Raw genomic sequence first — 57,671 nt, 5'->3', positions numbered from 1 at the left:
GAAAACTCTTAAATTAATATTACAAAAACATTAAAAATTTGTTATAATATCTACAAAGTCAGTTTGACTTATACAAATACAAGGAATTCTTATGAATACAAAATGGTTTATCGTTTCAGGTGGAGTTTTGGGTGTTTTAGCGGCACTTTTAGTGCAAGCCGGCAATCCGGGCAATATGGGAATTTGCGCAGCTTGCTTTCTTAGAGATAGCGCGGGGGCTTTAGGATTTCATAAAGTAGAAGCGTTGCAATATCTAAGACCGGAGATCTTGGGGCTTATCATAGGCGGCTTTTTAGCAAGTTTATTTTGGACGAAAGAATTTGCACCAAAAAGCAGTCCCGCGGCATTTTCAAATTTCTTTTTAGGCGTTTTCGCGATGATAGGAGCGCTCGTATTTTTGGGTTGTCCTTGGCGCGCATTTTTACGTCTTGGTGGCGGAGATATGACTGCGATAGCGGGATTTTTAGGACTAGGAGTCGGGGTCGGGGTCGGAATGTTTTTTAAAAGCAAAGGTTACAAAACAGAAAAAAGCGTAGCCGTTAGTAAAAATTTAGGTATTTTACCTGTAATTTTTAGCGTTATTTTACTTTTGGCTCTAGTTTTTGGACTAAAAGCCGGAAACGGTGCACTTTTTACGTCTATAAAAGGTCCTGCTAGTGAGCATGCTGCTATAGCGGTCTCTTTGATAGCTGGAGTTTTAGTTGGTGTATTTATGCACAAAAGTAAGTTTTGCTCAGTAGGCGCATTTTCAAAAGCTTTTAGAGGCGATTTTTCTATGTTTTGGGGCGTGATATCTATCATCGTTTTTGCAAGCATAACAAATTTAGCTTTGGGTCAGTATAAATTTGGTTTTGAAGCTCAACCCATAGCTCACAATGACTTTATATGGAACTTTTTAGGCATGGTTTTAGCGGGGCTTTGCTTTAGTCTTAGCGAAGGTTGTCCAGGAAAACATCTTGTGCAAATGGGGACTGGAAATTTAGGATCTGCTATATTTGTCATAGGAATGATGGCCGGAGCCGGATTTGCTCATAACTTTTTACTTGCAAGCTCAGGAGCCGGAATAACTGCTTACGCACCATACGCGGTCGGACTTGGATTTATATTTGCCATTTATCTTGGATTGTTTAACAAAAAATCGACAATATAAAATAAGTGCCAAAAAGGCACTTATTGCTTAAAACTTCTTCCTCTTAACCTCACTAACCACTTCATTAGCTATAGTTTCTACTTCTATAGTAACTCTGTCCGTATTGCTAGCTATAGCAAGGTTTTGTTTAGTCTGTTCATCTACGTTAGCAACAGCTTCATTTATCTGGTTAATTGCTTCGGTTTGTTCGCTTATACTTTGGCTCATTTCATTTATGCTTTGGCTTAGTATATTAACATTGGCTTCAATCTCTCCTAAAGACTTTTGAGTTCTCTCAGCTAGCTGTCTTACTTCATCTGCAACAACAGCAAATCCTCTACCGTGATCTCCGGCTCTGGCTGCTTCTATAGCAGCATTTAATGCTAGTAAGTTTGTTTGATCTGCTATATCGCGTATAATAGTAATTATATTCTTAATATCCTCAGACTGTTTTATAACTTCTCCCGCTCTTTCATTGATAGAGCTCATAGAACTACTCATCTCTTCAACGGCTGCTGCGCTTTCTTGAAGTTGAGTTAGCTTGGCTTCTTGCACTATCGTTTAACGTAGTTACGTACTCTTTTAAGCTATTTGCTTTTTCTTTAAGATTGTTAGCTTGATTTAAATTATCTTTTAGCATCTTAGTTATCTCATTACCTAAAAGATTAGTAACCTTTTCAACCTCTCCTTTGGCATTAGGTATATTAGAGGTAAAATCAAGATTTTTAAAATCATCAAATGTTTTTTGAATAACATTTATATCAGATCCTATCTTGCCTTGAAGAGTATTTAGCATACTATTTAATACGTCTTTTAACTTTTTAAGCCCAGGAGAGTCCGGTTCATGCATTATTCTAGCTCCTAGATTTCCTTTTTCAACTTCACTAGCTCTAACTAATGCTTCTTCTACTGCTTTAGCATCTTTATCTAAAGACTCTTTTATAGAGCTTATATTAGAATTAATAAGACTAGCCATAACTCCAAACTCATCATTTGATTTTAAGCTTATAGCTTTAGGATTATCATTTTTATGGTTTAAGAAGTCAAAGAAGTCTTTGAGACCACTTTCTATAGATTTAATAGCTTTTAGAAGATATGATTTGCTAATTAATAGTATCAAACTTGAAAGTATGATGATAGTGATGATAAATACGGTAAATCCTATAGTAAGTACGCTTATATCACTAGCAAAGTTATTATTAGCTTTTAAATTTTCTTCGCCGAGTTTTTCAAGTCGTTTTTCTAAAACAGATCTATATGATCTCCATGTAGGGGTTAGATCTTCTAAATCCGTGATTGTGACTTTTTCGCCTTTTTTGGCTCCTTGTAATATATCGTTTTGTATAAACAATAACTTATCTGATTGATTAGCAGCGTTTGCGGGGCCTCCAGACAGCTCTCTATACTTATTTCTAACAACTTCAAAATCTTTCATTGTAGCTTCTAAAATATCTAAAGCATCTTTATCATTTATATCTATATACAGTTGCCTTACGGTCAAACCGGCTCTTTCGCCATTAATAATATTTTTATATAGCAGCTCTTGTCTATCTGATATACTATTAATTTCTTTGAAAGATAAATTGACTTTAGAAATAAAAATTTCTACAGTGACAAATAGGGCAATAAGCATCGCCATTAAAATAGCTATAATCGCTATAACTTTGGTATTTATCGACTTCATAGATGAGGTCTCCTTGAATTTTATTTTGATGAATGATTTTACAAATTTACGTTAAATTTATTATTAATACAATAATAATTATAAAATCATACAATATTAGAATATTAAAAGATCGATATAATAGTATCTTTTTATTAAAAAATAATATGATTTTTGCTAAATATTGTCATTATAAAGTAATTCCAATGCTTGATAAAATTACCAAATTGCATGTGGAAATACTTTCAATTTAAAAATATACTTATTTATTTAAAATATCTCTTAGCTGCTTTTCATTGATTATAGAAGAATTGTATTTTACAACGTAGCCTTTTTGATTTTTATATCTCTCTACTATGCCATCAACAAAATCAAGTTTGCTAAGATCAGCATCTTTTAAGTATAAATTTTTAAACAGCTTAGGATCGCTGAGCATAAATAGTAAGACAAGCCAAAAAACAGATAAAATAGAGTAGAATATAGCAAGATATGTTATATTAAATTTATGTAAAAAATATCCGCCGACAGCTCCTCCAAGAAAACTTCCGGCGTAACCAAACGCATTAAAAACTCCAAGAGCCGCACCTTTTTGGCTGGCTAATGCAAATTTGCTAGCGCAACTTTGCATTATAGGCTCATGCAGATTAAATCCTATAAAAAAAAGAGTTACTCCGATTATAAAAGCAAGGCTATTTTCACTAAAAGCAAAATCCAAATAAGAGATGATAAATAGAACAACGCCTATTAAAAGCAGCTTTTTGCTATGACCTTTGGCGTCTCCTAAAAATCCTGCTAATCCCATCGATATAAATCCAAAAACCATAGCTGCTAGATAGACTATCCAAAGCCTACTGCTATCATATCCTAAATGATTTACTAGAACTATAGGTATGGCTACGAATGCTGCGCTCATCAACATTTTTTGCATCAAATTCGTAATATTCATAATAAAAAGATTTTTTTGAGTGATTAAATTTAAAAAAGGAGCTTTAGCATCATGATGATGTATTTTACTCTCTTTTGGCACTACAGTATAAAGCAAAACAATACAGGCAAAAGTAAGAGCCGCAGAGAGATAAAATAGACTAGCAAGCCCGAACTTAGAACTTAAAATCGGACTAACAACCATAGAAATAGCAAACGCTACACCGATCATGCCGCCCATTATAGCCATCGCATGACCACGTTTTTCTTCGGTAGTAAAATCGCTTATCATGGCAGTAGCCACGGCTCCGACAGCTCCGCTTCCTTGAACTAAACGCCCGATTAACATAGTATAGATATCAGTAGCTTGCGCGCATATCAAAGAGCCTATTATAAATACGATTAAGCCAAAAGTCATTGTATTTTTACGTCCAAACTTATCGCTAAGACTACCAAAAGGAACTTGCAAAGCCATCTGAGTAAGAGCGTAACCTCCGACTAAAAGCCCGACTAAAAGCTCATTTGCGCCCTTTAAATTAAGCGCATACAGACTAAGAACGGGCAAAACCACAAAAAGTCCAAAAAACCTTGAAGCAACAATAAAACTAAGCGGTAAAACTGTTTTAATCATATCTTTCCTTGCATTAATTTGCATTAAAATAGTGATTTTAACATAATTTTCTTTGTTTGCAAATTAAATAGGGCAATTTTTATCTGCTAACTTTAATGGCTATTTATCAAATTTATTATCACCCGAACTTACCGCTAACATACTCTTTTAAAAGTTTTTCTCTAGGCTCTTCAAAAATCTGTTTAGTTTTGCCGTATTCTATTAAATTTCCAAGATACATAAATGCAGTAAAATCGCTAACTCTAGTAGCTTGAGCCATATTATGAGTTACGATTACTACCGTGTATTGCTCTTTTAAGCTATTAATAAGTTCTTCTATGGCTATAGTCGATATCGGATCAAGCGCACTTGTTGGCTCGTCAAATAGCAAAATTTCAGGATTGACCGCAATTGCTCTGGCTATGCAAAGTCTTTGTCGCTGACCGCCGCTAAGTGAGCCGGCGTCTTCATTTAGTCTATTTTTAACCTCATCCCATATATTTGCTCCTTTTAAAGACTTTTCAACTATCTTTGAGAGAGTTTTTTTATCTTTTATACCTTGAAGCTTGAGTCCGTACTCGACATTATCTTTTATGCTCATAGGAAATGCTGTTGGCTGCTGAAATATCATACCAATTTTTGTTCTTAAATTTATGAGATCTGTTTTTGGACGTAAGATATTTTTACCATTAAATATTATCTCGCCTTCATATCTATTTCCTGGATATAGATCGTGAATACGGTTTATAGAACGCAAAAGAGTAGATTTACCACAGCCACTAGGACCTATCAAAGCGGTTACTTTTCCCTCTTTTATGGGTAAATTTATCTTATTTAAACTAGGGCTAGATGATCCGGAGTACCAAAATGAAAAATTATTTATACTTAAATTTAAAGACACTTCTTTTCCTTTATTTACGTATTAAAACTCTGCCTAGGATATTTACTCCTAGTACAAAAATAGCTAATATAAAAGCACCTGCCCATGCTACTGATTTTAAACTCTCATCAGGCATTGAACTAAAGTCGTATATGCTTACTGTGAGCGATGGAATCGCGTTATTTAGATTAAAATCAAAAAAGTCGCTGTTTGCACTTGTAAATAAAAGAGGAGCCGTTTCTCCAGCAACTCTTGCTATAGATAGCACGATTCCTGTTAATAATCCGTTTTTAGCGGCTCTAAAAACTACGCTTGTTATACATTTATACTTAGTTGCTCCAAGAGCAAAGCTAGCTTCTCTTAATGTCTTTGGAACCAAACTAAGCATATCGTCAGTAGTTTTTAAAACAACCGGTATCATCATAACCGCAAGCGCAAAACTTCCTGCCCAACCGCTATATGAGTTCATAGGTTTTACCAAAAGGGCATAAGCAAACGCGCCTATGACAATACTTGGAGTACTCATCATAATGTCGCTTATATTTCTTATCAAATTTAACTTTTTTTGATTTACGCCGTACTCGCTAAGATACGTTCCTGCTAAAAGTCCCACAGGGATACCAACAAAAGACGCTATAGCAACTAACTCTAGCTGACCTAAAAATGCGTTTGCAAGTCCTCCAAAAGCAGTAGGAGATATAAATATTTCAGCGCTAAATCCAGCCATACCTTTTACAACTACAGTGGCTATGATCCAAAACAAAAACATCAAACCAAATACCGTAAATACCACGCTTAGATAAGTCGCTATTTTGCTTATTAATACTCTTTTATTTATCGATTTTTCTTTAATATTTTTAAGCTCGCTCACTTTGATTCTCTCTTTCTTAAAAATACAAACTTAGCTGTAGCTATACTTATAAAACTAATAACAAATAAAATAAGTGCTAGATAAAACAGGCTGCTTTCATAAATTTCATTTCCCATAGCTTCACCAAACTGAGTAGCAAGAGTTACTGGAATCGAAGTAGCTGGCTCTGTTACGCTGCTCGGTATTTTTGAGATACCTCCTAGCAAAAATGCAACTGCCATAGTTTCGCCAAAAGCTCTTCCCAAAGCTAAAATTATAGAACCCATAATGCCGGCTTTCGCATATGGAAATACAACATCTTTTATAGTATCAAATTTAGTAGCGCCCAAAGCGTAAGCAGACTCTTTTAACACTTGTGGAGTAGTTGCCATAGCGTCTCTTGAAACAGAAGATATAAACGGAAGCACCATAACGGCTAGAACCATACCGCCGCTTAAAAGCCCAAATCCACTCCCGCCAAAAACGCTTCTTACTAAAGGAACAAAATATATAAATCCCCACATACCATAAACTATACTTGGGATTGCGGCTAAAAGCTCTATATTAACGCTAAAAAAATTCCTTATTTTATAAGGAGCAATTTCTGTTAGAAATATAGCGATACCAATCGCAACAGGAGTTGCTAAAATCATAGCTATAAAAGTAGAAACGATGGTTCCGTATATACTAGCAAGTCCTCCAAATATCATAATATTTGCGTCCCACGTAGTATCAAATAAAAAATTTATTCCGAATTTAGAAATAGCAGGATAAGCTTTATAAACAAGAGATAAAAAAATAGCCAAAAGTACTACTAAAACTATAATAGTCGATATTCTTGCCGCATTAAAAAATAACTTTTCTATGATTATATTTTTTTGAATTTTTATCATATATACTCTTTATACGGACGTCTTAAATTTAGATTATGACGTCCTGTTTTTTATTTTTATATCTATTTTGGATTTACTGCGTATTTAGTCCAGTAATCATAGATCATATCTGTTGTTACTTTTGGTAATGGTTCATATCCTAACTTTTTAGCTGCTTCTAAAGCGTCTTTATCGCTAAATGCCCAGCTAAAAAACTTAGTAACTTTTTTACCATCATCAATTTTATCATTAGGAATAAGAATAAATGTTGCTGCTACTATAGGATAACTACCTTTACCGCTTGAATAAGCTAATACGTCATAAAAGTTCTCTTCTATTTTGAAATTTGAGTTTGCGGCGGCTTTTGCAAAGTTTTGCGGTGTAGGCTCTGCCCAATCACCGTCTTTGGTTTGCAAAGTAGCGGCGTTTAGTCCGGTTGATAATTTATAGGCGTATTCTATATAGCCTATAGAGTTTGGAACTTGTTTAATAGTACTTGCAACAAGAGGATTCCCTGCAGCAGGAGTGACTTTTGCTCCCCAATTTATAGTTTTATTTGCACCATACTCTTTTGCCCAACTCTCGTCTGATTTAGCCAAATAACTTGTAAAATTAAATGTAGTTCCGCTTGAATCACTTCTTACGACAGGAGTTATCAAAGCATCGGGAAGTTTTAAATTTGCATTATCTTTTTTGATTATTTCATCATTCCATTTTGTTATTTTACCTGAAAATATACCGGCGACCGCTGCAGCTGAAAGCTTAAGCTCGTGATCTTTTATGCCTTCGATATTATAAGCTAATACAACGCTTCCTATGATAGCAGGAAATTGAAGTAATTTTTTTTCTCGCAACTCGTCGTTTTTCAAAGGCAAATCAGTGCCGCCAAACTCGCCATTTCTATCAGTAATAGCGCTTATTCCCTTGCCGCTGCCTCCACCATTGTAAGTTACTTGATTTGAAGTGGCTTTATAATAGAGTTTGCTCCACTCTTTATATACGGGAAGCGGAAAAGTAGCTCCTTGACCCATTATTTTATCAGCCGCATTTAAACTAAACGCAGATATCGCACTAGCTATAGTTAAAGTAGCAATTTGTTTCAACATTTTATCTCCTTTGATTTTGTTAAATTGCGGAATTTTAACTATACTTGGAAACAAAATGGAAACAAAACAAAAACATATTTTTAGTATTTAAATTTATAAAAAATATAGATTAAAGTGATTTTAAATTTAAAGATATAAATTCTAGGTAATTTTTTAAATTTGGAAGCTCTTTTTTACTTAGTGCCAAAAAATAATCATTTCTAAGATCTTTTTTATCGTATCGCAGCTCTTTTTCATCTTGCAAAGATACAACTATACCTCCACTCTCTTTAAGCAAAAACTCTCCGGCTGCTATATCCCATATGCTAGAGCCGCAAAATCTTGCATAAACATCCGCATTTCCTTCACTGAGCCTACAAAACTTAAGTGCCGAACCGCATCTTAATATATCTAGCCCAAAACGATTAGCTATGATATCTACACTTTTTGAGTGGCTGAAATTTCCTGATATAATATAATTTTGTTCTAAGCATGAACTATTTAAAATTTCACCGTTTTTATAGACCTTCGAGCCGCCCATACTGTAAAACATCTCATCGCTAGTTGGAGCATAGATTACGCTTAAAATAGGTCTAGCGCAATCTATCAAAGCTATACAAACACAAAATTCACCGTTCTTTGCTATAAATTCTTTTGTGCCATCAAGCGGATCAATAAGCCAAAATTTAGAATTCGCGTCTCTTTTTTCATAATCTAATATCTTCTCTTCAGAACATATAGGAATACCAGAACTCTCCAACTCTTTAAATATGGCCTCATTAGAAGCTAAATCAGCACTAGTTAATGGTGAATTATCGTTTTTGATGGTTACATCGTAATTGTCATAATGTTTTAAAATCGCTTTACCGGCTGCTCTAGCAGCCTTTAGCGATAAATTTAGAAGCTCTTTCATTGCTCTTTAGGAGGACAAGTAGGTCCTACGTAAAGCTGTCTTGGACGAACTATTTTTATGGTATCTTGTGATTTTAGCTCCATCCACTGACTAAGCCACCCAGGAACTCTTCCCATGACAAATATTGCCGCAAACATCTCATTTGGAATACCAAGAGCTTTTAGTATAAGCCCGGAGTGAAAATCCACATTAGGATATAAATTTCTTGATACAAAGTAATCGTCATTTAGTGCTATCTCTTCTATTCGGCTTGCTACTTTTATAAGATTATTATCTATGCCGATCTCATTTATAAGCTTATCTCTAAGACCTTTTAAAACTTTTGCTCGCGGGTCAAAGTTTTTATAAACTCTATGGCCAAATCCCATTAAACGGAATGGATCATTATGATCTTTTGCTCTTTTAATAAACTCATCAACCCTATCTGGAGTTCCTATCATCTCAAGTTGCCTGATAACTCCTTCATTTGCACCTCCGTGAGCGTGTCCCCAAAGAGCGCCGATACCGGCGCTAATACATGAGTAAGGATGAGCGTGAGTAGATCCTACGGTTCTAACTGTAGTAGTTGAAGCATTTTGTTCATGATCAGCGTGAAGCATCAAAACAGTATCAAAAGCCTTGACTTCTATAGGTTTTAAATCTACCTTATCGTGAGGAAAAGCTCTTAGCATATATAAGAAATTTTCTGTAAATCCGCGATCTAAATTCGGATATATTACAGGAAATCCTCTAACATGACGATAATAAAACGCTATAAATGTAGGAATTTTTGCCACTAAACGTTTTGCAAGCTCCATATAATCATTCATATCATCAAAATTCATATCTCTTTTATAGTATGCACTCATGGTAGCTACGCTTGCTTGTAAAACGGCCATAGGATGAGCTTTATCGGGAAAACAGTCAAATAATCTAATCATTTTTTCATTTAAAAAGCTTCTCTCTTTTAACTCGCGTCTAAATAGCTCCAGCTCCTCTTGGCTTGGCAGGTGTTTGTTAAATAGTAAATATACTACATCAAGATAAAGTTTATTTTCAGCTAGCCACGCTATATCGTAGCCGCGGTGCATCAACTCTCCTTTTTCTCCATCGATAAATGTTATAGCAGAACGGCACATTGCAGTACTTGTATAACCTCTATCAAAAGTAAACATTCCGGTGTTTTTATAAAGCGTCGAAATATCTATAACACTAGGACCTCTTGTTCCATCTAATATGGGAAACTCATAACTTTTACCGTTTCTGTTATCTGTCAGTGTTACTGTATTACTCATTTTCATCCTTTTAGTGTGAATATCTTAAAATATTCTATCCAAATTTTATTTAAAAAAAATCATTATAACATACTAAATTTACTACTTAAGCCTCGTTTTAAGATAATATGTAACTTTTATAAGCACCATAGCCAAAATAGCCTCAAATAAACTTGCTAATATAAATGAAAAATATAGTTCTTTTTCGATATTATTAGCATTATAAGCCACGGTAGCAACCGCTACTAAAAGAGTTAAAGGCATAGATAGGGATAAACCATACAAAATACTGCCATAAGCTCCGAGTTTCTTGATAAATATAAAAGAACTAACAACACGAATAAGCGTCATAAATAAAAGCATAAGAAGAGCATTATCAAGAACGCCTGGTATAAAAATATAGTTTAAATCCACGGTTGAGCCGATATATACAAAAAATATAGGAACTAAAAACCCAAATCCAAAACTTCCTAATTTATGAGGTAGATCTTTTTTATGATCAAAAAATGTAGCTATAAAACTTCCGGCTATGAACGCCCCGAGCACAATTTCTAAATTTAAATATATCATAACGGCAACCGTGCCAAAAAACATAGCCATAGAAAGTCTTATATCTTTCTCATCTTTATCATAATGAGGCATAAGAAGTATTTTTAGATTCGGATACCACCAAAAAAGTACCTCGAGTCCTTTAAATCCAAGTATACAAAGAACGATAAATATAATAAGATAATTTATACTTGTATAAAGTTCGCTACTGTTACCAAACTCTACATATGCACCTACTAAAGTTAGCAAAGCTATGCTTATCACTTCGCCTATGCTTCCTGTGATCATAGCGATATTTAGCCACGGCTCATTTTTACCGTACTCTTTAAATAGCGTTGAGAGCATACCAACAGACATAACAGGTATTACTATAAATACCAAAAATGCAGGCTCCAACCATATACCTAAAAACGCAGCTATCACGTATAAAACTGATAGATAAGCCAAAATAAGTTTTAATACTTTCTTATCTATCTTAAAAAACGAGCGTAAATCAATCTCTGTACCCGCTAAAAACATTAAATAAAAAAATCCGACTTTTGCAACTATCTCAAATAAATCGTTATTAGGAAGCAGACCAAAAAAACCTAGAATTATCCCGAGAGCTATCTCTATAGGAGCAATCGGGATTTTTGTGAGTTTTGAAAAATACGGCGATATAAAAATTATAAACGCCAAAACAATAAGAATAGAAAGCTCGTTAGTGGCACTGTGATGCAAACTCAAAGCCTCTATTTCTAAGCTCCTCTATATCTTTACTAGCAACTTCTCCGCTGGTGGTTAGATAGTCGCCTATAACTATAGCGCTAGCTCCGTTTTCTAGTATCTCGTACTGCCTATCTCCTAATACTATTTCTCTACCTCCGGCCACCATTATACGGCACTGAGGCAATGTTTTAGCAGTATCTCTTATGATTTCCAAAGCTTCATCGGTGCTTAAAAGAGGTTGCTTGATTTTCAAAGCAGGATTTGGTATAAAAAAATTAATCGGACTTGAAAAAGGATTTAGTTCTTTTAAACTAGCTCTAAAACTAAGCCTATCATCTTGACTCTCCCCAAGTCCGTAAATTCCACCACAGCATAGCTCAAGACCGGCTTTTTTAGCATTTAAATTCGTATTAAATCTATCATCCCAACTATGAGTTGTACAAATTTGAGGAAAAAACTCTCGACTTGTTTCTAAGTTATGGTTGTAGCTAAATATTCCGACTTTTTTAAGCTCTTTTAAGCTCTCATAGCTAGCAGATCCGTTACAAGCTATCAGCATTAAATTAGGTGTTTCTTTTCGTAACATTGTTGCAACTTCGCATATAAACTCAAGCTTTTTATCATCAAGTCCTAATCCGCTAGTCACGAGACAAAATCCAAGAGCATGATTTTTACTGGCAATTTTAGCTTCATTTAGTATCTGTTCTAAATTTTTTTGCTTGAATTTAGGGATGTCGGCTTTTATATGCGCACTCTGTGTACAGTATGCGCAGTCTTCGGCGCAATTTCCGCTACTCACGTTACAAATTGCACATAACATTACCATTTTACTCATTATTATTCCCTTCTTTTTTAAATTTACAAGCAGAACATTCGTAAAAATTGCCTTTCTTAAGCTCTTTATAAACCATCATTTCACCACATTGCGGGCATTTTTGATCTGTAGGTTGGTATTTGCTTATAAAGTTACATTTTGGATAGTTTGCGCACCCAAAAAATTTACCTTTTTTACTAAATCTCTCAACTATATCTCCGCCGCATTGAGGACATGCTACACCGATTTTTTGCGGCTCTTTTTTTTCAATTTTAGCTTCATTTTTTAAATTTCTAGAATATTTACATTTTGGAAAATTCAAACAAGCGATAAATTCGCCGAATCTTCCTTTTCGCTTTACAAGCTCTCCGCCGCACTCGGGACACTTTTCACCTATGGGCTCGGTTACTTTTTGACTCTTTATATTTTTTTTACCGTCATCTATTTTTTGCATAAAAGGATGATAGAATTTAGATAAAACTTCTTGCCAATCTGCTTTATTTTCTGCTATATCATCAAGTTTCTCTTCCATTTTAGAGGTAAAATCGCTATCTACTATATCATTAAAATGCTCTTCAAGCATACTAGTTATATTAAATGCTATCTCGTTTGGAATAAGCTGTTTTTTATCTACTTTTACGTAATCTCTGCTAGTAAGCAAAGAAATAGTCGGAGCATACGTACTTGGTCTGCCTATACCAAGACTCTCAAGTTTTTTTACCAAACCGGCTTCTGAATATCTTGATGGCGGCTCGGTAAAATGACTTTGGCTGCTTAAGCTTTCAAGCTCCATTTTATCGCCTACGTTTAAATTAGGAAGAATCCTATCTTTATCAAGATCCCCATAAACTCTGTAAAATCCATCAAACGTAAGCTTTCTGCCCGAAATTTTAAAAATACTGCTTTTACTGTTTATAAATATATTTTGAGTTTCTGATACGCTTGCAGACATTTGACAAGCCAAAAATCTATTATATATAAGAGTATAGAGTTTTAGTAGATCTTTTTCTAAAAACTTAGCCGCCTCTGTCGGAGTAAAGCTTAAATTTGTAGGACGAATAGCTTCATGAGCTTCTTGAGCTCCTTTGTTTTTTGTAGTGTAAAAATTTGCAGATTTTGGAAGATATTTATCGCCGAACTGCTCTTTAATCAGGTCTCTAGCTGCACTTATAGCTTCTTTAGCTAAATTTAAGCTATCTGTTCTCATATATGTTATAGCGCCCATAAAACCGTTATTTGTCTGTACGCCTTCATATAAATTTTGCGCTAACATCATAGTTTTTTTGGGGCTAAATCCTAGTCTATTTGACGCACTTTGCTGCAAAGTAGAAGTCATAAACGGAGGCTGCGGACTTGTCTTTCGCTCTTTGCTTTCTACGTTTGCGACACTAAAACTCTCATCTTTTATTTTATCAACTATAAATTTTGCACGATCTTTGTTTGTTATAGTAAGCTTTTCTATCTTAGAACCCTCAAACTCAACCAGTTCAGCTTCTAAATCTTTTTTAAATTTAGTATCTATGCTAAAATATTCTATAGGTTTGAAATTTCTTATTTCGCGCTCTCTATCTACTAATATCTTCAAAGCCGAACTCTGAACGCGCCCCGCACTAAGACCTCTTTGGATTTTTGAGTTTAAAAGCGGGCTTAATTTATAACCGACTATCCTATCTAAAAGTCTTCTTGCTTGTTGAGCATTTACGCTATCCATATTTAAACTACGCGGATTTTCTAATGCATTTTGTATGGCAGATTTTGTTATCTCGTGAAATACAATTCTTGGAAGCATCTCAGGTTTTTTACCTATTGCGGCTGCTATATGGTATGCTATAGCTTCGCCCTCTCTATCCTCATCGGTAGCTAGATATATGGTATCTGCATTCTTTGCTAGATCTTTTATTTCTTTTACTATAGCGCTGTGATCGCTACTTACTCTGTACTCTGGCGTGAATTTATCATCTTCTATTTTTATGCCGAAGCTAGACTTTGGAAGATCTCTAATGTGACCTTTACTAGCTATAACTTTATACTCGCTACCCAAAAAATTTTTTATAGTTTTTGCTTTCGCTGGAGATTCTACGATAATTAACTTGCTCATCTTTAAACCCTAGATTTTATTAGGCGTAATTCTATCTAAAAAATATAAAATGTATATAAAATATAAGCTTTACAAAAAGTTCAGCAGGAGTATTGTAAGCAGCTTTTAAACTAATTAATCGCCAAGCTTTAACCCGTCTTTGTTTAAATAGTACATTTTATTTGCAACTCTACTTATAAACTCTTTGTCATGAGACACTATGATCTGAGTTATATCAAGCTTAATAAGCAGATCTGCTACTTTTTCTTGCATATCAAAATCAAGCGCGGCAGTAGGTTCATCAAGCAGTAAAATTTTAGGCTCATTTACCAATACCCCGGCTAATGCGACAAGCTTTTTTTCACCGCCTGAAAGATGAAAAACTATCTTATCTCTTAAATGCCATATATCAAGCTCTTTTAAGATATCTTCGGCTCTTTTATCGGCGATACTTCTTTGTATGCCTATCGTAAGTAAGCCAAAAACAACATCTTCAAATACATTTGGACAGATGAACTGATCATCGCTATCTTGAAACAAATAACCAATCAAATACCTATATTTTTGATACTCTTTTAAATTTAAAATAGTATTATGAAATATCTCTATTTCTCCGCTATCGGGATTTCTAAGACCGCCTATTATTTCAAGTAAAGTTGTTTTACCACAGCCATTTGAGCCTATTATTGCTATTTTATCTTTATGCCCCGCATTTAAACTTAAATTTGAAAAAATAGTTTTTCCGGCTATTTTAGCAGAGATATTATTAAGACAAAGAGTGCAACTCATATGATATTTCCTAAACTTAATATATATATAAATATAGTAAATCCTAGTAAAATTATATCTAAAATGCCTATTTTTTGCCTATTTTGAGAGTAAAATTTACCTTGAAATCCTCTGCATATAAATGTTTTTTCTAACATTTGAGATTTATGAAACGCTATTAAAAACAGCATTGCAACTAAATTTCCATATGTTTTATAAGTAAAAAGAGAGCTGCAAGGCTTAAATCCTCTTGCTCTAAGTGTTTTTTTAATTCTTTGAAACTCGGATTTAAACTCATCTATAAATTTCACAGTAAAATAAAATACGGCGCTTATCTTGTCACCTAGTTTTAAATTTGAAACGGCTCTTGCTATGGCATATGAATTTGCTGAGCTAAAAACCGATAATCCAAAAAATAAGATCAAATTTGATCTTATAAAAATAAGCGCAGCTAAATGATAATTGCTATACATAATCGCGCTTAGAGCCATTAAAAATATAAATAAATTTAAAAACAGCATCTTTTTAATTATAATAAAAATAGTGTTAAATCTAATAAATAACAATAGAAGAGCAGGTAGAAAAAAAGCAGCGTCGATACTACTACTAAGCGCTACCTTAAAGCTAAAAAGTACAAGGCAAACCAAGCCAAAAGATAAATTTAGCTGCAAGCAACCTGCCTTCTTTTTATAATATACAAACAGCCAAATATAATTGCGATAGCCGCAAATCCGGCTATAAATTTAAACACATACATCATTGTACTATCATCAGTATCTATCGGAAGCGGATTTTCGGCCTTGAAGCTTACTCTTTTTTCGTGCGCAAGTCCGCCGTCTACTAATATATCAAACTCGCTCGCTACTATTTTTGCTCTAGCTTCGCCTTTTGAATCCGTTTTTACAGTGCTTAGAATTTTGTTATCTTTTATGAGCTCGACCTTACACTCTTTACAAGGCGAATTACCATAAAAATAGCTTTTGATTAAAACAAAACCGTTTTCTTCTTTAGCAAACACTTTTAGTGAGTGAGCATTTAAAGCTACTGCCGCGCAGATTATTAGCATAAATTTTATCATTTTAATAAGTCCTTATTTACTTTATAAATAAAAGATATTCCAAACAGAGATATAACTCCTTCTATCGCCATAAGAGCTAAATTCGAAACAAAAGCCAAAGTCGCAACCGGCAAAAACTCATTTCCGTTTAATGCCAAAACTAAGCTTAAAATCAAAGATGATACGAAAATAGGCACAAATCCGACTAAAAACCAATTTAAAACTCTAAATTTTTTGAATGAAAGTTTTAAAAAATAAAATCCAAGTACGGCGGGAGACGCTATCATCAAAAGATTTACTCCTAACACGGTTATACCGCCATATCCAAATAACAAAGCTTGTAAAAGTAAAGCTGCAAATATCGCCAAACCTGCATTGAATCCTAAGAAAGCCCCGATCAAACCGCTCAAAATTAAGTGAATTGAAGTCGGACCAATCGGAATGTGTATAAAAGACGCTATGAAAAACATAGCGCTCATACAAGCTATCTTAGGAATATCATTAAACTTCAATTTATATAGTAGATACGCTATCCAAATACCCCCTATCACAGCTGCTGGAACTATGATCTCTGGTTTTAATACTCCTTCGCTGATATGCATCTAATACTCTTTAGTTTCGACCCAAATAACACTGCCAAGTTCAACCGGATAAGTTTTACCGTCTTTTTTAATAGTCTCATCATCATCTATTAAAGCTGAAAATCCCCACCAGCCAGCAAGAGGCATAGCAAAACTAAATTCTCCAAGCTCATTTGTTTTTACTTCTTGTGTGATAAAATCCTCAGAAGGTGCCTTTAAGCCTTTCGTGTTGTAGTATTCAACCTCAACCATGACATTTTTGGCTCTTTCTCCTTTATATAAAACTATTCCTGAAAACAGATTTCCTTTATATAATCCATAAGGTCTACTAATAGGTACTATTTCGGCTTTTAAGCCAATAGGACTATCCCAGCCCTCGCCAAATCCGTAAGCATTTACAACTGTTTTTGTAATATGTCTTATAAACTTATCTTCAGCCGCTTCGAAATACGGCTTTGGATCAACATAAAATTGATACATTCCGGGATTTTTTACTTCGTAATTTGCAGTATAATAACTCATTTTACCATCTTTTTTCTCGGTTAAATTTGATATTGGATTTTTCTTCCCATCTACAAATACTCCTGTTTCAACCGGTTTTTCCATATTCATCATCATCTGTTCAAACGGATGAGTAAATCTATAAGTTATACTCATTTTCGCTTCTTTTTCATCATTTACGGTCGAGCTAGAAGGGATCACTACTCCAAAATGTGCAAACGAACTTGTACAAAATAGAGTTAAGATTGCAGACGCTGCTAGAAATTTAGCTTTCATTATTATCCTTTTTATAAAAATATTACCGTAATTATGCGACTTATAAACTTAAATTTAGATAAAACTATATATAAATGAAAATTGTTATCTAAATAAGCTAAATATTATTAAATATATATTTAGTTTTTAAATTTCAAACTAAATATATATTGTCTGTAAAACATCTATTTATCGTACTATCTGAAGTATAAATTTAGTTAAATTTAATACTAAAAATAAGCTCATCTGATAAATAAATTTAAAAAAGATATTATAGAAAATATACCGCTTCCCTCTAAAATTATAAATAAAATAGAACTCAAAGCAAGTAGTTTTAAACCAAATTTCTTACTATCTGCGCAAGACAGAGCAGTTTTATTCTCGCTAAAGTATATGCTGATGATAATCTTTAGGTAATAATATACAGAAAATATAGTATTAATTATACCAAAAATAGCCAAATAAGTCTTACCGCTTTCTACGGCGCTAGAAAATATAAACAATTTACCCAAAAATCCGACACTATAAGGGAAACCGATAAAAGACAAACAAATTACAGTAAGAGCAAAAGCTTCGGTAGGACGTACTTTATAAAGTCCGTTTAAATCAGATATTTTTATCTCTCTGTCTCCAAAAAGTCCGTTTAAAATAGCAAATGAAAAACCAACTACTATAGTATATGTAGATAGATAAAAAATAGCTGGATATATGGAAACAGAAGCACCAACAGAGGATAAATTTATAAAAATATACCCTGAATGCACTATTCCAGCGGCAATTAGTATCTTTTTAACGTTTGTCTCTTTAAGAGATAGCAAATTCCCAGCAAACATACTTAAAATTGCTAAAATAGCAAAGATGCCTTGTAAAATTTCTATATTATTACCCGGATATAAAAAGCAAAGCTTGATCAAAATGGCAAAACTAGCAAGTTTAAAAGCAGACGCTAAAAAACCTGCTATATTTAAATTTGAGCCATAATACACATCTATGCTCCATCTATAAAATCCAAAAATCGCTATCTTGAAAAACATCATAGAAAGCACCAAAATCATCCCTATAATACTTAAAAAATCGCTATTCAATCCAGTTGCTATAAAAGAGTATTTTGTAGATCCAGCCACTCCAAATACAAAAGCCGCCCCAAGCAGATAAAATGCACTCATAAATGATGATAATAAAAAGTACTTAAACGCAGCTTCAACGCTTTTGTATTCAATGCTATTCATGGCTATCATAGCATAAATGCTTATAGACGCTACTTCTAAAAATATAAGAGTAAGTATCAGTTCCACGCTAAGACTCATAGCCAACAAGCCAAAACTAGCTAAAGATGCGAGTGCAAACATCTCTTGTTTGTAGAATTTTTCGTCATCGCTATAAAAACTAGAAATTAAAAAAATTATCATAAGAGCAGACAAAACTACGCCAAAACAGAATGAAAACTCATCAAGCGATATAAACGGGGTAGCAAAATCCATCAAAAAGTCATTTGAAAAATTAGAACGAACAATAAAAAAAGATATAAAAATTATAACCCAAAATAAGATATTTAAATTTATAGAATATCTTTTTGATATATTAGTGACGCATAAAAATATATTTATAAACGTAGCCGCCAAAGAGAGAATAAAAGGTAATAGCGCTATCATTTTTTGGCTCCTAAATTTGGTTTTATATAACTTTCATAATGCTCATTCATAGTAGGTTCTATCTGCTTTATAAAAGGTTTTGGATAAATTCCCATGATAAATATCATAGCAACAGCTACTAAAAATGCCAAAATTTCACGCTTTCTTAGATCTTTAAATTTAGCCGTAAGCTCATTCGTATTTTGTAAAATAGCTTTTCTATAGACTATAAACATATAAATAGCTCCTATTACTATAGAAGTCGTACCGAAAATACCATAAATTAAATTAGCCTTAAATAGTCCAAATATAATCAAAAGTTCGCCTACAAAACCAACAGTAGCAGGTAATCCAACGCTAGATATCATTGCGATAGCAAAAATAGTAGCAAAAACAGGCGCCTTTATAGCAAGTCCGCCTAACTTGCTTATCTTTCTAGTTCCTAGCTGCTCACTTATCATACCGACTAACAAGAACATAATTCCGCTAGTAATAGCATGCGCCACGACTTGATACATAGATCCGGTCATAGCTTCTACATCTAGGGCAAATACTCCGGCTATTATAAGTCCTAAATGAGACGCCGAAGCATATGCAAGCAAAGTTTTAAAATCTTTCACCTTGATAGCCGCTATACCAAAATATAACATAGAAAATAGCCCAAGAGATATAAACCATGTAGAATAATTTACAAAAGACACCGGAAATAAAGGCAAAACAAAACGCAATATCGCAAAAACAGCTACTTTTGAAGCGATAACAGAAAGCATAAAAGTAGCAGTCGTAAGCGATTTTGTATAAGCATTGCTCATCCAAAGATGAAATGGAAACAAAGGCAGCTTTATAACAAAAGCCAACATAAAGCAGAAAAATAAAACAGTCTGCAAATCCGAGTTTAAACTTACTTTAATCAGATCTTCAAGTCTAAAGCTAAAAAATCCAAATTCATAATAATGAGCAGCTCCGATATATATGATGGCTCCGAGCATAATCATGGAACCAAATATCGCGTAATACATCATATCCATAAGAGCTCCGGCTCTTCCTGAATCCTTTCCGTAAATTCCGACCATAATAAATATAGGTATGAGCATCATCTCCCAGCCGGCATAAAAATATACGAGATCGAGCGATGAAACAACAGACAAAAACCCACTTTGCATAAAAAGCATATTTGCCCAGTAACCTTTTTTTCTGTTTTTTAAAATAAAAAACAGAGGTGGAAATGCAGAAGTAATGATAAGTAAGATATATAAATTTATTCCATCTACACCGACTAAGTAACTAATGCCGTATTTCGGCACTAAAGATATACTATCGACAAACTGCATACCGGCATTCGGATCAAATTTAAAAAATAAAACTAGCCCTAAAACAGCCACTACAATACTAACAACAAAAGCCGTCAACTTACCTGCTTTATCATTAAAAAACAGAGCTATCAAAACTCCAACAATAAACGGTAAAAATATAATCAAACTTAAAATATGTGAAAAACCAGTCATAAACTAACCTTTATATAAAGGATAAAAATGCAGATAAAAGCTAACATATAAAACGCGTAAGAGCCAGCAAGTCCGTTTTGTGTAAATTTAGAATATACAAAACCGCTAAACTTAAACATTCTAGCGGTTCCTAAAACAAATGGATAAAAAATCTTTGCGTCTAAAACTTCTCTTACAAATTTACTTAAACTTGCAAAGCTACGCACAAAAACAAAGTCATAAATTTCATCAACATAGAATTTATTTATAACCAAATTCTCAAAACAACAAGTTTGCTCTTCACAATTTTTGTAATTATAGAACTTTTTGTAGGCTATAAAAATTCCTAAAAATGAAATGAATAAGCTAACAACTCCGGCTATTATCTCTACTGATAAACTAACATGCTCTAAGCTTAAAAACATAGCCATACCTCCTCCTATAAGAGAAAATATAGCGAGTATTACATTTACAAAACTCATAGTAAATGGGAGTTTATGCTGTTTAGGCGCTTCATTTTGAGAATAAAAAACTAGAAAAAATAGCCTAAAAATATAATAAGAGGTAAGTCCTGCTGTAAATAGCAAAACTCCAGATATAAAATAATGACCGCTTAAAAACGCTCCTAATATAAGTGCGTCTTTTGAGAAAAATCCTGCGAAAGGAAACACTCCGCTTATGGCAAGCGACCCAAATAACATAGGATAAAAGAGTACTTTATTTTTATGTAAAGAGCCCATTTTAAATATATTTTGTTCGTGATGCAAGGCTATTATCACAGATCCGGCACCCAAAAACAGAAGCGCTTTAAAAAATCCATGCGTAAAAAGATGATATAAAGCTGCTTGAGAACTAAAACTAAGTCCGGCAAACATATATCCAAGCTGACTCATAGTAGAGTAGGCTAGGATTTTTTTGATATCTGTAGCTTTTACAGCAATTATAGCCGCAAAAAGCGCACTTGCTACACCGATTATCGCAAGTATTTCTAGAACGAAATTTAAGTGTTCATATAAAAATCCAAATCTAACAACCATATAAACACCCGCTGTTACCATAGTGGCTGCATGTATCAAAGCAGAAATAGGAGTCGGGCCGGCCATAGCATCAGGAAGCCACGTGTAAAGCGGTATTTGCGCTGATTTAGCAAGCGCTCCGCATATAAAACAAAACGCTATAAAAATGGCCAAATTTGAAGGTATAAGAGGTGCGCTTTTAGCTAATATTTCATAATTAAAACCATATGGAGAAGTAGCAAGATACAAACTAACAAGACCTATAACAAAGCCAAAATCACCGATTCTGTTTAGTATAAATGCTTTATTTCCGGCTTTTACATTGTCTTTAGAGCTAAAGTAAAACGATATAAGTAGATATGAACAAGCTCCCACTCCTTCCCAGCCGACAAACATCAGAACCGGATTATTTGCAAGTACAAGTATGAGCATACTGCCTAAAAATAAATTCATATAACAAAAAAACTTGCCAAAACCGATATCTTTATCCATATATCCGATAGAATACAGATGTATCAGCATACCTAAAAAAGTTACAAACAGACCCATTAAAAGGCTTAAATGATCAAGATAAAACCCGACATCTATTTTAAATATACCGGCTTCTATCCAACCAAACATATTTAAATTAATCGGTTCTATTTGCGAATTTAAAAACAAAATCGTCATACAAACAAAGCTAGTAATAGGAGCTGCCATACCTAAAAATGCAAAACCAAGCTGCGATATCTTAAGAGTATTTCTAGCTAAATAAGTCAAACCTAGTAAAATACTGCCTATAATAGGCGCTAAAACTACAATGCTAACTAACATCTCTATCCTTTAACTCATCAAAAATATCTATGTTTAAACTCTGCTTTTTCTTGTATAAAAGCACTATAAGAGCCAAACCGAAACTAGCTTCAGCTGCAGCTATAGCGATTATTAGCATAACTATTACTTGTCCGTCTAAATTTAGACTTTGTCTAGCAAAGGTAGCAAATATCAGCGCCGTAGCGTTCAACATAAGCTCTACTGACATAAATATAGTAAAGATATTTTTTCTAAGAATAACTCCTAAAACGCCGATAAAAAATAGGATCAAAGCCACTAATATATAAAAATCAAGCATTGTTTTTGCCTTTTAAAATAGCCACCACACCGATTAATGCGGCTGTCAAAAGCAAAGATATCGCCTCAAAGCTCAAACCCCAATTTGTAAATAGATAAAATCCAAGCGGTTTTATTTCTCCAAAATCAAGCGGTGCAATTCCAAAATCACTTGGTAATTTCCAAATCTCATCTAGCAAAATCGCAAATATAACAGTAGGAGGAATAATAATAAAAAAAGATTTTGGTTTAAGCTTTACGAACAAAGTGTCGCTTTTGATATTAAAAAACATCATTACAAAAACACTTAGCACCATGATAGCTCCGGCATATACTACAATTTGAATTAAAAATAGAGTCTTAGCAAACAGTAAAAGATATAAACCGGCTATAGAAACTAAAGTAACTATAAGGCTCAAAGCCCCATGAATAGGAGCTTTAAATAAAATAAGACCTAAGCTTCCTAAAATGGCGAATAAAGAGAAATTTATAAATAAAAAAAGTTCCATCAAAAGCTCCCCTCTTCTCTTTGTGATAAAGTTTTTATATCGGCTAAAAACGATTCTCTGGTGTTGCCTACTTTAGTAAAGATACCAGTATCCATCCTGATAGCGTCTTTTGGACACGCCTCTACGCAAAGTCCGCAAAACACACATTCAAGCAGATCTATAGTAAATTTAGAAGGCGCTTTTTCTTTGCTACCTTCTATCTCAGTAGCAGTGATAAAAATGCAATTTGCCGGGCATGCGGTAGCACACATATCACACGCCACACATTTTAGATCGCCTTTTTCGTTTTTAGTAAGCCTGTGAAGACCTCTGTAGCGATTTGTTATATCAGTTGGTTTTTGTTCTGGATACTCTAAAAAATCGATATTTGAGCTATCTTTTAAATTCCTAAAAAAATGCCTAAATGTTCTAGCCATACCCGCAAATATAAAAGGTAGATAAATTCTTTGTAAAAACGGTATTTTTTTTCTGCGTATAGTTTTTGTTTTAATTGCCATATACCACCACCATTGCTGTTATTATGATATTAAATATCGCTAAAGGCATGAGCTTTTCCCAGCCGAGTCTTTGAATTTGATCATATCTAAATCTTGGCACAGTCCAGCGTACCCAGATAAACACAAAAAGCATAACAAATGTTTTTAAAGCAAATATAGTTAGATAAAGTATAGTTACTAAAATTTCCTGACCAAGGCTTTGCAAGCCTGTAAAATATAGGTAAAAACAGATAACATCTGTGATAGCGACTACTATAAACGTACAAATTTTGTAAAATTTATTCTCTTTTTTTCTAAAGTCGTTTGTGACTTTATATCTTGTAACATTATTTTTATTTATCCATAACACAAAGATAAAACCTAAAATAGTGATAATAAATACTATGCTTAAAAGTACTATTTTATAGTTGTTTACAAGATCTGCGGTGCTAAGATAAGGAAGCGAATATCCGCCAAAAAATATAGTAATTATAAGAGCACTCATAGCCGTCATTGCTATATATTCAGCCATAAAAAACATTGCAAAACTCATTGCACTATACTCTAAGTGATAACCAGCAACTATCTCGCTTTCTCCTTCTGCAAGATCAAACGGAGCTCTGTTTGTCTCTGCAAATGCACATATTATAAATATAATAGCAGCCAAAGGCTGGATAAATATCCCCCATGATGGCAAACCTAAAAACGAGCCTTGTTGTTGCAAAACAAAATCATTTAAATTTATAGAGTCGTAAGTCAAAATCATACTAACAACAGCAAGTCCAAGCGGAATCTCATAGCTAATAGCTCCAGAAGCTGCTCTAAGCGAACCTAAAAGTGAATATTTATTATTTGAAGCGTACCCGGCAAGCATAATACCATAAATACTAAGCGACGCTACTCCAAGATACCATAACATTCCGCCATCAAAAGGAATTCCTTGCATAAGATGTTTAACGCCATCGATAGTAAAATAATCTGAAAATGGAATAACTGCTATAGTAAGCGTACTCATAAGAAATAGTATCATAGGCGCTATAGTAAATAAAAACTTAGAACGAATACTAGATGGAGTAAAATCCTCTTTTACAGCGAGCTTAAGAGCGTCGGCTAGAGCTTGTATAATACCGCCCAACCTAATACCTGCGATATTTGCCCTATTTGGTCCGGGACGATCTTGGATAAAGGCTGAAATTTTACGCTCGAGTAAGACCAAAATCGGTATGAGCAAAAGTATAAACGAAAGTATGAAAACAATCCTAAAAATGGTCAAAACAAGCTCATTCATTCAAACGCCTTTAAAATATCTTTATCAAATTTATAACTATTTCGAGATAATGTTTGTATAATCTGTTCTATACTAGGCGATAAATTTAAAAATGCCGCCTTACTAAATCTTAATTTATTATCAACATTAACACTGTGCCCGTCTCTATGATACGCACTAGCGCAAACTATATCAGCACTATTGCAAGATCCTATGAAAGTTATGTTTTTATCTTTTAAATTTAAAAAATCCAACTCGCCGCCTAAATGAAAAACGATAACTCTATCTCTAATATCAGATATATCTTTTGATATATAAGATTTATTATAAAAATAATCCAAACCTTGTTTATTTGCTGTTTTATTTGGATAGCGAAGCATCAAACCCTCACTATCGCAAAAACTCTCATCTCTAAAATTATCCCAACCATAGATCCTAGCGTTATACTCTTTAGCAAAATTTATAACACAAAACATCTCTTCAAGAGATAAAGACGAGGTGATCAAAATATCAAATTTGCCGCTGGTCTTGTCTAAATCATTTTTTAAATTTAAAATAAGCTCATTACTATTTTCTTGGACTATAATCTGCTCATTTTTATAACTATAACGACCAAAATCGCAGATAAAATGACCGTTTACTGAGTTATCGACTCGCGGTCTAAAGCGATAAATTTTATTATATTCATACTTATCTTGACTGCTATCTACCCAAATGGCACAGCCTCTCTCACAACCTTGACATATAGAAGGAGAACTCTTTAGGTGCCAAACTCTTTTTTTAAAACGGAAATCAGCTGAAGTCATAGCACCCACAGGACAAACATCTACGATATTTCCGGCATATGGATTGTTTATTTTTTCATCGTTAAATAAAATTATTTCGCTATGCTCACCTCTATTTCCTACTCCAAGCTCGTAAGTCTTTGTGCAAATTTCTGTAAATCTCACACAACGTCTACAAAGTACGCAGCGTTCGGCGTCATGGATGACATTTGATCCAAAATCCTCTTTTTTAGGTTTTCGCACCTTTTGGGCAAGACTAACTCTTGAATCGCCTTTATCATAGCACATATAATACTCTTGAAGCGAACATTCGCCGGCTTGATCACACACTGGGCAGTCTATTGGATGATTTATAAACTCAAGCTCTAAAATGCCTTTTTGAACTTTTCTAGTAAGCTCGCTGTTTATTTTTATCTCCATTCCTTCGCTAATAGGAGTATTGCAAGCTATTTGAGGGCGTTTTTGACCTACTACTTCTATGAGGCACATCCTACAATTTCCACTCACGCCAAGCGCTTCATGATAACAAAAATGCGGAATTTCAATATTATGCTTCTTTAGCTCGGTGATTAAGTTACCGTTTTTATCTACACTAAATGTCTCTCCATCGACAACTATATTAACCATCACTTAGTTTCCTTACATAGCGCTACAAATTCGTTTTCGAATTTAGTGATAAATCCCATAATTACATCCTTTACAGCCGGAGCAAAGACGCAAATAGTCTTTCCATCAAGCATATATGATATATCTTTTAGCGTATCTAAGTCTCTTAAAGAGCCTTCGCCTTCTACTATCTTTTTTACAACTCTCAAAGCCCAACCACAGCCTTCACGACAAGGCGTGCATTGTCCACAGCTCTCTTCTGTATAAAACTCAAGCAAATTTAAAAGCACTTCTGGCATACTAATAGTATCATCAAACACCATCATTCCACCGGTGCCCAATGCGCTTTTAAATTCCTTTAAACTTTCATAATCAAGAGTAGCTTTTAGCACTTCGTCTTTTGTCAAAACTGCGGCACTTGAGCCTCCGGGGATAACTGCTTTTAACTCTCTATTTTTCCATACTCCACCGCCAAAATCATTTATAAAATCTATCATTTTCGTGCCAAAAGGCATCTCTTTTACGCAAGGAGTATTAACACATCCAGATACTGCAAATAAAAGAGTTCCGGGGCTTTTTTCAGTACCGACAGATCTATATGCTTCCCAGCCGTTTTTCACTATAAAAGGAATGCTAGCTATAGTTTCTACATTATTTACCACACATGCGCAACCAAACAAAAAGTCCGGCTCGGCTTTATTATGCGGTTTTAATCTTGGGTGACCTCTTTTACCTTCTATAGACTCTAATAAAGCTGTTTTTTCACCACAAATATAAGCTCCGGCTCCTTTATAAACTATTATTTCTAAGTCTCCAAGCTCGTTAGCGGCCTCTTTTATCGCATTTGTAAGAGTTATAAACTCTCTTTCGTATTCACCTCGTATATAAACATAAGCTCTCTTAGCTCCTAGTGCGTAAGATGATATGATAACTCCTTCTATAAGCAAATGCGGATCTAAATTTAAAATATACTTGTCTTTGCAAGTTCCAGGCTCGCTCTCATCGCCATTTACTACCAAATAACGCTTATCGCTTTCCCAAGCAAGCATATTTTTCCACTTAGTTCCACATGAGCCGCCGCCGCCGCCTTTGCCTCTTAATCCACTTTTATCTACTGCTTCTACTATTGAATTTCTATCCATTTTCAAGATATTTTCTAAATTTAAATAAGCTCCATTAGCTTTTGCAACATCTATTTTATAGCCGTTTTTGATAGAAAATCTAGAACTAACTACTTGCATTTTCTTTCCTTATTTTTTCTATCAAATTTGTTATGGAATTTTCGTCTAAAGAGTCGATTTGTTCAAGGTTGCAAAGCATACAAGGCGCTTTTTCACAGTATCCAAGGCATTCGGTTTCGCCAAGGCTAAAAAGTCCGTCGCTAGAAGTTTCACCCATTTTTATACCAAGAATATCTTGTGTAAATTTGATAAGTTCGTCACTGCCTCTTAGCTTACATGTTATAGTTTTGCAAAACTTGAGTTCAAATTTTCCTTTCGATTTTTGATTAAACATAGAATAAAAACCGATCGCTTCAGCGTAGAACATACTTCTTATACCAAGTGTTTTTTCTAGATATAAAACATCCTTAGCGTCTATAAATCCTTGCGCTCTTTGCACCATCCAAAGAGACGGAAGAACAAGCGCTCTATCATCATCTACTTTTTTCTTAAGCTCGTTTAGAGCCGATAATTGCTCATGAGTAAATTCGAATTTCATCTATCTAGCTCCCCTGCTATGATGTTTAGACTTCCCAAGTTTAATATGCTATCTGCTATAAGAGATCCTTGTACCATACTAGAAAATGCATTTAACGCATAAAAACACGGTGGTCTAAGTTTTACTCGGTAAGGATTAGGCTCTGAATTACTAAATATAAAAAATCCAAGCTCACCGTTAGCTCCTTCACTAGCACTATAAAAATGTCCGTTTGGAAGTTTAATTCCATCAAAAATTAGTTTAAAATGGTTGATGAGTGATTCGATATTTGAATATACTTGATCTTTTGATGGTAAAAATACATCTTTATCATCTACGCTTATTTTGCCTTCTGGTATTAATTTTATAGCTTGCCTTATGATAGATATAGACTCTCTCATCTCAAAAAATCTCACAAACATTCTATCGTATATATCGCCTTCGCTTCCTACTGGAACGCTAAAATCAAAACTATCATAGTAATAATACGGCTTATCTTTTCTAAGATCAAAGCTCACACCACTAGCCCTTAAATTTGGACCGCTAAAACCATAACTCAATGCGTCATTAGCGTTTATTTTGCATATATTTTGTACTCTATCTAAAAATATACGATTTTTTTCTATTAAAACCATAGTATCATCAACGCCTTTTTCTACATCTTTTAAATGCGCCAAAAGCTCTTCTTTCCAGCCATCGTAAAAATCATTTGCCATGCCGCCGATCCTCGCAAATGAATTTGTAAATCTAGCGCCTGTCAGTTTAGATAAAAAGTTATAAATCCTCTCTCTAGGATTATAAAGATACCAGTAGTTTGTAAGCCCTCCCATATCGACAAACATAGCGCCAAGACAGACTTCATGATCTATTATCCTAGCAAGTTCGCCCAAAATAACTCTCATAAAAATTCCTCTATCTGGTAAATTTAAACCAAGAGCTTCTTCAACTGCTTTTGCATATCCTACGTTATTTAACATAGCAGAACAGTAATTTAACCTATCTGTATATGGAATGATCTGAGCATAGCTATGGTTTTCACAGGCTTTTTCAAAGCCTCTATGCAGATATCCTATCTCAGTTACGCAAGATATGATTTTCTCTCCGTCTAATGCAACGAAATTTCTTATTGTACCGTGAGTGGCTGGATGAGACGGTCCAATATTCAAAAATGTATATTTTGTCTTAAACTCATCATTTTCTTCACTAGCCAAACCGGCTCTTTGCATCTCATTTTTCATCTCGCCGACTAAATCATCGCTTTCATAAAGAACTTGATACTTTGTTATAGGGTAGTCTTTTCTAAGAGGATAGCCTTGAAAATCTTTATGGTTGAGTATTCTTTTCAAATTTGGATGGTTTTCAAATTTAACTCCAAACTGATCAAAGCACTCTCGCTCGCCCCAGTTGGCACTCTTATAAATACTTTCAACGCTTTTCACGCTCTGATTTATATCTATATCTATATAAATACATAAATTTTCCGAGCTTATTTTTCTGAAAATATAATAAAGACTAAAACGCTTTTCCTTATCAATATATAAATTATCCACGCAAACTATATCAGCTAATATTTCAAATCCGATATTATCTCTAACAAACAAAACAGCCTCATAGATATCATTTGGATTTATTTGCACACTTAAAAGACCGTTTGTAGTAGAGTGCTTCAAAACATTGAATTTAGAAGAAAATTTCTCAAGCATCTAATAATCCTTTATAGTCTTTATGCCTGTCTTTTATAGACTCGTTAGAAATTTTATCTTGTATCGCCAAAATCGCATCGATAATAGCTTCTGGACGCGGGGGACAACCACTTATATAAACATCGACAGGAATTATCTGGTCTATACCTTGCAATGTCGTATAATTATCGTAAAAACCACCACTACAAGCGCAAGCACCCATACTAACGACCCATTTTGGTTCGCACATCTGATCATAAATCTCTTTTAGAATAGGAGCTTGTTTAAAAGATATGGTTCCAGCTACTATCATAAGATCTGCTTGTCTAGGCGAAAATCTCATAACCTCTGCTCCAAACCTTGAAAGATCGTGCTTTGAAGATACAGCGCTCATAAATTCTATCGCACAACAGGCCGTTCCAAATATCATAGGCCAAAGAGAGTTTTTTCTACCCCAATTAAACAGCGCATCAAGCCTTGTTAAAACAACATCGTTTTGAACTAAATTTTCTATTCCCATTTTAAAATCTTCTTTTTATATATATAAAATAACCCGACTAGCAAAATTGCCATAAAAACAAACATCACTAAAAGCCCATATCTCCCAAGATCACGCAAACTAACCGCCCATGGATACATAAATACAGCTTCTATATCAAAAATTACAAACACTATAGCAACTAAGTAATATTTAACATTTATACTAGAATTAATACCACCGTAGAAATTTACTATACCGCTCTCATAACTTTTATTTTTGGACGAATTTTGCACACTAGGACCTATCTTTTTTGTCAGAAAAAACATTCCTATAAGCAAACAGACTATAAAAATATATAGGTAAAAACTCAAAACAAGGTTGCTGCTCATGACTATCCTCAAATCAAAACTGCAACAAAACAGAACTCAAGCAGTTTTAGATATAATTAAATATTTACTGTGAAATATTACCAATTTTTCACATAACATTAGATTTCGTAAATAAATTAGTTTGTATATTTAAAATTATAAGTGATAATTAATTAAATTTCAATATATTGAAGTATAAAATAATAGATAATAGGTATAATATAGTATTAATTTATCTATGTTTGATAGATTTTATTGAAATTATCTTAAAATAAAATATTACAATAATAATATAAACTATATAATTTAATATGCAAATATTTGGAGTAAAAATAGTATTTAAATTTAAATAATTTAATATACAACCATCAAATTATTCAAATTTAAAAAGCGAATCAATAAAATCCTAATTTTTAAGGATTTAAAATAGCATAACCATCAAGTTGTCTATCTACAACTTCCCTAGGAGCTGCTTTTACTGTATTTACGCCTTTGATCAAGCTATCTTGGCTTACATTAGCTCTTTTCATTGCACCTCTACAAGCTACAACTCTAACATTTGGGAGATCTACGAGCTTTGCAATATCATTTTTTATTTTGTTTGATTTCTCATCATTTTGTGCAAAAATTTCCACCGAACTTCCACCCATAACTAGCTCAATATCCCCTTTTTCGCTACTACTTAAACTTTTCTGAATTCCATTGGCTTGGAGTATTGCGCTTTGAAAATTATCTTTTTTTGTTAAAAAGATCACAACATTTATATCTTTTTTCAAATTTCCATCATATGCAAATATGCTAGATGAAGCAATAAAAATCGCCATAAATATACCAGCAAGCTTCATTCCAAGCTCCTTTTTGTAATAAAATGCATAATTATAAGCTAGTAATCCAAAAATTAAACTTAAAAATCATACCAATAATATAAAATTACATAAATTTGTATTAAATAATTTTAAAATATCAACCCGACAACAATTAGCCAAATTCATAAATATTTATATTGATTAAACTAATATCTGTTATTTGTCAATCATAAAACATTAGAAATAAGCTTTTAATTGATAAAACTTTTAATGAGAATAGATAGTTTGATTAATAATAAGTAGTTGATTGATTTAAATAATAAGAATTAAGCATAAACACAAAGCCCGCAGCGACCTACTTTTCCACATCCCAGTAAGAGAGAGTATCATCGGCCATGAAAAGCTTAGCTTCTTGGTTCGAGATGGAGCAAGGCGTTTCCTATTCACGTATAGCCACGGGCAGTGTTAAATAAAAGAATAAAAAATAGTTTAGCTATTCTCTTATTTAACACTGTTTGTTAAATAATCGTTAAAAGTCTTTTCGGTTTTAACTAGAGTAAAACTATTTTCTTTGCAAGGATCGTTTTAAGTTCTAAGATTAATTGAACTTTTTGCTAACTGTTTTTTTCGCTAGGCAAGGCAGATAAGTAAAAACAAAGGAGCGAACATAAAGTTCGTGACCGAAGTTTGAAACGTAATCTAACGTCGCATAGTAGAAAAAAGACAAAGCAAATTTATCCTTAACAAGGAAGTGATGCTTATATAAAGATAAGCAAACGAGCTATTAGTACTGGTCAGCTAAAGGACTTTCATCCATTACACACCCAGCCTATCAAACTAGTAGTCTACTAGAGCTCTTAAAAGAAGATTCATCTTGGAGTTGGCTTCGAGCTTAGATGCTTTCAGCTCTTATCTCATCCTAGCTTAGCTACCCAGCGATGCTCTTGGCAGAACAACTGGTACACCAGTGGCTAGTTCGACCCGGTCCTCTCGTACTAGGGTCAACTCTCCTCAATCTTCTTACGCCCACGGCAGATAGGGACCGAACTGTCTCACGACGTTCTGAACCCAGCTCGCGTACCGCTTTAAATGGCGAACAGCCATACCCTTGGGACCTGCTCCAGCCCCAGGATGCGATGAGCCGACATCGAGGTGCCAAACCTCCCCGTCGATGTGAGCTCTTGGGGGAGATCAGCCTGTTATCCCCGGGGTACCTTTTATCCTTTGAGCGATGGCCCTTCCACACAGAACCACCGGATCACTAAGACCGACTTTCGTCTCTGCTTGACGTGTATGTCTTGCAGTTAAGCTGGCTTATGCCTTTATACTCTACGAACGATTTCCAACCGTTCTGAGCCAACCTTTGTAAGCCTCCGTTACATTTTGGGAGGCGACCGCCCCAGTCAAACTACCCACCAGACATTGTCCTACCTAAGGATAACTTAGGCTAGTTAGCTACTCGAATAAAGAAGAGTGGTATCTCAACAATGGCTCACCATAAACCAGGGTCTATGGATCAAAGCCTCCCACCTATCCTGCGCATCTTTATCCAAATAGCAGTGTCAAGCTGTAGTAAAGGTCCACGGGGTCTTTCCGTCTTGCCGCGGGTAGGAGGAATTTTCACCTCCACTACAATTTCACTGGATCCCTCTTTGAGACAGCTCCCATCTCGTTACGCCATTCATGCAGGTCGGTATTTAACCGACAAGGAATTTCGCTACCTTAGGACCGTTATAGTTACGGCCGCCGTTTACTCGGGCTTCGATCAAATGCTTCGCATAGCTAACATCATCAATTAACCTTCGAGCACCGGGCAGGCGTCACACCCTATACATCCACTTACGTGTTAGCAGAGTGCTGTGTTTATGGTAAACAGTCGGGAGGGACTCTTTGTTGTAACCTTCTTTGCTTTGGGAGTGAATCTTAATACAAAGTTAGGCACACCTTATACCGAAGATACGGTGCTATTTTGCAGAGTTCCTTAAAGAGAGTTCTTCCACGCGCCTTAGAATACTCATCCCACCCACCTGTGTCGGTTTACGGTACGGGCAATTATTACTAAACTTAGAAACTTTTCTTGGCTCGATAGTATCATGGATTCTCAATCTACTCCGAAGAGCGTCATGAGCCTTTTAGGTCTCGGATAAAGAGTTACGGATTTGCCTATAACTCAACCTACACCCTTAGACTAGCACTTCCATCCGCTAGCTCCACTAACTTTAAGCGTCCTTCCATCGCACATAATAATTGGTATTGGAATATTAACCAATTTTCCATCGCATACCCCTTTCGGACTTTGCTTAGGACCCGACTAACCCTACGATGACGAGCATCGCGTAGGAAACCTTGGGTTTTCGGCGTTGATGATTCTCACATCAATTATCGCTACTCATGCCTGCATGCTCACTTCTATCCGCTCCAGCACTCCTTACCGGTATACCTTCAACGCTGAATAGAACGCTCTCCTACCACTTGCACTTAATTCTAATTACTTCTAATTATTTTAGCTAAACTATTTTCTCATAATTTAATTTATATGAGTGCAATTAAATTATGAGAAATATAACTTAAAAGCTCATAGCCAAATTTATAATTAGAATTAAGTGCAAGTCTAAAGCTTCGGTACTCATTTTAGCCCCGTTATATTTTCCGCGCAGAATCACTAGACCAGTGAGCTATTACGCTTTCTTTAAAGGATGGCTGCTTCTAAGCCAACCTCCTGGTTGTTTCAGTAACTCCACATCGTTTTCCACTTAAATGAGATTTAGGGACCTTAGCTGTTAGTCTGGGTTGTTCCCCTCTTGACGACGGATTTTATCACTCGCCGCCTGACTGCTGTGATTACGTTATAAGTATTCGGAGTTTGATAGGGTTTGGTACATTGGTATATGCCCTAGCCCATTCAGTGCTCTACCCCTTATAATTACGACACAACGCTATACCTAAATATATTTCGGAGAGAACCAGCTATCACGATGTTTGATTGGCCTTTCACCCCTATCCACAAGTCATCAGGAGCCTTTTCAACGGCCGTCTGTTCGGTCCTCCGCTGGCTCTTACACCAGTTTCAACCTGCTCATGGATAGATCACATCGTTTCGGGTCTGCAGCATCTGACTATACGCCCTATTAAGACTCGCTTTCGCTACGGCTCCGGGTTTCCTTAACCTCGCCAGACACCACAACTCGCAGGCTCATTATGCAAAAGGCAGTCCATCACACGTCATAAAGAATCGTGCTCTGAATGATTGTAAGCAAATGGTTTCAGGTTCTATTTCACTCTGATCACCTCAGTTCTTTTCACCTTTCCCTCACGGTACTTGTGCACTATCGGTCTAGTAGTAGTATTTAGGGTTGGAGAGTGGTCTCCCCAGCTTCAGACAGGATTTCACGTGTCCCGCCCTACTCAGGATACTGCTAAGTATAAACGCACTTTCATATACGGGACTATCACCCTCTATGGTCAACCTTTCCAGGTTATTCTATTAGTTTGTTTAAGTCTATGTTGCAGTCCTACAACCCCGTTAGTAAACTAACGGTTTGCCCTCTTACGCGTTCGCTCGCCGCTACTAGCGTAATCTCTTTTGATTTCTTTTCCTGTTGGTACTAAGATGTTTCAATTCCCAACGTTAGCTCCGCATTGCGGTAGTATATATCACTATATACTGGGTTGCCCCATTCAGAAATTCCCGGATCAAAGCCCCTTGACGGCTCCCCGAGACTTATCGCAGCCTGGCACGTCTTTCATCGCCTCTACTAGCCAAGGCATCCACCATTTGCTCTTAGTAGCTTACCTTTTTTAGTCTTCTCGCAAGAGCAAAGCTCTTGTTCCGATGGGAAGTGCAAGCACTCCCCCAACCGCCTAAAATACAACACAATAAAATATTGTGTTCATTTGCCTTAAAGACAAACTTAAATACTAAATTTGGTATTTCGGAATTGAGAAGTTTTTATATTTTTGTTTAGATTATTATTCTAATTTGCATCACTTCCTTGTTAAAGATAAAACAGATATATAAGATAATAAATTATTAAATTTAAAAGCTTAAATATTATGTTTGTTTTACAATATTTAAATATAGATTTATAAGACGGAAAGCATTAACTACTATTAAGTAAGTTTTAAAAGCTCAATAGCTTGTGATGTTAAATTTAATAATTAATCTATTGTAGTTATTGGGATAACAGATTTGGTGATTAATTACTTGCTAAAATTAGTCTATATTTAAAGCTTCAACAAGTCCTGTAAAATTGTTTTATTTTATTAAAACTTGATTGTGACTTTTAACAATGATATTTTAAATAACGTTTAGACTAAAGTCTAATGAGAAAGTTTAAATATAAAAATCAAGCTTTCTAATTAAACTTTTATAATATTAAACTATGGTGGAGAATAGCGGGATCGAACCGCTGACCTCCTGCGTGCAAAGCAGGCGCTCTCCCAGCTGAGCTAATTCCCCATGTCAATCCCTCAAACCTAAACAAGTGTGATTGAGCTATCGTATCTTTCTTTTACTAGTAGCTGTGAGACTTACTAGTATTGTACTCTAGAAAGGAGGTGATCCAACCGCAGGTTCTCCTACGGTTACCTTGTTACGACTTCACCCCAGTCGCTGATTCCACTGTGGGCGGTAGCTAGTTTAGCATTCCGACTTCGAGTGAAATCAACTCCCATGGTGTGACGGGCGGTGAGTACAAGACCCGGGAACGTATTCACCGTAGCATGGCTGATCTACGATTACTAGCGATTCCGGCTTCATGGAGTCGAGTTGCAGACTCCAATCCGAACTGGGACATATTTTATAGATTTGCTCCATCTCGCGATATTGCATCTCATTGTATATGCCATTGTAGCACGTGTGTCGCCCTGGGCATAAGGGCCATGATGACTTGACGTCGTCCACACCTTCCTCCTCCTTGCGAAGGCAGTCTATTTAGAGTGCTCAGCCGAACTGTTAGCAACTAAATACGTGGGTTGCGCTCGTTGCGGGACTTAACCCAACATCTCACGACACGAGCTGACGACAGCCGTGCAGCACCTGTCTCAACTTTCTAGCAAGCTAGCACTCTCTTATCTCTAAGAGATTAGTTGGATATCAAGCCCAGGTAAGGTTCTTCGCGTATCTTCGAATTAAACCACATGCTCCACCGCTTGTGCGGGTCCCCGTCTATTCCTTTGAGTTTTAATCTTGCGACCGTACTCCCCAGGCGGTATACTTAATCCGTTAGGTGCATTACTGCCGTGACTAGCACAGCAACAACTAGTATACATCGTTTAGAGCGTGGACTACCAGGGTATCTAATCCTGTTTGCTCCCCACGCTTTCACGCATTAGCGTCAGTTGAGTTCCAGCAGATCGCCTTCGCAATGGGTATTCCTGGTGATCTCTACGGATTTTACCCCTACACCACCAATTCCATCTGCCTCTCCCTCACTCTAGATTATCAGTTTCTCAAGCAGTTTAACAGTTAAGCTGTTAGATTTCACAAAAGACTTGATAATCCGCCTACGCGTCCTTTACGCCCAGTGATTCCGAGTAACGCTTGCACCCTCCGTATTACCGCGGCTGCTGGCACGGAGTTAGCCGGTGCTTATTCGTTAGGTACCGTCATGGTTCTTCCCTAACAAAAGGAGTTTACGCTCCGAAAAGTGTCATCCTCCACGCGGCGTTGCTGCTTCAGGGTTTCCCCCATTGAGCAATATTCCCTACTGCTGCCTCCCGTAGGAGTCTGGACCGTGTCTCAGTTCCAGTGTGACTGATCATCCTCTCAGACCAGTTATGCGTCAAAGCCTTGGTAAGCCATTACCTTACCAACTAGCTGATACAATATAGTCTCATCCTACACCGAAAAACTTTCCCGACTTAACTTATGTTAAGAAGGAGTATGGAGTATTAGCAGTCATTTCTAACTGTTGTCCTCCAGTGTAGGGCAGATTAACTATACATTACTCACCCGTGCGCCACTAAGTATTAAAAGAGCAAGCTCTCTTAATACTCCGTTCGACTTGCATGTATTAGGCACGCCGCCAGCGTTCACTCTGAGCCAGGATCAAACTCTCCATAAAAAAATCTTCTCTAGCAGTTTAGCAAGCTAAACTTAAGAAGTAATACTAAAGACAAAGATTGCAAAAGCAATCTAAATTTAATGTTTTAGCTTAGAGCTAAAACAGATCTTTAGATAATTAATGATTATGAAGTTTTTAATCTAAAAAACTTTTTAATGTTTTTATATATTAATAAGTATAAAGATAATATAATTACTCTATACTAATATAGAACTAACTTTAAAATTAGTTCTGGCTCAATCGATCACTTGTTTAGATTTCAAAGATTGACTATAAAAATAGTTTAACATTTATAAATTTAAAAAACATCGAAAATAAAAAGGATTTCTAACTAGAAGAGTTAAAAGGTCTTTCCCGTTTCGTGAGTTGGAATTATACAAGAGTAGTGCTTAAAGGAGGCTTAAAATGGTAGATAGATTGCAAAATAATTAGTGCAATTATGATATTTAACTAGATTTATAAATTATATATACATTATTAAGATAAAATAGTATTAAATTTTAGATTATAATAAAAATTTATTTTAAATTCTAATAACGAGGTTTATATGCTCAAAATAACACTGCCCTGTAATGAATTTTTAGATGAATATGTTCTTAACTACGAAATATATAAATTAGCAAACATCAGTTCAAATGCTTATCTATTTTGGAAAAACGGAGTTTGCGCATCATATCAAAATTCAAAAGCGGTATTTTTACACAAAAAATCAATTCCAGTCAAATACCAAATTTATTTAAAAAGCTGCTCAAATTTAAACGGATTTGTTCTTTCTAGTGCATTTTGCTCATTTACCGGACTTTCTAGTTCTCACTTAACAAAATCGAACGGTTCAAATTTATATGATAAATTAGAGATTAGAAATATAGCTAAATTTAAATTTGTAAATTTGAAAAAGCTATATGATGACTTGGGGCTTGATTATAAAACGCATATTTATATAGAAAAGTGTAAGTATTTTTCGCCTACTCCGTTAGAAAAGCGTATCAAACTTACTGATACGCTCTGCCTTGGGTATTATTAAATAAAATTGTTAGAATCTTCGGATTTAAGAGTTGCTTTTACTGTTAATATGCTAGTTCCATCCATTTTCAGAACTTCATAAATACAGTTTTCATCTTCAATCGCATCACCGACCACCGGAAGTCTTTCAAAAAGATTAAATACATATCCGCCTATAGTAAGCTGTTCTGTTTCTTCATCAAAGCTTATCTCCATAATCTCTTCAACGCTTTCTATATCAAATCTACCGTTAAACTCATAACTATGCTCAGAGATTTTTTTATAACTTTGATTTTTATCGTCGTGCTCATCGTTTATGTCGCCTACTATCTCTTCTATGATATCTTCCATAGTAAGAAGTCCTGCGGTTCCACCGTACTCGTCGACGACGAGAGCTGCTGAAATTCTATCTTTATTCATCATTACCAATATCTTTGAGATAGAGCTATTTTCAGGAACAATTATAAATTTACGTACGATTTTATCAAGATTTGTGTTTTGCCCGATTAAATCATTTTGGAGAATATCTCTTATATGTATCATACCTAAAACAACGTCCTTGCTCCCATCTATATATGGAAATCTAGTAAATTTACTATTTTGGATAACTTGCATATTTTCTTCAAAACTCTTTTGCTTATTTAGACATATAACATCTTTTCTAGGAGTCATGATCTCTTTTGCAACCGTATCGCTGAAATCTACCGCATTTTTGATAATTTCACTTTCCATGCTATCTAAAACGCCGCCTTTTAAACTCTCTCCGACTATAATTTTTATCTCCTCTTCAGAGTGAGCAAGCTCACTATCTTTGGCTGGTTTTATACCTATGAGCTTTAAAAACATTCCAGCCATAAAATCAAACATCTTTATAATAGGAAAAAATATAATCCAAAAGAAATATAGCGGTCTAGCTATAATAAGAACTGCTTTTTCTGATTTTGCTATAGCTACAGACTTTGGTACAAGCTCACCTAACACGACATGCAAAAAAGTAATAATGCTAAAAGCTATAATGAATGATATCGTATGAACAGCTACTCCTTCTATACCGAAGTAATTTTTAAGAGGAGATACTATAACATTTGCAACCGCCGGCTCACCTATCCAACCAAGAGCAAGCGAACTAAGGGTAATACCAAGTTGAGTAGCGCTAAGATAAGTATCTAGTGAATTTGACATTTTGTAGGCGAGTTTTGCATTTGGGACTCTGTCTTTTACAAGCTCTTCAAGCCTTGACTTTCTGACTTTAACAATACAAAATTCAGATAAAACGAAAAAGCCGTTTAAAAATATAAAAACAGCGGCAAGTATAATCATAAGAATGGGTTCCGTGTCCAATTAATATCCTTATTTAGAAAAAATTTTTCATATTATATCAAATTTTTTTACAAAAATATATTAAACAATTCATAATTCAAATTTCAAACTTATAAAAAGTAAATATGTGTTATTTTTACGATATGTTTCAAATTTAAACAATTATAAATTTAAATTTAAACTATATACTTAAAATATTTTATAATAAACTATTAAAATATTGCCTAGTATGTAACAAATTTAAACATATTAACTATTTTTTTGATAAATTGAATAAGTATTCTTTATAAAACTTAATTTTTTTGATATAGTAACACCATAGCTTTATAAAAAAATTATAAGGAGACTTAATGACTAATGAAGTAAATTGGCTACATGCCGCTATTAGCGGGCTGCCTATTATTCTATTTTTTACAGCCTTAGTATGGCTGAAGCTAAAAGGTTGGGTGGCCGCAGCAGCTACGGTTACTCTAAGTTTTATCATAGCTATTACACTCAATGATATGTCCGTGATCAAGGCTTTAGCGTCGTTTGCAGGCGGATTTTTAAAAGGCTTATGGCCTATTGCGTGGATTATAATCGCCGCAATATTTTTGTACAAACTTTCTGATAAGAGCGGATACTTTAACGTATTAAAACATAGTGTAATGAGTATAACTCCGGATCACAGAATTCAAGTTATATTGATCGCGTTTTGTTTTGGCTCGTTTTTAGAAGGCGCTATCGGATTTGGCGGACCTGTTGCTATAACTGCGGCTTTGTTGGTTGGACTTGGCCTTCGCCCTTTATACGCTGCTGGTCTTTGTTTGATAGCAAATACCGCTCCAGTTGCATTTGGCGCTGTTGGAATTCCTATTATAGCTATGGCTCAAGCTGTAAATGTCGATCAAAACGTTATCTCCGCAATGGTAGGAAGAATGCTTCCGCCTGTTAGTCTTTTTGTTCCGTTTTTCATCGTATTTTTAATGGATGGATTTAAAGGAGTTAGGGAGACGTTTCCTGCTATATTTGTAGCTACTATCAGTTTTGCGGCGACACAGTTTTATAGTTCAAACCATATAGGACCGGAACTTCCAGATATTATTTCGGCGATAGTATCCATCATAGTTACATCTGCATTTTTAAAAATTTGGAAACCAAAAAATATATTCAGAGTTGACAGAAGCGAATATAAAGATGATGGGCAATTAATACCTTTAAAAGATATTTGGTTAGCATGGGCGCCTTTTATTATACTAGTAGTAGCCGTAATAATCTGGCAGATTCCTAGTTTCAAAGCACTATTTAAAACCGGAGGGATGTTTGAGTTTACCGGTATGACATTTGTCATATATGAAGATATAAAATTTAGACTAGACTTAATACTTACAGCAGGTACGGCTATACTTTTAGCCGGCATAGTGAGCATATTTATACTAAGCGTAAATGCAAAAACAGTCGCTTTAGCAGCCAAAGATACTTTAAAAGAGATGAAAATTCCGGTACTTACGATAGGTCTGGTGGTCGCTTACGCAGTTTTAGCCGAAAAAAGCGGTCAAGCAAGTCTTATGGGAACGGCTCTTGCTCAAACGGGCGACGCGTTTGCATTTTTCTCACCTATTATAGGTTGGTTAGGAGTATTTCTAACAGGCTCGGATACTAGCTCAAATTTACTATTTGGATCACTTCAAGTAGCAGCTGCAAACGCACTTATGAGTGCACCTGATGCGACAATCAAGCAAGGTCTTGATGTACTGTTTTTAGCAGCAAATACGTTTGGGGGCGTAGTAGGTAAAATGATAAGTCCGCAGAGTATCGCTATAGCGTGTGCAGCTGTTGGTTTGGTAGGAAAAGAAAGCGATCTATTTAGATTTACAGTAAAATACTCGATAGGATTCATAATAGCTTGTGGCGCTATAACTTATATAATAGCTCACTGGCTACCATTTATAATCCCGACTGCTTGATCTTAGCTATAAATTTGCAGTATAAAAGCTGCAAATTTAGATAGGTTAATTTACCTAAATTTTAAATTTAAAATAAAACCGATATAAAAACTACTTTTGTGAATTTAGATATAAAGGTTCTACTTTTTTAATGATATTTTTTAAGTCGTTTATTCTAGTAGAATGAGATGGGTGAGTGGAAGTTATCTGTAAAGCAGATGATGAACTTAGTTTTGACATCTTTTCCCAAAGAGTTATCGCAGAGCTTGGATCAAATCCAGCTCTTGCCATCAATTCGGCTCCCATAGCATCTGCTTCAGTCTCATTTGATCTAGAAAATGGAAGAGTTATCGTATATTTTGTAGCTAAATTTGCTAAATTCATACTAGCCTCATCAAGCCCTAAAAGCTTACCTCCGATCGTGATAGCTGCATTTTTAGCTAAATCTATACTAGCATTTTCTCTGCTATGTTCTCTTAAGGCGTGAGAGATCTCGTGACCTATTATAGCAGCTAGTTCATTGTCATTTAAATTTAATTTTTCTATTATTCCGCTATAAACTACTATTTTACCTCCTGGCATACACCACGCATTTACCGTGCTTTCATTTATCACATTTACTTGCCAATCCCAATTACTAGCATCACTTCTAAAAGCACCGACTTGCGATATAAGTCTGCTTGATATATCTCTTACTCGTTTGGTTTCTTTGGTGTTGACATTTAGCTTGTTTTTGTTTTTAGCTGCTATTAAAACTTCATTATAAGCATCTTTAGCACCGACATCCATCTGCTCTTTGCTTACTAAAAATAGCTGAGAATGGCTAGCTTGAGAAACCGTCGGCTTTGTTGAGCTATAAAAACATCCGCCTAAAATCACTAAGCTAAAAGCCAAAATAGCAACAAAATTACTCTTCATTATAAATTTATCCTTTAAATTTGATATTCTTCTCAAATTCATCCAAACGTTTATGAATACTTCTAAGCTCAGTTATAGTAGTCCAATTATCTATAAATACACTAAAGCTGCTTCTTACTTGATCAAATGCGTTGCTAACTTGCACTAAAATACCAAGAGTGATGAGACCCGTAAAAAGCCCTGCTCCCATTATCATAAAAGGTACTATAACCATAAATTGAGAAAATGAGATTAACCAGATATTAAAGTAGCCATAATGCAAAAACAGTCTGTAAAAATTTATCCTAAGTCCGGTAAATAGCTCTACAACGCTCTCATTTTTGGCATAATTTATCTTATCATCTTCGGCATATACAAGCTCTTTTCTAAATGCAGCTTCGCTTCTTTGTATGTTATACTCTAGTTTTGGTAGCTTGATACCGACAAACCATGATATTACGAGTCCTCCGACGCTAACTATAAGCGCTACCCATACCAAAGATCCTGGGATATCTTTTATAATAGGCACGTCAACACCTTTGCTAAGTCCCCACAAAACAGGTATAAAAGCTATAAGAATCATAATAGCTCTAAGAACTTGAAGTCCTAAAGTCTCTGTTATCTTAGCAAATCTATAAACATCTTCTTGCATACGCTGGCTAGATCCTTCTATATCTTGTTCACACTTTCTCCAGATATCCACATATGAAAAAGTCATAGCTTCACGCCAACGAAATACCCAATGACTAGCAAAAAAATTAGTAAGAGTAGCGATAATAACATAAGGCATAGCAATAAATAAAAATTTCCAAATTCCGGCCCAAAACTCATCTATGGAATGTTCTTTGACATTTTGTAAAATATCGTAAAAATTTTTGTACCAATCATTAATTGCTACATTTAATCTTGTTTGAAGAACTAGCGAAATGACTATCACAAGAAGTCCGCCATAAGCCCAAAGAGACCACTTTTTACTTTTAAAAAACGATGAAAACATCTATAAACCCTTATAAATTTAGCTGATTATAGCACATTTTTTACAAATTTATTTTTTATAAATATTAATAATTAATATGTATTTGCAGAGCATTTAAGTAGAATTTAAAATTAATAGGAATACAATTATTACTAATACTTTTTAAATAAGGGAGAAACGATGGATTTTCTAATAAATCTAAGTGAAGGTTGGCAATTTACAATTCAACTTTTAATTGTGCTTATTTGTCTATTTTACGGTGCGAAAAAAGGCGGTATAGCTTTAGGACTTCTTGGCGGTATAGGCCTTATAGTTCTAGTTTTCGCATTTGGTATACAACCGGGAAAACCTGCAATTGCAGTTATGCTAACAATACTCGCAGTAGTTGTAGCAAGCGCTACTTTACAAGCAAGCGGCGGACTTGATGTGATGCTGCAAATAGCAGAAAAAGTACTGCGTAAAAATCCAAAATACATAAGTATTTTGGCTCCGTTCGTAACTTCTACTCTTACGATACTTTGCGGAACGGGACACGTTGTTTATACAATGCTTCCTATCGTTTATGATGTGGCCATCAAAAATGGAATTCGTCCAGAACGTCCTATGGCTGCTAGTTCGATCGCTTCTCAAATGGGTATCATTGCGAGTCCGGTTTCTGTTGCGGTTGTGACTTTAACAGCGTTTCTTATAAGCGCAGATCATCATCTAGCTGGATTTGACGGTTATTTAGATCTTCTTAAAATAACAATTCCTTCAACATATCTTGGTGTTTTATGCGTTGGAATGTTTTCTTGGTTTAGAGGAAAAGATCTCGATAAAGACCTTGAATTTCAAGGAAGAATTAAAGATCCTGAAGTAAAGAAATACGTGTATGGAGACGGCACGACTCTTCTTGGTAAAAAACTTCCAAAAACCAGCTGGGCCGCTATGTGGATATTTTTAGGAACTATAGCCGTAGTTGCTACACTTGGATATTTCAAAGACCTAAGACCGGCTTGGAATTCAAATAAAGACGGTGCAGTAGTTCAAATCGTAGCTGCATATCCGACAGAGCAAAAGATCTTAGAAAAAATCGTTTTAAAAGATGCAAAAGCTGAGGTTTCTGGCTCTAGCATAGATATTTCAGGTAATAAAGTTAAAAATGTTGCAAACAATATCTCGGGACTAACTATCACACAAAAAGACGGTTCAAAACTAATGCTTTCTCAAAATGAGCAAGGTAGCGTTATTTATACAAACGTAAAAGGCGAAGTAAAAGAGTATCCAAACTCAACTATTTCTTTATCAAATAAAGTAGCGAGCAAAACTACGCTAAGCATGGTTGATACTATTCAAATTTTTATGCTTTTAGCAGGAGCTCTTATCTTAATCTTTACTCCTACAAACGCGGGAAGCATAGGTAAAAATGAGATTTTCCGCTCAGGTATGATAGCCTTGGTTGCCGTATTTGGTATATCATGGATGGCTGAGACTATGTTTGGAGTGCATACTCCTATGATGAAAGATATGCTTGGTGGAGTTGTTACTCAATATCCTTGGACATACGCCATAATGCTACTTTTGGTATCTAAATTTGTTAATTCTCAAGCTGCAGCTTTAGTTGCATTTGTTCCTCTTGCTTTAGGAATCGGCGTTAGCCCAGCTATAATTTTAGCTTTTGCTCCCGCTTGTTATGGTTATTATATTTTACCTACATATCCAAGTGACCTTGCGGCGATACAATTTGACCGCTCAGGAACCACACATATAGGCAAATACGTTATAAATCACAGCTTTATTATTCCGGGGCTTATCGGAGTTATAAGCTCTTGTATATTTGGATATATATTTGCTGGACTTTATGGCTATCTATAATATATAATGATTTGGGCTTTGACCCAAATCACTTTTAATTAATTCTACATTTAATCTAATATTTTACAATTTCATAACTTACCTATAAAGGATTTTTATGAAAATTGCTTCTTTGTTTATCGGCACTACGCTACTTGCTACTACTGCGTTTAGCGCAGATATAGACGTTTATAAAACTCCGGAGTGCGGTTGCTGCAGTAACTGGTCAAAAGCTATGGAGAAAAATGGATTTAGTACTAAAGAGTACAAAACAAACGATATAATGAATATAAAGCATAATGCTGGAGTTCCAGATGAATTATCTAGCTGCCATACGGCTTTGGTCGGCGGATATGCTATAGAGGGTCATGTTCCAGCAGCCGAGATAAAAAAATTATTATCTCAAAAACCAGACGACGTCATTGGTATAAGTGTTCCTGGAATGCCTATCGGAAGTCCTGGTATGGAACAAGATGGTATAGAAGAAACTTATAAAATAATTGCATTTTATAAAGACGGAAGTCAAAAAGTCTGGGCAACATATAAAGGTTCTGATGAGATAAAATAGTCTAAATTTGGAACAAAACAACTATAAAAGCAGTTTTTTACTGCCTTTATAGTTAAATTTATCTAAATTTGACTCTGATATTCTACTTTTTCTTTGCCGAATCTATCAGATTTTTTGCGGCTTCATAAACTCTATCTCCAAGTTTTTTTGCTTCTGTTTTTGCATTTTCAAATGTTTGAAGACTTTTTATCTGAGTTAATTTTTGACTGGCTTTTTTCTCTAACTCGCCAATCTCTTTTTTTAAATTTGAAATCCTCTCATCTATGTTTAAATCACCCGTTAATTTAAATCTTTTATGGCTAATCTCATCTATCTTATCCATTATCTGTTCTCTTGTTTCAGCTGAAATTCTTCTTAGTCTAGCAAAATACGAATCATAGTCGCTTTGCAAAACTTCTGCTACTATGATGGAAGCCGGTTCATTCACGCTTAAAGATATATCTTTTAATAGAATTATAAAATCTTCTTCTATTTTCATAAGCTCTTTTGCACTATAATTTAAACTATCTCCTATCTCGTCCGGAGCAAATTTAAGCTCGTCTTTAAACTTTTCAATAGCTTTTGAAATGCCGTCGTTGCTGCCATTTATCGCGCTTTTAACAAGCTCTTTTGCATAAATTTTACTCTCATTTGCAATGCTAGCGGCACTTTTTATCACGACTCTTGCGATATTTATAAATCTTTCTTTTGTAAAATCCCCCTCATTTATAGCCAAATAAACTATATTTTTAGCGATTTCATACGCAGTGTCTTCAACATCATCGCCCATCTCTATAGTAGTCAAAAAAGCAGATTCGGTAGTCTCTTTTAAGATACCGAGCATCTGAGTGTCATAAAGCAATCTATCGTTCAAAACTTTTGAAATTTGATCTTTGTTTTTAAAATCCGTTTTACATATATAATTTTCTATGTTTTTACAATTTAGCGTCGTAATAGCTCTTATCCGATCTTTTTGATCTATAATTTGCTTTTTTAATTTATCTCTTTCATATATTATCTTGTATAGATACTGCTCAGATTCGTAAGCAATTGCCCTATTTAGAGATTCTACGGCTGCATTTACGAATTTAGGATTTAAAAGTTCAAACTCATTCAAACAAGAACAAATCTCACTAAAGCAAGATTTAGAACGTTCTAATTTCTCCTCATAACTAAGTCCCAAAAAACTATCTTTTGCAAATTTAAATATCTCTTTTTTGATAATGTTTTCAAGATTATCGTTATTTAAATTTTGCTCTATTACCACTTTTAAATTCATAGTATCTCCTTATAAAACGAACTTTGAATATCTTTTAAGCAGGCTAAAAAGCTCCAATCTTTCTTCATCGCTATTTACTAAAACAGCAAGATTAAAACTTTTAAATTTGCCCTCTGCGCTATTTTTAGAAAAATCAAGCGTATAATTTCTGTTTCCAACACACTCTTTTACCAAATTTTTTTCATCAGAGTCTTTATCTAAAATAATTTTATACTCCCAAAAAATCGGATAAACTATCTCTGGTTTTTCATTAAAATCACATACATTAGCCATTTTTTCTCCTATAATCTCCACTTTTCCCGCCGCTTTTGATATCTAATCTTATAAAGATTATTTCCATAGATTTATCGATAGCTTTTATCATATCATAAATAGTAAGAAGTCCAACGCTAACACTGGTTAATGCTTCCATTTCTACTCCAGTTTTTCCATCTGTAATCACTGTAGCTTCGAGCTTAAACCCTGGAAGCTCTTCCAAATCTTCTATATTTATATTAATAGAGTTTATAGGCAAAGGGTGGCACATAGGAATTAAATCGCTGGTTTTTTTAGCTCCTAAAACAGCTGCTACTACTGCTGTTTGAAGTACCGGACCTTTTTTACCCGTATTTTGTTTAATGGCGCTGTACGCCTCTAAAGACATTTTTATCGCTCCACTAGCAACAGCTACTCGCCTAGTAACATCTTTAAGACCGACATCAACCATCTTTGGAAGATTTTGCTCATTTAAATGCGTCAGCATAAAAGTCTCCTTTTTTAAGACGATTATAGCGAAAACTTAATAAAAACTATTTTAGCGGATAGAATAGTTATAAAATTTGAAACAATATGGCAATAAATTAATGTTTTAAATTATAATCTTAACGTTACATTAATTTAATATTAAAAATTCAAGAATATAATGTCAACTCCTAAACAAATAACCTCCTTTTTGTAAAGCGCTCACTGAAAAGTGGGCGGTTTCTTTCAGAGTTCTATTTTAAATTTAAGCTAAATTACTATATAATCATAAGATTCAATGGATAGATGTCCGAGCGGCTGAAGGAGCATGCCTGGAACGCGTGTAAGGTGTAAGCTTTCGAGGGTTCAAATCCCTCTCTGTCCGCCATAAAATTCCTAAAACCAATCAAATTTATAACACCGAGTTTAAATTTACTTCTTTGATATGACTCTATATCCGACACCCGAAATATTTTCGATGATATCGTTTGTGGTTTTTAATCTTATCTTTTTGATTACCATACGCAAGGCTTCGCTACTCATCGCCTTATCGCCCCATACGAAATTTTCGATCATCTCGTAACTTACTATTTTATCGATATTGCTTACAAGCAGATACAGAAGTTTTGATTCTATTTTTGTAAATGAGATCATATCGCCGTCTTTGTAGAGCGTTTTTGAAGCTAGGTCATATTCATAGTCGTCTTTTAAGGATATTTTATTGTCGTATAAATTTTTTGTAGCCATTAAAATAGTTATTTGAAGCTCTTCGATTTTAAAAGGTTTTCTAAGATAATTGTACGCCCCAAGCTCGATACTTGCAAGTATATTTTCGCTTGTATCGTACGATGTGATTATGATAGATGCTACATGCGGGGCTCTTTTTTAATCTCATCTAGCATCTCAAGACCGTTTAAATTCGGTAAATTTATATCAGTAACTACGATATCAAAATTATCTTTAAAAAATTTGTCAAATCCTTCAAGCCCGTCGCTTGCGACGTCTATTTTTTTGCAATAAAACTGCAAGGATTGAGTTATGGCAAATCTTGTATTTTCATCATCTTCAACAAGCAAAACCGATATATTTTTTAGTTTTTTAAGTATATTTTCATCTATCATCTTTTACCTTTTTTAGTATAGTTAGCGTAAAAATAGTCGGATTTTGATATCTGCTTACATATAGATCTCCGCCGCATTTTTTATTTGCTATCAATTTTGATATATACAAACCAAGTCCGGAGCTGCCTTTCGTACTCATAAAAGGAGTGAAAAGATCGTCTTTGAAATTTTGAGCTATTCCATCACCGTTGTCGATAACTCTGATAACAAAATGAGTTTGAGTTTGTTTTATATTAACTACTATTCTGGTTCTTTTTTTGTTTTTACTATTTTGTAAAATTTGTTTTGAATTTTGGATCAAACAAGCAGTTATCTGTTTAAATTCATTTATATAATTTTTACACATCGGCGTAACGCCTTTTGCTATGGTAACTTTGATATCTATCGTTGATTTTACCGGAAAAAGAACACATACCGTATCGTTTATCGCTTTTTGTATATCAAATTCTTGAACGTTTTTTTCAATCTTATAAAAGTTCTTAAACATATCCATAGTTTTTGACATATAATCTATATTTTGTAAAGATCTAGTGATATTGTCATAAAAAATTTCATCGCTTAGTTTATTCATTTTTTTAAACTGCATCAAATTTCCAAGGAAAATTCCGAGTGAATTTAAAGGCTGTATCCACTGATGAGAAAGCGCCGCTATCATCTGACCGAGCTCCGCCATTTTAGTTTGTTGGAACAAAAGAACTTCGTAATCTCTTTTTGCTTTTTCAAATATTTTTGATTGTCGCTCTAACCTTTTGTTGTAAAAGTAAGCCAATATCAAAAATAAAATAATACTGATAACATATATCATAAGATTTATTATAAATTGCTCGTTTATTTTGTTATATATATTATCTTTTAGCGTTTTTGTAACCAAGATCAATTTTGAGTTTTCAAGCGGTTTGAAATTTAGAATTTCATTTTGCGTTTCATGGCTTAACGATTTGATAAAATCTAAATTTTCTATATTAAATTTTGTTTGGGAAAATCCTGTTTCGCTATCTGGATGAAGTAAGATGTTAAGATCTTCGTCTATTAAAAATATATATCCGTTTTCTAGTCTCAAATTTAAAATTTCATTTTTTATACTCTCGAAAGATATCACGCCGCAAATAACGCCTTGTAGTTTATTTTCTCGTTTTATACTTTGACAAATCGATATAACTGGAATTTTAAGTCCGGCATCAAGATATGGCTTGGTGATGTAAATTCCGTTTTGTAAAACAGTGTTTATATACCAAGGTCTTTGCGTCGGCGCGTAATTTTTTGGACCTTGAAATACTCTGCTAGAAAGCATCGTGTCGTTTTCATATCCGACGTACGTACTTGAAAAATTTGCTATTTCCTGAGATTTAATAAGTATATCTTGTATAGTATTTTGCTCTTTCGTATGGTCGAAATTTGCGACAAGCAAACTAATGAATTTGAGACTAGTTTTTTTATTTTCAAGCCATTCTTGTATCTTGTCGCTTGAATTTTTTAAAATACTAAGCTGCTCATTTGTGAGAACTTCTTTCACAAATGAGCGATTTAGGTAATAATTTCCTATCATAAGCAATAAGAAAAATATAGAAAATATTATAAAGATATTATTTTTGTATAATATCTCTTTCATAAGGCTCCTTATCTTTTTATTTCATCTCCCCAGTCTCCGACAGGCGGATGTTTGATCTCATACAGTATTTTACCCAAATTTTTATGACCTACGGTTTTATGACAGCTTACGCAACTTAGTTTTTTATCTTTATTTTGAATAGACGCCGCGTATAGATTATGCATATCATTGATATTTTGATTGCTTGAGTTTATATCTAAAATTGTTTGATGGCAACTTATACAACCGCTATCATATACGAATTCCTCGCGATTTTTTCTATTGCCTTGCCAATCCATCTCTTTTGCATCGTTAAAAACCATATGAGTAGCTTCGCTGATGCCGTTTAAGCCTTTTTTGAAAACGTATTTTACATAACTATCATTAGGCAAATGGCAACTAGTGCAACTTGCCTTAAATCCGTGATTATTCGCACCTCCGTGAATGCTTTGCCCATAAGCTTCTACCATAGGATCCATCCATTCGTGACAAACGGTACAAAATTTATCGTCGCTTGTAGCGTGTATCAAAGAGTTACCGCCAAAAAATATGACGAATGCAAAAATACAAAATATGCAAATTTTTATAAAAATATTTTTCATCATATCTCCTTATGGCACCAATATTTTTTTCATACCATCTTGCGAATGGCACATTACACAATAATTTTGTGAAGACTTGTGTGATTTATGACAGTTATTGCAATCCATATTAGGATAATGCGGACTGCTATGTATGTTATCATCATATCCAAGGTGACCGCTTCTCTCTGCTAAACGTTTGTAGCTTTTATGGCAGCTCAAACACTCATCTGTTTTTAGAGCTTTATATTCGTTTGGATTTTTTTCTTTGTGACAATTTTTGCAGTCAAATCCAAGTTTCTCGTGATGAGCCTTTATAGGATAATTTTCTTTCGTAAATGTATTAAGATCTAAATTTGCGGCAAAAGAGCTTATAGATAGTCCGATACATATAGTTAAAAATATCTTGAAAATTTTTAACATTTTTTCTCCTTTTTTGCTAGATTAGCAGCGTTTTTGCCGGCTATCCTTCCAAAAACTAAACAATCAGGTATAGCACAACTTCCGAGCCTGCTAGCTCCATGCGGTCCGCCGACTGCTTCTCCGGCAGAAAAAAGCCCTTCGATTATATTTCCGTTTTTGTCTATAACTCTAGCTTCGGTGTCTATTTTCACTCCGCCCATCGTATGATGAACTTTTGGCAAGGCTTGCCATGCGTAAAAAGGCGGTTTTGTGAGATCCGGGATCATATCGTTAAATTTAAAAAACGGTTTGTCAAACTCTTCGTCTTTTCCGTTTTTTGAATACCTCGTATAATCATCAACGGTTTTTTTAAGCCCTTCGTAAGGAATTTTATAAAAATCTGCTAATTCTTTAAGCGTATCAAAAACTCTTATGACTTTTTTATCTATTCCTCTTTGTACGTTTGCTTTTGTAGTGCCTTGTGCGCCGATGCTATCACATATAACAACTGGATGAGTTATGCTTCCGTCTGGATTTTTATGCATTTTTAAAATGGCATCTGAGCGAATTTTTCTATCTGCAAGCTCATTGACAAATCTTTTTCCTGTTCTTGCATCGACCATTACGCCATAACTAAAAGCAGGTATCGCAAAAACAGGAGCTATACCAAATCCTTTTTCATCAGGACTCCCCCAAGGTCCTAGTTGTATCCATTTTAGATCAACCGTATCAGCGCCGTTTCTCATCATAGTTTTTAGAGCGTACGCCGTTGCACCATAGTGATTCGTACAGTCTAGATCCGCAGTTAATTTCGGATCGACCGTTTGTCTGAAATTTACATCATAAGCGAAACCGCCCGTTGCCATAACGACTCCGCCATTTACCTTGTAAAATTTCACGATACCGCTTTTATTATCATCTTCGTTTTTTAAAGGATCAAATATAAAGTCGTAATTTTCCCTAACTTTTACTCCGATGATTTTTCCGTTATCATTTCTTATAAAATCATCTAATACAACCCTAGTCCTGATCGTTCCACCGCTTTTCATAATGTATTCTTGCAAAGGTATCGTGATCTTGCCGCCCGAGTTTATTTCTGGCCAAATCGTTCTTGGAACAGAATGTCCGCCGAACTGACCTAGCGCGTCTCTGTAATACACGCCTTTTTTTAACGTATATTCATAAGCGTCATTTCCGTTTTTAGCTATAACTTCCACTAGATCCATTCTATTTAACCCAAGTCCGGCTTTTAAAATATCTTTTACGTAAAGCTCATAAGAATCCTCTATGCCGCGAACCTTTTGAAATTTTGAATTTACGACCGCAAACGCTCCGCCGTTTATAGCTGAATTTCCTCCAAGAACGGGCATTTTATCTATCAGCAATGTTTTTACGCCCTCATCGATTGCTTGACAAGCAGCAGCCGTACCGGCAAATCCCGATCCGACTACCAAAACATCCCATTCTTCGTCCCACTTAAACTGCTCATCGCTAAAGTTATTAGCTTTTAAAACAGCAGCCGATGTAAGAGCGCATAAGCTACCTAAAAATTTTCTTCTACTATTCATTTAATCTCCTTAAAAACTATAAATCAGCCCGACGCCGACTTGAGTCAAACTAGGATATCCCGCTTGAGCTTTAAATACTTGATCATATATCAAAAGTCCTTGTAAATTTTTCATTATAGGATAACTAAGCCATGCGCTAAATTCATTTTGTCTATAATTCGTATCATCGCCGCCCTTAAGTTTATACTCCGTCGTACCAAATATACCAGTTACCGAAAGATCTGCTATGCTTGTTGATAACATCGCATAAAACGTCTTAACGTCTCTTTCGTACATTACATCGCCTTCTTCAAATTGAACGATTTGATCTCCAGCCGTATTTAAACTCCCCCAGCCGATCTCTTTACCTGATTTCACATATCCTAAAGTAAGTTTTGTATCTAAGTATTTAGCATAGAGTAATCCTTCAAAAACGCTACCATCGTCTTTGTTTTTATCTTCGTCGCTTTGGGCGTAGTGAATGGTACCACCGACACCAAGCTCATCGCTTACTTGTCCATCATAGATTATCTTTGCGCCAAAAGCTGAAAATATCTCATCCGCGTACAAACCGTACGCTTTAAATCCAAGCCCGTTATCAAATTTATAAGTTCCGCCGAGGTTAAAAAGTCCGCCGTTATCTTTATTTATACTTTTAAAGCCCCACATCTCTTTCATATAAACTCTACCTTGAGCGCGTGTCCAAATAGCGTCCAAAGTCAAATTTTCGATAGAGTTATTTGTCACTCTAACTCCGTCATTTATCTTACCGACCCAGTCAGTTATCATCTCTTGACGACCTACTTTAACGGACGTATCATACGCGTTGTATTCTAAATACAAATTTGATAACATCATCCTATCGTCTTCGTAAATTCTCTCTGTGGAATCTCCGGTACCGTGTAATGTTTTATAATTTTTATCTTTTTCGTATAGAGGAGCCGTACCTCTAAAGCCTGTTACGAATTTGAAATTTTTATAAAAATCACTTTCGTATTTTAAGCCAACAGAACCTATGATATACGATGTATTATTATAATAAACGCTTTTTTGACCTTCATTTATATGACGAGTTTCTGAAAAAGCGGAGATATCTCCGCTAAATTTACCGTCTTTAAGCGCACTTTGCAACGTATCGCTATTAGCCAAAGCCATACTAGCGATCATTGAAATAAGCAAAAATGTACTTTTTTTCATAGCGATACCCTTTTATTTATAATTTTTCAAAAATTTCGCCGAATTTTTGAAATCATCGCTTAAAGGTCTATCTATATTCATAAACTCAACAACTTTTCTATACTCGTCATATAATTTTTGCGTAGATTTTGATAATTTTAAATTTGGATCTTTTTGTTTTCTTAGATCGATAGCTTGGGCTGCGTGGATGAGTTCCATACCTAAAATATGATAAAAGTTATCTATCTGTTTTTGGAACTTTTGAACTACAAACGGTGCATTTGTCGCAACATCTTCTATATTTCCTGCTACGGGAGAGTAATCAAGCGAAGCAGGATTTGCTAGAAATTCATTTTCACCAGCTAATGACACAAAAGGTTTTTGCATAGCTCCAAAAGCATGGATAGTTTTATCGGTGCCTAAAAATCTGCTAAGATGGGTGAAATTATCGTCTGATAATTTTATAGTTCTATGCGATGAAGCTTTTGAGTTATGAGCTAAAACTATAGATGCTTTTTCAAACTCAACTACCCAAAGTAACGGCTCGAAATTTGATGTAGGAACAACTGCACCGCCGCTTGTAAATAGTTTATTTTCTTGAAAACTAGCATCTTTTGGACTTTTTCCTATGTAAATTCCCGGATTATCGTCTGAAGAATTTAGCTGAATTTTCATTAGTTTTTCTAATTCGTCAATACTGCTTTTAAGTGCGGCAAACAAATACGTAGCGTCTCTATAACTAAGCGGATCTTGCAAAGCTCTCTCGCCGTTTTGTTCCCACAAATAGCTACCTTTTAAGATCTCCCTTATCTCTTTTGCAGTTGAAACAAAGCTTGGATAAGGTCTTAAACTAGTAGCTTCTGGTAAAAATGGAGCAACATTACCGTTTAAAGCCTCTAAACTGAGTGCAAATACTGTTTTTGAAACTTCAAATGCTTGCTTAAAATCTTCAAGCGCAAGATTTGCAAGCGCTGCTGAGTAAGCGTTTGAACTTACTATAGATAGACTATCTTTACCAAAAGGTGATAGTTTTTTAAGCCCTGCTTTTTGCAAAGCCTCACCAGCGTCCATTTTTACACCTTTATAATAGACCTTGCCCTCTCTCAACATCGCAAGACCGATGTGTCCGAGTATAGTGATATCGGCTTCTCCCATTGAACCACTACTTGGCATAACAGGAAGTATGTCTTGATTTAAAAACTCCTGATAAAGATGCACGACCTCTTCTTGAACACCAGCTCCGGCAAAAAGCATATTATTAAGTCTAGTTGCAAGGATCGCTCTTACCGTTTGAAGCGGTAGATCTTCGCCGACACCGCCGCAATGAGCGTGTATAAGACCTATATTAAAATCCGTTGATGCTTTGATGACTTCTGGATCTAAATTTCCCTTTGCATCAACGAAATTTTTATCTTTATTAAGACCGACGCCGACTGTTAGTCCATAAATTTTTTGGCCATCTTTTGCCGCGTTAAGCAAAATTTCGTGTGCTTTTTTTACTTTTGAAAAAGCATTTTGATCAATGCCTACCTTTGCCCCGTTTGCTATATCTACTATATCGCGAGACGTTACGCTATTGCCATCTAATGTTACACTACTAGCACTCAAACTAAGAGCCAACGCTGCCACAGCAGATAAAATCACAAAACTTTTCATATTATCCCCTTTGTAAGAAATTTAACGTAATTTTAAATAAAAATAATTTCCAAAAAGTAATCTTTTAAATTTTATATATTTTAATAATTTTAAATTATTTTTTATATAATAATGTAATAAAATATAAATATTGTTAGTTTATAGATGTCCGAGCAACATTTAAATTTGTTACTAAAAGTAGCATATTAGTAGATAATTTTTTTAGTAAATTCAAGTGCCAAAGTCGCAAAATATTATAAGAATTTATAAAAAATTTGCTTTATTTCAACTATGCCCAACAGCTTTTATACGTAATCGCGTCGTTACTAGATATTTTATTATTATAATAACACAAACCAAAAAGCTCGCTATAAATATCACCATAACCTAAATTTATAATATATTTTGGTACAAAAATGTAGAAAATATAAATTTTAAATTAAGTTTTAAAATTATACAATTAAAATAAAAAATATATAACTTACTATTAAAAGATACGCGTTGCGTTATATAAATTTAAAATAAAAAATAACAAAAATGGGGTTAATTTGAGTAAAAAACATAAATTTGTAATCTGTAATCCTGAGCTTTGCATAGGCTGTAAAGCCTGTATGAAAGCATGCGGTAAAGAGGCTTATAAACGCGGAAAACTAGCAAAACCAAGGCTTGACGTTATAAAAATGACAAACGGAGTTATGCCAAATCAATGCCGTCAGTGCGACGACGCGCCTTGCGCACTAGTATGTCCAAGCTCGGCTTTACGCAACGAAAATGGATATGTAGAAATGCATGAGCAACTTTGCATAGGCTGCGCTTTATGCGTAAATGCTTGCCCATATGGCGCGATTCATCTTGATAGCTTAGAGATCCCATCAAATGGATCAAATTTAGATGAAATGGACGTGTGCGGCGACGGCTTTATGAGCGTAGCGATAAAATGCGATATCTGCGATGGCGGAAATGAAGGAAGCGCTTGCGTAGAAGTCTGTCCAAAAGGCGCTTTAGTAATGCTTGATCCTATAACAAATAAACACAAATACGGTAAAAAACTAAAAGACGGTGATAATATGTCAAATTTTATATCTAAAATTCTAGATTGCCCGCCGCCGCAAATCATAATAGCGCAAAAAAACAAACCTCTAAAAGAGACCGGGGAAGTGCAGCAAGGAGAAGCAGATGCTTGAAATAATTTATACGTCGTTCTTTTTGGTAGGAATTATATGCTTAGTTCTTTATAGAGTGCCGAAAATCGCTCTTTATATTGGACTTGCGATACCTTGCATAATATCCATATTTAGCACGATATATTTTATAAAAAATATCAATTCAACTTACGGTTTTAAATTAGCAGGAAATTTCTTATTTTCTCCACATTTTATTATAACTCCGCTTAGCGGATTTTTTAGTTTTATCATAACTTTTATAGCAATTGGTATCTGCATATATACAATAGGATATATAAAAGAGTTTAAAGACAGGGGAAATCTCGCTGTTTTTGCAGCTTTATTTAACTTTTTTATCCTTTCTATGCTGCTTGTAGTTTCTAGCTCAGATGTTTTTAGTTTCATTGTTTTATGGGAAATTATGACTTTAATATCTGCTCTTTTGCTTAAATTTAATGATGAAAAACATAGCAATAAAACAGTGATGATATATCTTAGCATAGCACA

At 34.7% G+C, this 57,671-nt stretch carries 50 protein-coding genes, 2 tRNA genes, 3 rRNA genes and 1 pseudogene (1 of these 56 running past the window's edge); 8 read left to right on the top strand and 48 right to left on the bottom strand.

What is annotated here, in order from left to right:
- The first annotated feature begins 91 nt into the window (after positions 1 to 91).
- Entirely contained in the window at positions 92 to 1,150 is a 1,059-nt protein-coding gene (yedE, locus tag DQN38_RS00940) for a YedE family putative selenium transporter (RefSeq protein ID WP_011731728.1), read from the top strand.
- A gap of 27 nt (positions 1,151 to 1,177) precedes the next feature.
- Here yedE and DQN38_RS00935 read toward each other — a convergent pair.
- The 34 genes and pseudogenes from DQN38_RS00935 to DQN38_RS00770 all read right to left on the bottom strand — a co-directional run bounded on the left by DQN38_RS00935 (position 1,178) and on the right by DQN38_RS00770 (position 37,452).
- Positions 1,178 to 2,813: pseudogene (locus tag DQN38_RS00935) on the bottom strand (methyl-accepting chemotaxis protein).
- A gap of 241 nt (positions 2,814 to 3,054) precedes the next feature.
- Positions 3,055 to 4,347, bottom strand: a complete 1,293-nt coding sequence (locus DQN38_RS00930) for an MFS transporter (RefSeq protein ID WP_002848200.1) — start codon at positions 4,345 to 4,347, stop codon at positions 3,055 to 3,057.
- A gap of 118 nt (positions 4,348 to 4,465) precedes the next feature.
- Positions 4,466 to 5,227: a phosphate ABC transporter ATP-binding protein PstB gene (gene pstB / locus DQN38_RS00925; protein ID WP_002848198.1), complete on the bottom strand. Its 762-nt coding sequence runs from the start codon at positions 5,225 to 5,227 to the stop codon at positions 4,466 to 4,468.
- 10 nt (positions 5,228 to 5,237) lie between these two features.
- Entirely contained in the window at positions 5,238 to 6,077 is an 840-nt protein-coding gene (pstA, locus tag DQN38_RS00920) for a phosphate ABC transporter permease PstA (RefSeq protein WP_002848196.1), read from the bottom strand.
- Complete coding sequence (gene pstC / locus DQN38_RS00915; RefSeq protein ID WP_002848193.1) at positions 6,074 to 6,949, bottom strand: phosphate ABC transporter permease subunit PstC; 876 nt, start codon at positions 6,947 to 6,949, stop codon at positions 6,074 to 6,076. The genes pstA and pstC overlap by 4 nt, the downstream gene beginning before the upstream one ends.
- A 62-nt stretch (positions 6,950 to 7,011) precedes the next feature.
- The gene (gene pstS, locus DQN38_RS00910) at positions 7,012 to 8,034 is read right to left on the bottom strand and encodes a phosphate ABC transporter substrate-binding protein PstS (RefSeq protein WP_065843764.1); all 1,023 of its coding nucleotides are present in this window, start codon (positions 8,032 to 8,034) and stop codon (positions 7,012 to 7,014) included.
- A 109-nt stretch (positions 8,035 to 8,143) separates the two neighbouring features.
- A complete protein-coding gene (locus tag DQN38_RS00905) occupies positions 8,144 to 8,926 on the bottom strand; it encodes a 3'(2'),5'-bisphosphate nucleotidase CysQ family protein (RefSeq protein WP_002848188.1) in 783 nt (260 codons plus the stop codon).
- Complete coding sequence (locus tag DQN38_RS00900) at positions 8,923 to 10,200, bottom strand: citrate synthase (protein WP_002848186.1); 1,278 nt, start codon at positions 10,198 to 10,200, stop codon at positions 8,923 to 8,925. The genes DQN38_RS00905 and DQN38_RS00900 overlap by 4 nt, the downstream gene beginning before the upstream one ends.
- An 81-nt stretch (positions 10,201 to 10,281) precedes the next feature.
- Positions 10,282 to 11,448, bottom strand: a complete 1,167-nt coding sequence (locus DQN38_RS00895; protein ID WP_011731725.1) for a cation:proton antiporter — start codon at positions 11,446 to 11,448, stop codon at positions 10,282 to 10,284.
- A complete protein-coding gene (locus DQN38_RS00890) occupies positions 11,429 to 12,271 on the bottom strand; it encodes a biotin synthase (protein ID WP_065843763.1) in 843 nt (280 codons plus the stop codon). The genes DQN38_RS00895 and DQN38_RS00890 overlap by 20 nt, the downstream gene beginning before the upstream one ends.
- The gene (topA, locus tag DQN38_RS00885) at positions 12,264 to 14,348 is read right to left on the bottom strand and encodes a type I DNA topoisomerase (protein ID WP_011731723.1); all 2,085 of its coding nucleotides are present in this window, start codon (positions 14,346 to 14,348) and stop codon (positions 12,264 to 12,266) included. Before topA ends, DQN38_RS00890 begins: the two co-directional genes overlap by 8 nt.
- 114 nt (positions 14,349 to 14,462) lie before the next feature.
- Positions 14,463 to 15,116 (bottom strand): energy-coupling factor ABC transporter ATP-binding protein, encoded by a 654-nt coding sequence (locus tag DQN38_RS00880; RefSeq protein ID WP_065843762.1) that lies wholly within the window; start codon positions 15,114 to 15,116, stop codon positions 14,463 to 14,465.
- Complete coding sequence (locus DQN38_RS00875; RefSeq protein WP_011731722.1) at positions 15,113 to 15,766, bottom strand: energy-coupling factor transporter transmembrane component T family protein; 654 nt, start codon at positions 15,764 to 15,766, stop codon at positions 15,113 to 15,115. The genes DQN38_RS00880 and DQN38_RS00875 overlap by 4 nt, the downstream gene beginning before the upstream one ends.
- Positions 15,757 to 16,173: a hypothetical protein gene (locus DQN38_RS00870; RefSeq protein WP_038452675.1), complete on the bottom strand. Its 417-nt coding sequence runs from the start codon at positions 16,171 to 16,173 to the stop codon at positions 15,757 to 15,759. Before DQN38_RS00870 ends, DQN38_RS00875 begins: the two co-directional genes overlap by 10 nt.
- Positions 16,170 to 16,754, bottom strand: coding sequence for a cobalt transporter CbiM (gene cbiM / locus DQN38_RS00865; RefSeq protein WP_002848175.1), 585 nt, complete (start codon positions 16,752 to 16,754; stop codon positions 16,170 to 16,172). Before cbiM ends, DQN38_RS00870 begins: the two co-directional genes overlap by 4 nt.
- Positions 16,755 to 17,510, bottom strand: coding sequence for a DUF4198 domain-containing protein (locus DQN38_RS00860; protein WP_065843761.1), 756 nt, complete (start codon positions 17,508 to 17,510; stop codon positions 16,755 to 16,757).
- Between the two features lie 221 nt (positions 17,511 to 17,731).
- A complete protein-coding gene (locus DQN38_RS00855; RefSeq protein WP_038452668.1) occupies positions 17,732 to 19,141 on the bottom strand; it encodes an NADH-quinone oxidoreductase subunit N in 1,410 nt (469 codons plus the stop codon).
- The gene (locus tag DQN38_RS00850; protein WP_024305336.1) at positions 19,138 to 20,625 is read right to left on the bottom strand and encodes a complex I subunit 4 family protein; all 1,488 of its coding nucleotides are present in this window, start codon (positions 20,623 to 20,625) and stop codon (positions 19,138 to 19,140) included. The genes DQN38_RS00855 and DQN38_RS00850 overlap by 4 nt, the downstream gene beginning before the upstream one ends.
- Positions 20,622 to 22,433 carry an NADH-quinone oxidoreductase subunit L gene (nuoL, locus tag DQN38_RS00845; RefSeq protein ID WP_002848165.1) on the bottom strand — a complete coding sequence of 604 codons (1,812 nt, stop codon included), beginning with the start codon at positions 22,431 to 22,433 and terminating at the stop codon, positions 20,622 to 20,624. The genes DQN38_RS00850 and nuoL overlap by 4 nt, the downstream gene beginning before the upstream one ends.
- A complete protein-coding gene (gene nuoK / locus DQN38_RS00840) occupies positions 22,423 to 22,731 on the bottom strand; it encodes an NADH-quinone oxidoreductase subunit NuoK (protein ID WP_002848164.1) in 309 nt (102 codons plus the stop codon). The genes nuoL and nuoK overlap by 11 nt, the downstream gene beginning before the upstream one ends.
- Positions 22,724 to 23,218 carry an NADH-quinone oxidoreductase subunit J family protein gene (locus tag DQN38_RS00835; RefSeq protein ID WP_065843760.1) on the bottom strand — a complete coding sequence of 165 codons (495 nt, stop codon included), beginning with the start codon at positions 23,216 to 23,218 and terminating at the stop codon, positions 22,724 to 22,726. Before DQN38_RS00835 ends, nuoK begins: the two co-directional genes overlap by 8 nt.
- Positions 23,218 to 23,715 (bottom strand): NuoI/complex I 23 kDa subunit family protein, encoded by a 498-nt coding sequence (locus tag DQN38_RS00830; protein WP_010402338.1) that lies wholly within the window; start codon positions 23,713 to 23,715, stop codon positions 23,218 to 23,220. The genes DQN38_RS00835 and DQN38_RS00830 overlap by 1 nt, the downstream gene beginning before the upstream one ends.
- Entirely contained in the window at positions 23,705 to 24,982 is a 1,278-nt protein-coding gene (locus DQN38_RS00825) for a complex I subunit 1/NuoH family protein (RefSeq protein WP_065843759.1), read from the bottom strand. The genes DQN38_RS00830 and DQN38_RS00825 overlap by 11 nt, the downstream gene beginning before the upstream one ends.
- Positions 24,979 to 26,373 (bottom strand): NADH-quinone oxidoreductase subunit G, encoded by a 1,395-nt coding sequence (locus DQN38_RS00820; RefSeq protein WP_002848159.1) that lies wholly within the window; start codon positions 26,371 to 26,373, stop codon positions 24,979 to 24,981. Before DQN38_RS00820 ends, DQN38_RS00825 begins: the two co-directional genes overlap by 4 nt.
- Positions 26,373 to 27,593 carry an NADH-quinone oxidoreductase subunit NuoF gene (nuoF, locus tag DQN38_RS00815; RefSeq protein ID WP_065843758.1) on the bottom strand — a complete coding sequence of 407 codons (1,221 nt, stop codon included), beginning with the start codon at positions 27,591 to 27,593 and terminating at the stop codon, positions 26,373 to 26,375. The genes DQN38_RS00820 and nuoF overlap by 1 nt, the downstream gene beginning before the upstream one ends.
- A complete protein-coding gene (locus DQN38_RS00810; protein ID WP_002848156.1) occupies positions 27,580 to 28,071 on the bottom strand; it encodes an NADH-quinone oxidoreductase subunit NuoE family protein in 492 nt (163 codons plus the stop codon). Before DQN38_RS00810 ends, nuoF begins: the two co-directional genes overlap by 14 nt.
- The gene (locus tag DQN38_RS00805) at positions 28,068 to 29,753 is read right to left on the bottom strand and encodes an NADH-quinone oxidoreductase subunit D (RefSeq protein WP_065843757.1); all 1,686 of its coding nucleotides are present in this window, start codon (positions 29,751 to 29,753) and stop codon (positions 28,068 to 28,070) included. Before DQN38_RS00805 ends, DQN38_RS00810 begins: the two co-directional genes overlap by 4 nt.
- On the bottom strand, positions 29,746 to 30,252 hold the full coding sequence (locus DQN38_RS00800) for an NADH-quinone oxidoreductase subunit B (protein ID WP_038452655.1): 507 nt from the start codon (positions 30,250 to 30,252) through the stop codon (positions 29,746 to 29,748). The genes DQN38_RS00805 and DQN38_RS00800 overlap by 8 nt, the downstream gene beginning before the upstream one ends.
- Positions 30,243 to 30,602 carry an NADH-quinone oxidoreductase subunit A gene (locus tag DQN38_RS00795; RefSeq protein ID WP_002848151.1) on the bottom strand — a complete coding sequence of 120 codons (360 nt, stop codon included), beginning with the start codon at positions 30,600 to 30,602 and terminating at the stop codon, positions 30,243 to 30,245. The genes DQN38_RS00800 and DQN38_RS00795 overlap by 10 nt, the downstream gene beginning before the upstream one ends.
- Positions 30,603 to 30,994: 392 nt before the next feature.
- Positions 30,995 to 31,426 (bottom strand): DsrE family protein, encoded by a 432-nt coding sequence (locus DQN38_RS00790; protein ID WP_011731718.1) that lies wholly within the window; start codon positions 31,424 to 31,426, stop codon positions 30,995 to 30,997.
- A gap of 303 nt (positions 31,427 to 31,729) precedes the next feature.
- Positions 31,730 to 31,848, bottom strand: a 5S ribosomal RNA gene (gene rrf / locus DQN38_RS00785).
- A 303-nt stretch (positions 31,849 to 32,151) separates the two neighbouring features.
- Positions 32,152 to 35,182, bottom strand: a 23S ribosomal RNA gene (locus tag DQN38_RS00780).
- A gap of 588 nt (positions 35,183 to 35,770) precedes the next feature.
- Positions 35,771 to 35,846: transfer RNA gene (locus DQN38_RS00775), tRNA-Ala, on the bottom strand.
- 91 nt (positions 35,847 to 35,937) lie between these two features.
- A 16S ribosomal RNA gene (locus DQN38_RS00770) occupies positions 35,938 to 37,452 on the bottom strand.
- Together the 16S, 23S and 5S rRNA genes with 1 tRNA gene alongside form the textbook arrangement of a ribosomal RNA operon.
- 547 nt (positions 37,453 to 37,999) lie before the next feature.
- Here DQN38_RS00770 and cheQ point away from each other — a divergent pair.
- Positions 38,000 to 38,476: a cheVAW transcriptional regulator CheQ gene (gene cheQ, locus DQN38_RS00765; RefSeq protein ID WP_002848148.1), complete on the top strand. Its 477-nt coding sequence runs from the start codon at positions 38,000 to 38,002 to the stop codon at positions 38,474 to 38,476.
- Here cheQ and DQN38_RS00760 read toward each other — a convergent pair.
- The gene (locus DQN38_RS00760) at positions 38,473 to 39,774 is read right to left on the bottom strand and encodes a hemolysin family protein (protein WP_065844234.1); all 1,302 of its coding nucleotides are present in this window, start codon (positions 39,772 to 39,774) and stop codon (positions 38,473 to 38,475) included. The two genes, cheQ and DQN38_RS00760, sit on opposite strands and share 4 nt — an antisense overlap.
- 350 nt (positions 39,775 to 40,124) lie before the next feature.
- On the opposite strand from DQN38_RS00760, the gene DQN38_RS00755 reads away from it, so the two are divergent.
- The gene (locus DQN38_RS00755; protein ID WP_002848144.1) at positions 40,125 to 41,720 is read left to right on the top strand and encodes an L-lactate permease; all 1,596 of its coding nucleotides are present in this window, start codon (positions 40,125 to 40,127) and stop codon (positions 41,718 to 41,720) included.
- 90 nt (positions 41,721 to 41,810) lie between these two features.
- Here the strand turns inward: DQN38_RS00755 and DQN38_RS00750 are convergent, their stop codons facing one another.
- Positions 41,811 to 42,617 carry a M48 family metallopeptidase gene (locus tag DQN38_RS00750; protein ID WP_065843896.1) on the bottom strand — a complete coding sequence of 269 codons (807 nt, stop codon included), beginning with the start codon at positions 42,615 to 42,617 and terminating at the stop codon, positions 41,811 to 41,813.
- Between the two features lie 7 nt (positions 42,618 to 42,624).
- Positions 42,625 to 43,593, bottom strand: coding sequence for a putative transporter (locus DQN38_RS00745; protein ID WP_002848139.1), 969 nt, complete (start codon positions 43,591 to 43,593; stop codon positions 42,625 to 42,627).
- 159 nt (positions 43,594 to 43,752) lie between these two features.
- On the opposite strand from DQN38_RS00745, the gene DQN38_RS00740 reads away from it, so the two are divergent.
- Positions 43,753 to 45,426, top strand: a complete 1,674-nt coding sequence (locus DQN38_RS00740) for an anaerobic C4-dicarboxylate transporter (protein WP_065843895.1) — start codon at positions 43,753 to 43,755, stop codon at positions 45,424 to 45,426.
- A gap of 97 nt (positions 45,427 to 45,523) precedes the next feature.
- Positions 45,524 to 45,973, top strand: coding sequence for a DUF411 domain-containing protein (locus tag DQN38_RS00735; protein WP_002848137.1), 450 nt, complete (start codon positions 45,524 to 45,526; stop codon positions 45,971 to 45,973).
- Positions 45,974 to 46,055: 82 nt separating this feature from the next.
- Here the strand turns inward: DQN38_RS00735 and DQN38_RS00730 are convergent, their stop codons facing one another.
- Genes DQN38_RS00730 through moaC form a run of 3 tightly spaced genes read right to left on the bottom strand, consistent with a single transcriptional unit; the run spans position 46,056 to position 47,973 of the window.
- The gene (locus DQN38_RS00730) at positions 46,056 to 47,231 is read right to left on the bottom strand and encodes a hypothetical protein (RefSeq protein ID WP_011731714.1); all 1,176 of its coding nucleotides are present in this window, start codon (positions 47,229 to 47,231) and stop codon (positions 46,056 to 46,058) included.
- A gap of 9 nt (positions 47,232 to 47,240) precedes the next feature.
- On the bottom strand, positions 47,241 to 47,504 hold the full coding sequence (locus tag DQN38_RS00725; RefSeq protein WP_002848135.1) for an HP0495 family protein: 264 nt from the start codon (positions 47,502 to 47,504) through the stop codon (positions 47,241 to 47,243).
- Positions 47,497 to 47,973 (bottom strand): cyclic pyranopterin monophosphate synthase MoaC, encoded by a 477-nt coding sequence (gene moaC, locus DQN38_RS00720; protein ID WP_065843894.1) that lies wholly within the window; start codon positions 47,971 to 47,973, stop codon positions 47,497 to 47,499. Before moaC ends, DQN38_RS00725 begins: the two co-directional genes overlap by 8 nt.
- 278 nt (positions 47,974 to 48,251) lie before the next feature.
- Between moaC and DQN38_RS00715 the strand changes: the two genes are divergently transcribed.
- A tRNA-Ser gene (locus tag DQN38_RS00715) sits at positions 48,252 to 48,339 on the top strand.
- 44 nt (positions 48,340 to 48,383) lie between these two features.
- On the opposite strand, the gene DQN38_RS09025 is transcribed toward DQN38_RS00715, so the two are convergent.
- From DQN38_RS09025 to DQN38_RS00680, 8 genes are all read right to left on the bottom strand, one after another.
- Positions 48,384 to 48,698 (bottom strand): winged helix-turn-helix domain-containing protein, encoded by a 315-nt coding sequence (locus tag DQN38_RS09025; protein WP_225893273.1) that lies wholly within the window; start codon positions 48,696 to 48,698, stop codon positions 48,384 to 48,386.
- A gap of 119 nt (positions 48,699 to 48,817) precedes the next feature.
- Positions 48,818 to 49,072, bottom strand: coding sequence for a response regulator (locus DQN38_RS09020; protein ID WP_225893272.1), 255 nt, complete (start codon positions 49,070 to 49,072; stop codon positions 48,818 to 48,820).
- Positions 49,062 to 50,681, bottom strand: coding sequence for a sensor histidine kinase (locus tag DQN38_RS00705; protein WP_065843893.1), 1,620 nt, complete (start codon positions 50,679 to 50,681; stop codon positions 49,062 to 49,064). Before DQN38_RS00705 ends, DQN38_RS09020 begins: the two co-directional genes overlap by 11 nt.
- Positions 50,682 to 50,689: 8 nt before the next feature.
- On the bottom strand, positions 50,690 to 51,262 hold the full coding sequence (locus DQN38_RS00700; protein ID WP_002848132.1) for a cytochrome c3 family protein: 573 nt from the start codon (positions 51,260 to 51,262) through the stop codon (positions 50,690 to 50,692).
- A 9-nt stretch (positions 51,263 to 51,271) separates the two neighbouring features.
- The gene (locus tag DQN38_RS00695; protein ID WP_002848131.1) at positions 51,272 to 51,664 is read right to left on the bottom strand and encodes a cytochrome c3 family protein; all 393 of its coding nucleotides are present in this window, start codon (positions 51,662 to 51,664) and stop codon (positions 51,272 to 51,274) included.
- Positions 51,658 to 53,211, bottom strand: a complete 1,554-nt coding sequence (locus DQN38_RS00690; protein WP_002848129.1) for a flavocytochrome c — start codon at positions 53,209 to 53,211, stop codon at positions 51,658 to 51,660. Before DQN38_RS00690 ends, DQN38_RS00695 begins: the two co-directional genes overlap by 7 nt.
- A 9-nt stretch (positions 53,212 to 53,220) precedes the next feature.
- Positions 53,221 to 54,387, bottom strand: coding sequence for an Opr family porin (locus DQN38_RS00685; protein ID WP_065843892.1), 1,167 nt, complete (start codon positions 54,385 to 54,387; stop codon positions 53,221 to 53,223).
- A gap of 12 nt (positions 54,388 to 54,399) precedes the next feature.
- On the bottom strand, positions 54,400 to 56,022 hold the full coding sequence (locus DQN38_RS00680; RefSeq protein ID WP_111738135.1) for an HAL/PAL/TAL family ammonia-lyase: 1,623 nt from the start codon (positions 56,020 to 56,022) through the stop codon (positions 54,400 to 54,402).
- A gap of 527 nt (positions 56,023 to 56,549) precedes the next feature.
- Here DQN38_RS00680 and DQN38_RS00675 point away from each other — a divergent pair.
- Both DQN38_RS00675 and DQN38_RS00670 read left to right on the top strand, forming a co-directional pair.
- On the top strand, positions 56,550 to 57,185 hold the full coding sequence (locus DQN38_RS00675) for a 4Fe-4S dicluster domain-containing protein (protein WP_065843891.1): 636 nt from the start codon (positions 56,550 to 56,552) through the stop codon (positions 57,183 to 57,185).
- Positions 57,178 to 57,671 carry the 5' portion of a proton-conducting transporter transmembrane domain-containing protein gene (locus tag DQN38_RS00670; RefSeq protein WP_065843890.1) on the top strand. 1,459 nt of this gene lie beyond the right edge of the window, so only the first 494 of its 1,953 coding nucleotides appear in the window; the start codon lies at positions 57,178 to 57,180; its stop codon lies beyond the right edge, outside the window. Before DQN38_RS00675 ends, DQN38_RS00670 begins: the two co-directional genes overlap by 8 nt.

Source organism: Campylobacter fetus subsp. fetus (assembly GCF_900475935.1).
Lineage (GTDB): Bacteria > Campylobacterota > Campylobacteria > Campylobacterales > Campylobacteraceae > Campylobacter > Campylobacter fetus.
This window is presented reverse-complemented; position numbering and strand designations above follow the sequence as displayed.

What these genes read in the sequence shown, in the direction of transcription:
- DQN38_RS00930 (WP_002848200.1), bottom strand. Translation starts at nt 4,347, where the DNA reads ATGATTAAAACAGTTTTACCGCTTAGTTTTATTGTTGCTTCAAGGTTT.
- pstS (WP_065843764.1), bottom strand. Translation starts at nt 8,034, where the DNA reads ATGTTGAAACAAATTGCTACTTTAACTATAGCTAGTGCGATATCTGCG.
- yedE (WP_011731728.1), top strand. Translation starts at nt 92, where the DNA reads ATGAATACAAAATGGTTTATCGTTTCAGGTGGAGTTTTGGGTGTTTTA.
- pstC (WP_002848193.1), bottom strand. Translation starts at nt 6,949, where the DNA reads ATGATAAAAATTCAAAAAAATATAATCATAGAAAAGTTATTTTTTAAT.
- DQN38_RS00800 (WP_038452655.1), bottom strand. Translation starts at nt 30,252, where the DNA reads ATGGGAATAGAAAATTTAGTTCAAAACGATGTTGTTTTAACAAGGCTT.
- DQN38_RS00810 (WP_002848156.1), bottom strand. Translation starts at nt 28,071, where the DNA reads ATGAAATTCGAATTTACTCATGAGCAATTATCGGCTCTAAACGAGCTT.
- DQN38_RS00700 (WP_002848132.1), bottom strand. Translation starts at nt 51,262, where the DNA reads ATGAAAAATATTTTTATAAAAATTTGCATATTTTGTATTTTTGCATTC.
- DQN38_RS00695 (WP_002848131.1), bottom strand. Translation starts at nt 51,664, where the DNA reads ATGTTAAAAATTTTCAAGATATTTTTAACTATATGTATCGGACTATCT.
- nuoF (WP_065843758.1), bottom strand. Translation starts at nt 27,593, where the DNA reads ATGCAAGTAGTTAGTTCTAGATTTTCTATCAAAAACGGCTATAAAATA.
- cbiM (WP_002848175.1), bottom strand. Translation starts at nt 16,754, where the DNA reads ATGCATATCAGCGAAGGAGTATTAAAACCAGAGATCATAGTTCCAGCA.
- DQN38_RS00680 (WP_111738135.1), bottom strand. Translation starts at nt 56,022, where the DNA reads ATGAAAAGTTTTGTGATTTTATCTGCTGTGGCAGCGTTGGCTCTTAGT.
- DQN38_RS09025 (WP_225893273.1), bottom strand. Translation starts at nt 48,698, where the DNA reads ATGGCTACAAAAAATTTATACGACAATAAAATATCCTTAAAAGACGAC.
- nuoK (WP_002848164.1), bottom strand. Translation starts at nt 22,731, where the DNA reads ATGCTTGATTTTTATATATTAGTGGCTTTGATCCTATTTTTTATCGGC.
- DQN38_RS00760 (WP_065844234.1), bottom strand. Translation starts at nt 39,774, where the DNA reads ATGATTATACTTGCCGCTGTTTTTATATTTTTAAACGGCTTTTTCGTT.
- DQN38_RS00790 (WP_011731718.1), bottom strand. Translation starts at nt 31,426, where the DNA reads ATGAAGCTTGCTGGTATATTTATGGCGATTTTTATTGCTTCATCTAGC.
- DQN38_RS00890 (WP_065843763.1), bottom strand. Translation starts at nt 12,271, where the DNA reads ATGAGTAAAATGGTAATGTTATGTGCAATTTGTAACGTGAGTAGCGGA.
- moaC (WP_065843894.1), bottom strand. Translation starts at nt 47,973, where the DNA reads ATGCTGACGCATTTAAATGAGCAAAATCTTCCAAAGATGGTTGATGTC.
- DQN38_RS00880 (WP_065843762.1), bottom strand. Translation starts at nt 15,116, where the DNA reads ATGAGTTGCACTCTTTGTCTTAATAATATCTCTGCTAAAATAGCCGGA.
- DQN38_RS00755 (WP_002848144.1), top strand. Translation starts at nt 40,125, where the DNA reads ATGACTAATGAAGTAAATTGGCTACATGCCGCTATTAGCGGGCTGCCT.
- DQN38_RS00730 (WP_011731714.1), bottom strand. Translation starts at nt 47,231, where the DNA reads ATGAATTTAAAAGTGGTAATAGAGCAAAATTTAAATAACGATAATCTT.
- DQN38_RS00745 (WP_002848139.1), bottom strand. Translation starts at nt 43,593, where the DNA reads ATGTTTTCATCGTTTTTTAAAAGTAAAAAGTGGTCTCTTTGGGCTTAT.
- cheQ (WP_002848148.1), top strand. Translation starts at nt 38,000, where the DNA reads ATGCTCAAAATAACACTGCCCTGTAATGAATTTTTAGATGAATATGTT.
- DQN38_RS09020 (WP_225893272.1), bottom strand. Translation starts at nt 49,072, where the DNA reads ATGATAGATGAAAATATACTTAAAAAACTAAAAAATATATCGGTTTTG.
- DQN38_RS00795 (WP_002848151.1), bottom strand. Translation starts at nt 30,602, where the DNA reads ATGAGCAGCAACCTTGTTTTGAGTTTTTACCTATATATTTTTATAGTC.
- DQN38_RS00850 (WP_024305336.1), bottom strand. Translation starts at nt 20,625, where the DNA reads ATGACTGGTTTTTCACATATTTTAAGTTTGATTATATTTTTACCGTTT.
- topA (WP_011731723.1), bottom strand. Translation starts at nt 14,348, where the DNA reads ATGAGCAAGTTAATTATCGTAGAATCTCCAGCGAAAGCAAAAACTATA.
- DQN38_RS00870 (WP_038452675.1), bottom strand. Translation starts at nt 16,173, where the DNA reads ATGATAAAATTTATGCTAATAATCTGCGCGGCAGTAGCTTTAAATGCT.
- DQN38_RS00830 (WP_010402338.1), bottom strand. Translation starts at nt 23,715, where the DNA reads ATGGCAATTAAAACAAAAACTATACGCAGAAAAAAAATACCGTTTTTA.
- DQN38_RS00685 (WP_065843892.1), bottom strand. Translation starts at nt 54,387, where the DNA reads ATGAAAAAAAGTACATTTTTGCTTATTTCAATGATCGCTAGTATGGCT.
- DQN38_RS00690 (WP_002848129.1), bottom strand. Translation starts at nt 53,211, where the DNA reads ATGAATAGTAGAAGAAAATTTTTAGGTAGCTTATGCGCTCTTACATCG.
- DQN38_RS00900 (WP_002848186.1), bottom strand. Translation starts at nt 10,200, where the DNA reads ATGAGTAATACAGTAACACTGACAGATAACAGAAACGGTAAAAGTTAT.
- DQN38_RS00750 (WP_065843896.1), bottom strand. Translation starts at nt 42,617, where the DNA reads ATGAAGAGTAATTTTGTTGCTATTTTGGCTTTTAGCTTAGTGATTTTA.
- DQN38_RS00725 (WP_002848135.1), bottom strand. Translation starts at nt 47,504, where the DNA reads ATGGCTAATGTATGTGATTTTAATGAAAAACCAGAGATAGTTTATCCG.
- DQN38_RS00705 (WP_065843893.1), bottom strand. Translation starts at nt 50,681, where the DNA reads ATGAAAGAGATATTATACAAAAATAATATCTTTATAATATTTTCTATA.
- DQN38_RS00805 (WP_065843757.1), bottom strand. Translation starts at nt 29,753, where the DNA reads ATGCTTGAGAAATTTTCTTCTAAATTCAATGTTTTGAAGCACTCTACT.
- DQN38_RS00820 (WP_002848159.1), bottom strand. Translation starts at nt 26,373, where the DNA reads ATGGTTAATATAGTTGTCGATGGAGAGACATTTAGTGTAGATAAAAAC.
- DQN38_RS00835 (WP_065843760.1), bottom strand. Translation starts at nt 23,218, where the DNA reads ATGGAACTTTTTTTATTTATAAATTTCTCTTTATTCGCCATTTTAGGA.
- DQN38_RS00855 (WP_038452668.1), bottom strand. Translation starts at nt 19,141, where the DNA reads ATGATAGCGCTATTACCTTTTATTCTCTCTTTGGCGGCTACGTTTATA.
- DQN38_RS00735 (WP_002848137.1), top strand. Translation starts at nt 45,524, where the DNA reads ATGAAAATTGCTTCTTTGTTTATCGGCACTACGCTACTTGCTACTACT.
- nuoL (WP_002848165.1), bottom strand. Translation starts at nt 22,433, where the DNA reads ATGTTAGTTAGCATTGTAGTTTTAGCGCCTATTATAGGCAGTATTTTA.
- DQN38_RS00740 (WP_065843895.1), top strand. Translation starts at nt 43,753, where the DNA reads ATGGATTTTCTAATAAATCTAAGTGAAGGTTGGCAATTTACAATTCAA.
- DQN38_RS00905 (WP_002848188.1), bottom strand. Translation starts at nt 8,926, where the DNA reads ATGAAAGAGCTTCTAAATTTATCGCTAAAGGCTGCTAGAGCAGCCGGT.
- DQN38_RS00860 (WP_065843761.1), bottom strand. Translation starts at nt 17,510, where the DNA reads ATGAAAGCTAAATTTCTAGCAGCGTCTGCAATCTTAACTCTATTTTGT.
- DQN38_RS00825 (WP_065843759.1), bottom strand. Translation starts at nt 24,982, where the DNA reads ATGAATGAGCTTGTTTTGACCATTTTTAGGATTGTTTTCATACTTTCG.